The 57,406-nt window shown below is 59.0% G+C and carries 49 protein-coding genes and 2 tRNA genes; 15 read left to right on the forward strand and 36 right to left on the reverse strand.

All coding sequences use genetic code 11. The annotated features are described in order from the left end of the window. Both DWY76_RS10035 and DWY76_RS10040 read right to left on the reverse strand, forming a co-directional pair. The coding region (locus DWY76_RS10035; RefSeq protein ID WP_133300814.1) for a carbon starvation CstA family protein at positions 1-1,113 on the reverse strand (1,113 nt) is incomplete at its 3' end. Positions 1,114-1,425: 312 nt separating this feature from the next. Beyond that, positions 1,426-2,343 (reverse strand): LysR family transcriptional regulator, encoded by a 918-nt coding sequence (locus DWY76_RS10040; protein WP_165852620.1) that lies wholly within the window; start codon positions 2,341-2,343, stop codon positions 1,426-1,428. Positions 2,344-2,480: 137 nt separating this feature from the next. Here DWY76_RS10040 and DWY76_RS10045 point away from each other — a divergent pair, with 137 nt between their 5' ends. Genes DWY76_RS10045 through DWY76_RS10055 form a run of 3 tightly spaced genes read left to right on the forward strand, consistent with a single transcriptional unit; the run spans position 2,481 to position 4,165 of the window. Beyond that, positions 2,481-2,696, forward strand: a complete 216-nt coding sequence (locus DWY76_RS10045) for a hypothetical protein (protein ID WP_005938496.1) — start codon at positions 2,481-2,483, stop codon at positions 2,694-2,696. Positions 2,697-2,712: 16 nt separating this feature from the next. Next, complete coding sequence (locus DWY76_RS10050) at positions 2,713-3,615, forward strand: ketopantoate reductase family protein (protein WP_165852621.1); 903 nt, start codon at positions 2,713-2,715, stop codon at positions 3,613-3,615. A 10-nt stretch (positions 3,616-3,625) separates the two neighbouring features. Next, a complete protein-coding gene (locus DWY76_RS10055; RefSeq protein WP_097776749.1) occupies positions 3,626-4,165 on the forward strand; it encodes a histidine phosphatase family protein in 540 nt (179 codons plus the stop codon). A 680-nt stretch (positions 4,166-4,845) separates the two neighbouring features. Here the strand turns inward: DWY76_RS10055 and DWY76_RS10060 are convergent. Continuing rightward, positions 4,846-6,552 carry a hypothetical protein gene (locus tag DWY76_RS10060; RefSeq protein ID WP_120081254.1) on the reverse strand — a complete coding sequence of 569 codons (1,707 nt, stop codon included), beginning with the start codon at positions 6,550-6,552 and terminating at the stop codon, positions 4,846-4,848. 5 nt (positions 6,553-6,557) lie between these two features. Next, on the reverse strand, positions 6,558-8,615 hold the full coding sequence (locus DWY76_RS10065) for an MMPL family transporter (protein WP_120081255.1): 2,058 nt from the start codon (positions 8,613-8,615) through the stop codon (positions 6,558-6,560). A 338-nt stretch (positions 8,616-8,953) separates the two neighbouring features. Here DWY76_RS10065 and DWY76_RS10070 point away from each other — a divergent pair, with 338 nt between their 5' ends. Continuing rightward, on the forward strand, positions 8,954-10,303 hold the full coding sequence (locus tag DWY76_RS10070; RefSeq protein ID WP_120081256.1) for an MATE family efflux transporter: 1,350 nt from the start codon (positions 8,954-8,956) through the stop codon (positions 10,301-10,303). 128 nt (positions 10,304-10,431) lie between these two features. After that, entirely contained in the window at positions 10,432-11,169 is a 738-nt protein-coding gene (locus DWY76_RS10075; RefSeq protein WP_120081257.1) for a Type 1 glutamine amidotransferase-like domain-containing protein, read from the forward strand. A 397-nt stretch (positions 11,170-11,566) separates the two neighbouring features. Here DWY76_RS10075 and DWY76_RS10085 read toward each other — a convergent pair whose 3' ends face one another. The 5 genes from DWY76_RS10085 to DWY76_RS10105 all read right to left on the reverse strand — a co-directional run bounded on the left by DWY76_RS10085 (position 11,567) and on the right by DWY76_RS10105 (position 18,756). Next, complete coding sequence (locus DWY76_RS10085; protein WP_120081259.1) at positions 11,567-14,860, reverse strand: SbcC/MukB-like Walker B domain-containing protein; 3,294 nt, start codon at positions 14,858-14,860, stop codon at positions 11,567-11,569. Continuing rightward, on the reverse strand, positions 14,857-15,453 hold the full coding sequence (locus DWY76_RS10090) for a DUF4194 domain-containing protein (RefSeq protein WP_097776755.1): 597 nt from the start codon (positions 15,451-15,453) through the stop codon (positions 14,857-14,859). Before DWY76_RS10090 ends, DWY76_RS10085 begins: the two co-directional genes overlap by 4 nt. Then, on the reverse strand, positions 15,440-16,867 hold the full coding sequence (locus DWY76_RS10095; RefSeq protein WP_120081260.1) for a Wadjet anti-phage system protein JetA family protein: 1,428 nt from the start codon (positions 16,865-16,867) through the stop codon (positions 15,440-15,442). The genes DWY76_RS10090 and DWY76_RS10095 overlap by 14 nt, the downstream gene beginning before the upstream one ends. Before the next feature lie 460 nt (positions 16,868-17,327). Then, entirely contained in the window at positions 17,328-17,861 is a 534-nt protein-coding gene (locus tag DWY76_RS10100) for a hypothetical protein (RefSeq protein WP_120081261.1), read from the reverse strand. Between the two features lie 466 nt (positions 17,862-18,327). Beyond that, on the reverse strand, positions 18,328-18,756 hold the full coding sequence (locus tag DWY76_RS10105) for a hypothetical protein (RefSeq protein ID WP_120081262.1): 429 nt from the start codon (positions 18,754-18,756) through the stop codon (positions 18,328-18,330). Between the two features lie 426 nt (positions 18,757-19,182). Here DWY76_RS10105 and DWY76_RS10110 point away from each other — a divergent pair, with 426 nt between their 5' ends. Next, complete coding sequence (locus tag DWY76_RS10110; protein WP_120081263.1) at positions 19,183-19,854, forward strand: hypothetical protein; 672 nt, start codon at positions 19,183-19,185, stop codon at positions 19,852-19,854. 62 nt (positions 19,855-19,916) lie between these two features. On the opposite strand, the gene DWY76_RS10115 is transcribed toward DWY76_RS10110, so the two are convergent. Further along, entirely contained in the window at positions 19,917-20,249 is a 333-nt protein-coding gene (locus DWY76_RS10115; protein ID WP_097774075.1) for an acylphosphatase, read from the reverse strand. 1 nt (position 20,250) lies between these two features. Continuing rightward, positions 20,251-21,906, reverse strand: a complete 1,656-nt coding sequence (locus tag DWY76_RS10120) for a putative manganese-dependent inorganic diphosphatase (RefSeq protein ID WP_120081264.1) — start codon at positions 21,904-21,906, stop codon at positions 20,251-20,253. Between the two features lie 233 nt (positions 21,907-22,139). Between DWY76_RS10120 and DWY76_RS10125 the strand changes: the two genes are divergently transcribed. The 3 genes from DWY76_RS10125 (at position 22,140) to DWY76_RS10135 (ending at position 25,237) form a co-directional block, all read left to right on the forward strand. Beyond that, entirely contained in the window at positions 22,140-22,937 is a 798-nt protein-coding gene (locus DWY76_RS10125) for a hypothetical protein (RefSeq protein ID WP_243112009.1), read from the forward strand. Between the two features lie 90 nt (positions 22,938-23,027). Beyond that, positions 23,028-24,395, forward strand: coding sequence for an MATE family efflux transporter (locus DWY76_RS10130; protein ID WP_120081266.1), 1,368 nt, complete (start codon positions 23,028-23,030; stop codon positions 24,393-24,395). A 182-nt stretch (positions 24,396-24,577) separates the two neighbouring features. Further along, entirely contained in the window at positions 24,578-25,237 is a 660-nt protein-coding gene (locus DWY76_RS10135; RefSeq protein ID WP_097774079.1) for a phosphatase PAP2 family protein, read from the forward strand. Between the two features lie 54 nt (positions 25,238-25,291). On the opposite strand, the gene gluQRS is transcribed toward DWY76_RS10135, so the two are convergent. Together gluQRS and DWY76_RS10145 are read right to left on the reverse strand one after the other, a co-directional pair. Further along, positions 25,292-26,272 (reverse strand): tRNA glutamyl-Q(34) synthetase GluQRS, encoded by a 981-nt coding sequence (gene gluQRS, locus DWY76_RS10140; RefSeq protein WP_120081267.1) that lies wholly within the window; start codon positions 26,270-26,272, stop codon positions 25,292-25,294. 275 nt (positions 26,273-26,547) lie between these two features. Continuing rightward, positions 26,548-28,095, reverse strand: coding sequence for a PTS transporter subunit EIIC (locus tag DWY76_RS10145; RefSeq protein WP_120081268.1), 1,548 nt, complete (start codon positions 28,093-28,095; stop codon positions 26,548-26,550). A gap of 248 nt (positions 28,096-28,343) precedes the next feature. On the opposite strand from DWY76_RS10145, the gene DWY76_RS10150 reads away from it, so the two are divergent. Further along, positions 28,344-28,955, forward strand: a complete 612-nt coding sequence (locus DWY76_RS10150; RefSeq protein ID WP_120081269.1) for a hypothetical protein — start codon at positions 28,344-28,346, stop codon at positions 28,953-28,955. A 78-nt stretch (positions 28,956-29,033) separates the two neighbouring features. Here DWY76_RS10150 and DWY76_RS10155 read toward each other — a convergent pair whose 3' ends face one another. Both DWY76_RS10155 and DWY76_RS10160 read right to left on the reverse strand, forming a co-directional pair. Further along, entirely contained in the window at positions 29,034-30,158 is a 1,125-nt protein-coding gene (locus DWY76_RS10155) for a DUF362 domain-containing protein (RefSeq protein ID WP_120081270.1), read from the reverse strand. 411 nt (positions 30,159-30,569) lie between these two features. Beyond that, on the reverse strand, positions 30,570-31,430 hold the full coding sequence (locus DWY76_RS10160; RefSeq protein WP_279221602.1) for an undecaprenyl-diphosphate phosphatase: 861 nt from the start codon (positions 31,428-31,430) through the stop codon (positions 30,570-30,572). A gap of 223 nt (positions 31,431-31,653) precedes the next feature. On the opposite strand from DWY76_RS10160, the gene DWY76_RS10165 reads away from it, so the two are divergent. Genes DWY76_RS10165 through DWY76_RS10185 form a run of 5 tightly spaced genes read left to right on the forward strand, consistent with a single transcriptional unit; the run spans position 31,654 to position 35,204 of the window. Then, positions 31,654-32,067: a TrkA family potassium uptake protein gene (locus DWY76_RS10165; protein ID WP_005937093.1), complete on the forward strand. Its 414-nt coding sequence runs from the start codon at positions 31,654-31,656 to the stop codon at positions 32,065-32,067. A 16-nt stretch (positions 32,068-32,083) separates the two neighbouring features. Then, positions 32,084-32,749 carry an NAD-binding protein gene (locus DWY76_RS10170; protein WP_097774084.1) on the forward strand — a complete coding sequence of 222 codons (666 nt, stop codon included), beginning with the start codon at positions 32,084-32,086 and terminating at the stop codon, positions 32,747-32,749. Continuing rightward, positions 32,746-33,177, forward strand: coding sequence for a hypothetical protein (locus DWY76_RS10175; protein ID WP_120081272.1), 432 nt, complete (start codon positions 32,746-32,748; stop codon positions 33,175-33,177). Before DWY76_RS10170 ends, DWY76_RS10175 begins: the two co-directional genes overlap by 4 nt. Beyond that, positions 33,174-34,526 (forward strand): PH domain-containing protein, encoded by a 1,353-nt coding sequence (locus tag DWY76_RS10180; RefSeq protein ID WP_120081273.1) that lies wholly within the window; start codon positions 33,174-33,176, stop codon positions 34,524-34,526. The genes DWY76_RS10175 and DWY76_RS10180 overlap by 4 nt, the downstream gene beginning before the upstream one ends. 21 nt (positions 34,527-34,547) lie before the next feature. Continuing rightward, positions 34,548-35,204 (forward strand): HAD family hydrolase, encoded by a 657-nt coding sequence (locus tag DWY76_RS10185; RefSeq protein ID WP_120081274.1) that lies wholly within the window; start codon positions 34,548-34,550, stop codon positions 35,202-35,204. Between the two features lie 492 nt (positions 35,205-35,696). Here the strand turns inward: DWY76_RS10185 and DWY76_RS10190 are convergent, their stop codons facing one another. From DWY76_RS10190 to rpmH, 21 genes are all read right to left on the reverse strand, one after another. After that, positions 35,697-37,019, reverse strand: coding sequence for an ABC transporter substrate-binding protein (locus DWY76_RS10190; protein ID WP_097774088.1), 1,323 nt, complete (start codon positions 37,017-37,019; stop codon positions 35,697-35,699). A gap of 99 nt (positions 37,020-37,118) precedes the next feature. Next, positions 37,119-37,826 (reverse strand): ABC transporter ATP-binding protein, encoded by a 708-nt coding sequence (locus DWY76_RS10195; protein ID WP_005937160.1) that lies wholly within the window; start codon positions 37,824-37,826, stop codon positions 37,119-37,121. Then, positions 37,819-38,568, reverse strand: coding sequence for an ABC transporter ATP-binding protein (locus tag DWY76_RS10200; protein WP_005937157.1), 750 nt, complete (start codon positions 38,566-38,568; stop codon positions 37,819-37,821). The genes DWY76_RS10195 and DWY76_RS10200 overlap by 8 nt, the downstream gene beginning before the upstream one ends. Before the next feature lie 2 nt (positions 38,569-38,570). Further along, positions 38,571-39,626 carry a branched-chain amino acid ABC transporter permease gene (locus DWY76_RS10205; RefSeq protein WP_005937154.1) on the reverse strand — a complete coding sequence of 352 codons (1,056 nt, stop codon included), beginning with the start codon at positions 39,624-39,626 and terminating at the stop codon, positions 38,571-38,573. A gap of 1 nt (position 39,627) precedes the next feature. After that, the gene (locus DWY76_RS10210) at positions 39,628-40,491 is read right to left on the reverse strand and encodes a branched-chain amino acid ABC transporter permease (RefSeq protein WP_005937151.1); all 864 of its coding nucleotides are present in this window, start codon (positions 40,489-40,491) and stop codon (positions 39,628-39,630) included. Between the two features lie 813 nt (positions 40,492-41,304). Continuing rightward, positions 41,305-41,376: transfer RNA gene (locus DWY76_RS10215), tRNA-Glu, on the reverse strand. 92 nt (positions 41,377-41,468) lie between these two features. Then, positions 41,469-41,545, reverse strand: a tRNA-Met gene (locus tag DWY76_RS10220). Between the two features lie 203 nt (positions 41,546-41,748). Next, the gene (gene serS / locus DWY76_RS10225) at positions 41,749-43,080 is read right to left on the reverse strand and encodes a serine--tRNA ligase (RefSeq protein WP_005937144.1); all 1,332 of its coding nucleotides are present in this window, start codon (positions 43,078-43,080) and stop codon (positions 41,749-41,751) included. Positions 43,081-43,166: 86 nt separating this feature from the next. Beyond that, positions 43,167-44,036: a ParB/RepB/Spo0J family partition protein gene (locus DWY76_RS10230; protein WP_120081275.1), complete on the reverse strand. Its 870-nt coding sequence runs from the start codon at positions 44,034-44,036 to the stop codon at positions 43,167-43,169. 18 nt (positions 44,037-44,054) lie between these two features. After that, positions 44,055-44,888, reverse strand: a complete 834-nt coding sequence (locus DWY76_RS10235) for a ParA family protein (protein WP_044953183.1) — start codon at positions 44,886-44,888, stop codon at positions 44,055-44,057. 647 nt (positions 44,889-45,535) lie between these two features. Continuing rightward, positions 45,536-46,333, reverse strand: a complete 798-nt coding sequence (locus DWY76_RS10240) for a ParB/RepB/Spo0J family partition protein (RefSeq protein WP_097774092.1) — start codon at positions 46,331-46,333, stop codon at positions 45,536-45,538. A 159-nt stretch (positions 46,334-46,492) separates the two neighbouring features. Further along, entirely contained in the window at positions 46,493-47,200 is a 708-nt protein-coding gene (gene rsmG / locus DWY76_RS10245) for a 16S rRNA (guanine(527)-N(7))-methyltransferase RsmG (RefSeq protein ID WP_120081276.1), read from the reverse strand. A gap of 17 nt (positions 47,201-47,217) precedes the next feature. Then, entirely contained in the window at positions 47,218-47,775 is a 558-nt protein-coding gene (locus DWY76_RS10250) for a prolyl-tRNA synthetase associated domain-containing protein (RefSeq protein WP_337678554.1), read from the reverse strand. Between the two features lies 1 nt (position 47,776). Further along, complete coding sequence (gene mnmG / locus DWY76_RS10255; protein WP_120081277.1) at positions 47,777-49,648, reverse strand: tRNA uridine-5-carboxymethylaminomethyl(34) synthesis enzyme MnmG; 1,872 nt, start codon at positions 49,646-49,648, stop codon at positions 47,777-47,779. A 580-nt stretch (positions 49,649-50,228) separates the two neighbouring features. Next, the gene (mnmE, locus tag DWY76_RS10260) at positions 50,229-51,599 is read right to left on the reverse strand and encodes a tRNA uridine-5-carboxymethylaminomethyl(34) synthesis GTPase MnmE (protein WP_120081278.1); all 1,371 of its coding nucleotides are present in this window, start codon (positions 51,597-51,599) and stop codon (positions 50,229-50,231) included. Between the two features lie 220 nt (positions 51,600-51,819). Next, complete coding sequence (locus DWY76_RS10265; RefSeq protein ID WP_243112010.1) at positions 51,820-53,631, reverse strand: 5'-nucleotidase C-terminal domain-containing protein; 1,812 nt, start codon at positions 53,629-53,631, stop codon at positions 51,820-51,822. Positions 53,632-53,933: 302 nt separating this feature from the next. Beyond that, positions 53,934-55,097, reverse strand: a complete 1,164-nt coding sequence (gene jag / locus DWY76_RS10270; protein WP_120081280.1) for an RNA-binding cell elongation regulator Jag/EloR — start codon at positions 55,095-55,097, stop codon at positions 53,934-53,936. Positions 55,098-55,114: 17 nt separating this feature from the next. Beyond that, positions 55,115-56,188: a YidC/Oxa1 family membrane protein insertase gene (locus DWY76_RS10275; protein WP_120081281.1), complete on the reverse strand. Its 1,074-nt coding sequence runs from the start codon at positions 56,186-56,188 to the stop codon at positions 55,115-55,117. An 82-nt stretch (positions 56,189-56,270) separates the two neighbouring features. Next, positions 56,271-56,585, reverse strand: coding sequence for a membrane protein insertion efficiency factor YidD (yidD, locus tag DWY76_RS10280; protein WP_120081282.1), 315 nt, complete (start codon positions 56,583-56,585; stop codon positions 56,271-56,273). Next, entirely contained in the window at positions 56,582-56,992 is a 411-nt protein-coding gene (rnpA, locus tag DWY76_RS10285) for a ribonuclease P protein component (protein WP_044953169.1), read from the reverse strand. The genes yidD and rnpA overlap by 4 nt, the downstream gene beginning before the upstream one ends. Before the next feature lie 212 nt (positions 56,993-57,204). After that, on the reverse strand, positions 57,205-57,339 hold the full coding sequence (rpmH, locus tag DWY76_RS10290; RefSeq protein WP_005924258.1) for a 50S ribosomal protein L34: 135 nt from the start codon (positions 57,337-57,339) through the stop codon (positions 57,205-57,207). Between the last annotated feature and the right edge of the window lie 67 nt (positions 57,340-57,406).

Raw genomic sequence — 57,406 nt, forward strand, 5'->3', positions numbered from 1 at the left:
CAGGCGGTTTGCGTAGCTGTCCTGATCGATCTTGAGCCAGTCGGCCAGAGTCAAACGGGCGGAGCGGAATGCGGTATCGCCGGAGGTGATGGGGCACACCACAACGCCGACCATTGCCAGTGCGATGCCCACGCCGCCCATGGTCTTGGAGCAGACATCATAAATAGCCTTGGACTGGCCCATGGCCAGTGCTTCGGCCAGACCGGTGTTCAGGCCGCCGGTCACCTCGTACAGGCTGCAGCCAGCAGCGGCCCAGATCAGAGCGATAACGCCCTCGCAGACCATTGCGCCGTAGAACACGAAGTGGCCCTGCTTCTCACTCTTCATGCAGCGTGCCATCAGAGGCGACTGGGTGGAGTGGAAGCCGGAGATCGCACCGCAGGCCACCGTGATGAACATGAAGCTCCAGATGGGAGTGCCCGACGGATGCATGCTGCCAAAGTGATCCCAGATCTCCGGGATGGTGTAGGCGGGATTGGTGAAGATGCCGAAGATGACACCGATGGCCATGATGATCAGGCAGATGCCAAAGATGGGGTAGATCTTGCCAATGACGGCATCAATGGAGATAAAGGTTGCAATAAAGTAGTACACCAGAATAATGATGAGCCAGAACAGCAGCGAGGTGAGCACGCCGGAAGCGCCGCTCTGACTGCACAGCTCCACGATCAGGCCTGCGGGACCCACCGCGAACACAGTACCCACCATGATGAGCAGCACCACCGAGAACACGCGCATGACGTTCTGCATCACAGGGCCTAAGTACTTGCCGGTGATCTCGGCGATGGAAGCGCCGTCGTTGCGCTCGCTCATCATGCCGGAGAAGTAGTCGTGCACGCCGCCTGCAAAGATGGTGCCGAAGGTGATCCACAGGAACACCACAGGCCCCCACAATGCGCCCTGCATGGCACCAAAGATGGGGCCAAGGCCGGCGATGTTCAGCAGCTGAACGAGGAACAGCTTCCACTGGGGCATCACAACGTAGTCCACACCGTCATTGATGCGCACAGCAGGCGTTTCGCGGTCGTCCGGGCCGAAGGTGTTGTCCACGATCTTACCATAGACAAAGTAGCCCACGATCAGGATCGCCAGACAGAGTAAGAAACTGATCATACCAGAAACCTCCTTTTTCTTTGTGCCGGAATTATGGAAACATTTTCCATATTTTCCATCCATCCCGGCCAGCTTTCTAGGTCTATGTTAACATATTTTTCATAAAAGTGATAATATGCTTCTGGTATGGGGGCATATCAAAGACCATATAGCCGCAAAGTTTTTTAGCCGATGTTTCGTCTCTTTTTCGCTCGATTTATCAGCAAAAAGACAGCCGCAGCGCATAAAGCGCTGCGGCTGTCGGCCAAATTCCTTTGCTTTCCGGTTTTTCCGCATTCCGATATTTTGCCAGTTCTTAACCGGTTTCGGCGGTCATTTCACGGTCAGCGCCGCCTGCTTGTGCAGCAGCTGCACAAAGGTCTGCTCTTCCGGGCGCAGGGTCCCCCTGTCCGGATAGACCAGAACATCCTTCATGCGCTGGCGCTGGGCCGGGCATTTCCTGAGCACCAGATGATACTGCTCCAGCGCCCGCCGGGGCATGGGCGACGCCCACATATAGGCATTGGGCAGGTTCTGCAGGATGGAGAACTGGCTGCACCGCTCATACACATGGATGCGGCGGTTCGGGTTCGTATGCCAGCGCAGGCCGCTGTCCTCGCCGCCGGGCAGTTGGAAATCACCGTGCAGGACCTCCATATAGCTGTTCAGCTGGGTGATATCGGTCACCTCGCACTTTGCCAGCGGGCCTTCGCGGTTGGTCAGCAGCCGGTATTCAAACTCCATCACCGGCTCCCGGTGCAGGCCGTGACGGTCGCAGTAGCGGCGGTAATAATCCTCATCCTCCTCCGCGTAGCGCAGCAGGGCCAGATGATAGCCCCGCCGCAGTACATGGTCCAGCGCTTCCATGGAGCCGGATTCCCGGATATGCACCCGCAGCTGCTGGCTGTCTGCCATCTGCTGCAAAAAATCCACCGTCGCGTAGGAAGCATAGGTGGCGTGGGGCAGCACCACCCGCAGCTCCGCACAGCTGCTCTGCCGGCTGCGGGCATCCAGATCCAGCCGGTCCACCTCGTCCAGCACCCGCTCTGCCTGCCGGATAAAATGCCGTCCCTGTTCGGTGGGGATCATGCCGGTGGACGAGCGCTCAAAGATGCGGATGCCGTATTCCTCTTCCAGATTCTTGAGCGCCTTGCTCACATTGGGCTGGGCCGCATACAGCTGCTTTGCCGCCGCGCTCACGGAGCCCCACTTGCGGATGGCCACCAGATAACGCAGTTCCGTAATATTCATGTGACTACCCCCTGTTCCAAAAATCATTCCTATTTTATCAAGCCGGGCGGCCGGCTGTCAAGCCAAATGCGGTTGACGCGCTCCGCGCAGAGCTTTATAATAAAAATGCTGTATTTATAAAAAGGAGTTTAGCTGCTATGGAGACTACCTACCGCGTTCTGCGCATTGAAGAGCAGATGTATGGCTGCGAGGAGCTGCCCGCCGGTCAGCCGGTGCTGTGTGATGTCACGCTGGCCGATCCCGCCGGGGAGCGGCGCACCCTGCCCTACCCGGACAAAGAGCTCACCCGCCTAGGCATCGACGAGGGCAGCATGGTCGTCCTGACCGCAGACGGCACACTGAAAAAAGCATAAAATGCAGGAGGAACTTATGAAAAAGATCGAAACTTCGGCCCTGATCGGTCTGGGCGCACTGGGCATCCTGTTCGGGCGCAAAATGCCCGGCGTGCAGGTCATTGCCGATGAGGACCGCATTGCCCGCTACTCTGCCGAACCGGTCGTTTGTAACGGCGAAGAATGCAAGTTCTCTTACGTCACCCCTGCCGAGGGCAAACCGGTAGACCTGCTTCTGGTGGCCGTCAAGGCTACGGTGCTGGAACAGGCCATTCAGGACATTGCAAAGTTCGTAGGGCCGGACACCGTGATCCTCAGCGTGCTGAACGGCATCACCAGCGAGGAGCACATTGACGCAGCCTATCCCGGCCACACCCTGTGGAGCGTTGCCATCGGCATGGACGCCACCCGCACCGGGCGCACGCTGGTGTTCAATCAGGCGGGCAAGATCCAGTTCGGTGAGCGCAGCGGCGAAATGACCGACCGTGTGCAGGCCGTGGCTGACTATCTGGACGAGTGCGGCATTGCCAACGAGCCCTGTGGGGATATCCTTTACAAGCAGTGGAACAAGCTGATGGTGAATGACGGCCTGAATCAGGCCGCAGCCGCCTTTGACCAGCCCTACGGCGGCCTGCGCCAGCCCGGCGAAGCACAGGACATGATGCGCGCGGCCATGCAGGAGGTCATCCGGCTGGCGAACCTTGAGGGCGTGCCCCTGCCGCCGGACAACGATGTGAGATTCATCGACGCCATGATGCCCACCTTTAACCCCGAGGGCATGCCCAGCATGCGGCAGGATGTGCTGGCAAAGCGCCCCACCGAGGTGGAGGAGTTTGCCGGTGTGGTGCGCCAGCGGGCCAAGAAGTACGGGATGCCCACCCCTGCCAACGACTTTTTCTACACCCGCATCCGCGAGATCGAGGCGGGATACGACCAGTAAGGAGCCACCCATGCATACGCTTTATTTTACCCGCCACGGAGAGACCGTCTGGAACGTTGAAAACAAGATCTGCGGCATGACCGACAGCCCCCTCACCGAGCGGGGCCGCCAGCAGGCCCGGAAGCTGGGCGAAGCCGTCAAAGCCAGCGGGGTGCACATCGATGAGATCCTGTACTCTCCCCTGTCCCGCGCCGCCGACACCGCCATGGCCATTGCCGAGGCCACCGGCCTGCCCGCCCGGTGTGAGCCGCGCCTGCGGGAGCAGTGCTTTGGCAAATACGAGGGCACGCCCCGCAACGGCGGCGAGTTCCGCGTTTCCAAGACCCACTTCGCCGACCGCTACGACGGCGGCGAGAGCATGATGCAGCTGGCCCAGCGCATCTACAACCTGCTGGACGAGCTGAAGGCCGACACCGGCAAGACCTATCTGCTGGTGGCCCATAACGGCATCGCCCGGGTGGTGCAGTCCTATTTCTACGATATGACCAACGAGGAATACGCAGCTGCGGGCATCAAAAACTGCGAACTGGTGGAATACCATTTTGAATGATGTTCGCAAAACGATTTAAAATGCCCTCCGCTTCGCTCTGGGCATCTTTAGCGGAACGATTATTTTTATAGAAAGAAAGCCGGAAAATCTACGGATTTTCCGGCTTTCGCTTTTCGCGGGAGAGGACTGGGCGGCAAAGTTACTGGCTCGAGTACAAAGCTTACGAGCGCGCCCGCTCCCCTGCGGGGAGCTGCCGCAGCAGCGGCTGAGGGGCCTTGAAATCGGCGGAACACAAAAAATCCTTTAGCGGAGCGGCTTGGATTTTTTGTATGGAGCCCATCTTCTTTGGGGTTACTAGGGGCGTGCAGCCCCTAGTTTGCAACGGCGACGACCGCGGCCAGTGGCCGAAACAGGGAGGAGCTGTTGGGGCAGCGGCCTGCAGAATGCGAGTGCCGTCCAAGGCACAAAGCAGACGCAGGGAGCCGCAACCCGCCGCCTCCCGCGCCTCGAAAGTAGCGGAGACCTTGCCGCGCTGAACGCGCGGTATTTGCTACGCAAACCGGTCTGCGGCTTAAAAGCCCCACTGGGGCTTTCATGCCCTGCGGGCACCGCCGTCCTTTCTGGTTCTCTTTTGGCACGCAAAAGAGAACATACCCGGCGGCGATGCATTTTGCAAAAGGCATCAAACTTTAAACACGCGACCACTCTCTGTGCGGGAAGCATCCCCCGTATCATAAAAATCAGCCTTTATACAGCCCAAACAGCTTGAGCAGCTTCTGCCAGAAGGTCAGGGTCACAGCTGCCGGTTCCGGCTGGGCAGCCGGGGCCGGGGCCGTGATGGCAGTGGTCTGCAACGCAAACTGCACCGCGCCCACCTCGGTGTTCTCTGCCGAGGTGAAGCTCTGCACCTCCCCGCCGCCGGAAAGACTGTTCAGCAGGCTGTCCAGCTGGGCACCCATGTCGATGCCGGAAACGCTGCTGCGCAGCTCACCGGTGCCGCCGGTCAGCTGCGATGCACCCTCCGCCAGCTGCGCAACGCCCGCCTTCAGCTGGGCTACACCGTCGGTGTAGGCGTTCAGGCCGTCGTCCAACTGGACGTACTGGGCGGCAAGCTGGTTCACGCCGTCGGTGAGCACCGAGAGATTGCCCAGCATCCCAGTAAGCACACCGGCCAGCTGACGCACCCCGGCATCAAACTCGCCGTAGCTGCCGTTCAGGGTGCTGCTGCCCTCGTGCAGCTGGGCAATTCCGCCGTTCACGGTGTCGAGATAGGTCTGCATGGCATCGATGTTGGCCGTAGACCCCTGCAAAAGCAGGATCATATCCTTGAGCTGCGGCATCATCCACACCATGCCCTGCAGCTGCTGGATGGCCTTGGCATTGCCATCCTTTACCACGTCAAGGTCAAGGCCGTTCTCTTTCAGGATGGCCTTGTAGGCTTCAAAGCTCACCTGCTGCTCCAGCTGTGCCGCGCCCTCATCCAGCCGGGCAATGCCGTCCCGGATCTGGGTAGAGGCATCCAGCAGGGTGTTCAGCTCGTCGGTGGAGGCCGAGATGCCGTTCAGCGCGGTCTGCATCTGGGTGAGTGCGGCACGCACCCGGGCTGAGCCGCCGGTCAAGGCACCGGAATTGCCGTTCAGGGTGTCGATGCCCGCCTGCACCTGCGCAATGCCGTCTGCCAGCGCGTTGGCACCATCGTCCAGCTGCACGGAACCGCTCTGCAGCTGTTCCAGCATCCCGGTCAGGTCCATATCCCCGAGGTCGAGGTTCAGGTTCAGCCGCACGCCGTTCAGGGAAACGGCGTCCATGGCAAAATCCGTCACATCGGCAGTGACGGTCACATCGCTGTCCGCGCCCGGCAGCAGGATGTAGGAAAGCTGCTTTTTGCTGCCCACATTCGCCACCGTAGCGCCCGGCGCGCTGATGTTCCGGGCAAGGCCGGTATCCAGACTCATGGTCACCTGCAGCGCGTAGTCGTCAAAAAAGCTGCCGGTGCAGTCCGGGTTGCGGCCCACCTGCAGCCGGATGGAAAGGGCACCGCTTTTGCCGCCCAGCTCGTCGGGGCTGATTTCTGCCCCGTCCAGCGTATAGGTCAGCTTTACCACCCATGGCAGGGCCGTGGCGGCGTCCATGGTGCCCTCATAATAGAGCTTGCCGTCCTCGGTCACATGCACCGTGACCGTATCGCCGCTCTGCTCCACGGCATCGCTCGTGGTCATGTTGCGCACGGCAGTGTAGCTGCCGTGGTCCGCAACAGTGTCCCCCGCCTGCACGGAAAAGCTGTTCACGGCGTACACGCCGGTCACAGCACCGGAGGCCGTAAGATTTGCATAAATGACCTCTTCCTTGGCAGCGGAGGCTGCTGCAAAAGCTGGCAGACTGCTGCCCGCCAGCAGGCAGCCTGCCAGCGCCAGCGCCGACACCCGGCGCACAAATCGATGTTTCATCTCGGTCAAGCCTCCTTCGGCTGTTTTTTCTTTTTTATAATGAGCGGGTCGGCCAGATACAAAAAGCCCGGCAGTGCCGAAAGCACGATGGCCAGCGACACCAGACTGCCCACGCCCAGAAAATTGCCCAGCTGGCCCAGCAGCTGGTTTGTGGAAATGGCTCCCATCAGGAAGCCCACCACCGCCATGGCGCTGCCGGTGGTGCTGACCGAGGTGGTCACGGCGGACACCGTGGCCGCAACGGCTTCTTTGCGGCCCAGCGTCTCGCGGAACTCCTGATAGCGGTCGGAGAAGAGGATGGCGTAATCCACCGTAGCACCCAGCTGCACCGAGCTGATGATGAGATAGGCAATGTAGAACACGTACTGGCCCCGGAAGTACGGGATGGCCAGATTGATCCAGATGGCGGTCTCGATGCTGAGCACCAGAATGATGGGCAAAAGCAGCTGGCGCTTCATGAGGAGCAGGATCAGGAATACTGCGCCGATGGCCAGCAGGTTCACCTTGACCATGTCGGCCGTGATGGTGTCCATCAGGTCATAGGTGCTCACGCCCTGACCGGCCAGATAATAATTGTCCGGGTAATATTGCTGCACCGTGGCGCGCACCCGCTCCACCAGCGCAAAGGCCCCATCGCCCTCGGTGTCGGCATCCACCGTAAGCACCATGCGGGTGTAGCCGCCGGAGACCAACAGCCCCAGCGTATCCCCGGGCACGAACTCCGGCGGAATGGACGCGCCTGCGTTGTCCACATAGGAAAGGATGCCGGTCACCTCCGGGATGGCGTGCAATGCATCCGAAAGCTTTTGCTGCGTGGCAGTGTCGCCCTCCGGCACCAGTACAACGTAGGTGTCGCTGCGGCCAAAGGTCTCCTCGATGGCGGCGGTGTCCGCACCCAGACGGGTGTTCTCGCCAAACATGTGGGCGGCACCGTAGTAATACTGGTTCGAGTTGGAGGCCAGATAGCTGGGCACCATCAGAATGACCAGCACCAGCGCCATGGGCAGCATGATGCGGGCCACAAAGTGGCCAAACTTGTCAAAGCTGGGCAGCAGGGGCCTGTGGTGGGTCTTATCCATCCACTGATACGCTGCCAGCGTGAGCGCGGGCATAAAGGTGAACACGGTGACAAGGCTCAGCACCACGCCCTTTGCCAGCGCAAGGCCCAGATCCGGGCCGATCTGGAACTGCATGAGCACCAGTGCCAGAAAGCCGATGACGGTGGTCAGGCCACTGGACAGGATGGAGCCGGTGGATCTGCACAGGGCATCCACCATGCACTCCTCCGGGCTGGCATCCGGGTTTTCAGCCCGGCACTCCGCAAAGCGGTGGATCAGGAACACCGAGTAGTCCAGCGAAACCGCCAGCTGCAGGATGCTGCCCGCCGCGTTGGTGACAAAGGAGATGGTGCCGAAGATGAGGTTCGTGCCGTTGTTGAGCAGGATAGCCGCGCCAAGGCCCGTCAGCACCAGCAGCGGCTCCGCCCAGGAATCGGTGGTCAGGATCAGGATGAACAGCACATACACCACCGCGATGGCGGCGATCTTTGCCACCTCGGTCACGGTGGAGTTGGTGGCAACGGCAGTGGAGACTGCCGCGCCCTCCAGCGCGTTGCCCTCCCCGATCAGATCCCGCACGGCAGCCACGGCTTCCAGACGCTTCTCGTCCTCCACCGTCACGGTGAACAGGGCGCAGCCATCCTTATAATAGCTCTCCACCGTGGCGGTGTCCTGCATCTGCAAAGGCACTGTCACATCCAAACTGTCGTCCAGCCATGCAACGGAGGACACTCCATCGATGGCGGCAAGCTTTTCCTTGTACTCCAGCGCCTGCGGCACCGTCACATCCCGCACCATGACCCGCATGTTGGGGATGCCGCCGGTGAAAGCACCGTTCATCACCTCGATGGCGGTGGTGGAGGGGGATTCCGGCGGCAGATAGTCGTTGATATCGTAATCCACCTTTACCTGACGCACAGCGAACACGCTCAGCACAGCCGTCAGTGCAAACACCGCCAGCACCAGCCTGCGGCGGCGCACGATGGCGGTATAAAAACGTTTCATCAAAACAGGAGTTCTCCTTTCCGGATCCATAAAAAACTTTTATCATTCTAACAGGTTTGATAAACGTTGGAAAGAGACAGTTTATGAATTTTGACCCTCGAATGCCGATTTTTTGATTTTTCTGCCTTGACAACAAAAATAAATTCTGATATGCTCTTTTTCAGTTCATCGGAGGACCGTTTTCAACGTAATTTGAAACGGGCCGGATAAGATGCCGTGCAGACAGCGCCCCGCCGGAGGTTTCGTTGCCGTAGTGACGAAGCAGATCGAGGCCGGGCGTGTACTCGCGGACATTTATCCGGCCCGTTTTTTGCACCTTGTGCAGAAAGGAGGACGCCATGTCCAAGCAGCGGATCCAGCTTTCCGATCATTTTACCTATTCCCGCCTTTTGCGGTTCGTGCTGCCCTGCATCGGCACCATGCTGTTCACCTCCATCTACGGCATCGTGGACGGCCTGTGTGTCTCCAACTTTGTGGGCAAGACGGCCTTTGCGGCGGTCAACCTCATCATGCCGCTGCCTATGCTGCTGGGCACCATCGGCTTTATGCTGGGCACCGGCGGCAGCGCCATCGTGGGCATCACGCTGGGCGAGGGCGACCAGAAAAAGGCCGACCGCTATTTCACCCTGTTCCTGCTGGCGGCTCTGGTCTCGGTCAGTGTGTTGGCGGTGCTGGGCATTGTGTTCCTGCGGCCCATTGCCGTGCTGCTGGGCGCAAAGGGGGAGCTTTTGGACTACGCGGTGCGCTATGGACGCATCCTGATGGTGTCACTGCCCACCTTTGCGCTGCAGAATATGTTCCAGAGCTTTTTTGTCACCGCCGAAAAGCCGCACCTCGGCTTCTGGTTCACCGTGGGCGCGGGCTGCACCAACATGGTGCTGGATGTGCTGATGGTGGGTATCTGGGGCTGGGGCGTGGAGGGCGCGGCCATTGCCACCTTTATCAGCCAGCTGGTGGGCGGCGTACTGCCGGTGTTCTACTTCATCGACCGCAGCAACTCCAGCCGCCTGCACCTGTGCAAGACCAGTTTTTACAGCAAAGTACTGCGGGATGCCTGCATCAACGGCTCTTCCGAGCTGATGACCAACCTTTCCATGTCGCTGGTCAATATCCTGTACAACTACCAGCTGCTGCGTCTGGCCGGTGAGAACGGTGTGGCCGCCTACGGTGTCATCATGTACGCGGCCTTCCTGTTCGTGGCGGTGTTCGTGGGCTATGCCGTGGGCAGTGCGCCCATCGTCAGCTTCCACTACGGTGCCCGCAACCACGCCGAGGTGCACAATCTCTACCGCAAGAGCCTGCGGCTCATCGCCGTGGTGGCTGTGACCTTGACGCTGGCTTCCATGTTCATCATCCCCTGTGTGGCGCGCATTTTCGTGGGCTACGACGCGGAATTGCTGGCCCTGACCAGCCGGGCCTTCCGGCTGTATGCGCTGAGCTTCCTCATCATGGGCTTCAACGTGTATGCGTCCTCCTTCTTCACGGCGCTGGGCGACGGCGTGACCAGCGCGTTGATCTCCTTTTTGCGCACGCTGGCGTTTCAGGTGATCGCCATTCTCCTGCTGCCGCTGCTGCTGGGCATCGACGGCATCTGGCTGGCCGTCACCGCCGCCGAGCTGGCGGCTCTGGCCGTGAGCGCAGCCATGCTCCTCACCAAGGACAAGGTATTCCATTACCGCAAGGCATGATAAGATCCCCTGCTTTCTGCGAAACGGCAAAAAGCAGGGGATTTTTTTGGTGATTCTGGCTCTGCCGCTGGCAGCAAAATCGTGTTAAAATGGACACAGCCTTTATTCACTTTTTATGAGGAATCATTATGACATTGTTTTTGACCAGCAGCCCCAGCGGCTGCCCCTTTGAGCCGGGGCCGGATATTCCGGTGCTGGACACGCGCAACCACTTTGTGGCGAACCTGCGGGCCGTCTGGCCGGATCACGCCGTGCTGGGCCTTGCCATTGCGGCAGACCCCTATGCCTACGAGCAGAACGACGAGATGTGCCGGGTGTTTGCCCAGAGCTTTGCGAACGCCCACCTGCCCCTGACGGCGCTCATCCCCTGCGATGCCCGCAATGCCGAGGAGATCGGTTCTCTTCTGCCCCAGAGCGGCTTTGTGATGCTGTGCGGCGGGCACGTGCCCACCCAGAACCACTTTTTTGCTCAGCTGGGCCTGCCGGGGCTGTTCCACAACTACCACGGCATCGTGCTGGGCGTGAGTGCCGGCAGCATGAACGCCGCCCACATCGTGTACGCCGCGCCCGAGGAACCGGGCGAAGCCGCCGACCCCCATTACTCCCGCTGGATGAGCGGCCTTGGCCTGACCGAGACCCGCATCCTGCCCCACTACCAGTTCATCCGGGATCATCTGCTGGACGGACAGAAGATGGAGGATATCGCCCTTGCCGACAGCAAAAAGCGGCATTTTCTCGCTTTGCCGGACGGCTCGTATATCCTGTGCGCCGACGGCAGCGAGGCGCTGTACGGCAAAGGCTGGTACTTTGCCGATGGCACCATAGAAGAGATCAACGAAGACGAAGATGTGCTGCCTTTACGGTAAAGCGCGACAAAAGCGGGGCTTCTACGGCAGCCTTGACGATTAAAATGGCCTCCGCTGCGCTCTGGCCATCATCAGTGGAATTATTATTTTTATTTGCAGTTCCGAAACGCCTGCGGGCGTTTCGGAACTGCTTTTTCACGAAAGGGCTTGTAACGTCAAGCGGGCAGCCCATCCACAGTGCCGCTGTTTCCGTAGGAAACAGGCGCTGCAGATGCCGTTTTCCCTTGCGGCCTCTCTGGTGAAAATGCGACACCGGGCAGCCCGCAGGCTGCCCGGTGTCGCTCAATTTAAAATCATTTTTCCGCTGAATATGCCCAAAGCAACGCGGCGGGCATTTTTGATCGTTCCACGTTCATTTCCGGCGCAGGCAGACATCATTGCACATACAATGCGCACATCATTCCGCCGCAAGGCGGACAAAGGGCGCTATTGCGTTGGTGTCGCCGTGGCGGACGATGGAGTAGGTGATGTCGCAGTAGGGCTGGATGGCGGTACTCTTTTCCACGGTGGAGATGAGCAGCACCTGCAGCTGCAGGCGGCGGAACAGCTCCATCATGGGGCGGATGCGGTCGCTGGTCATCTTGCTGAAGGCTTCGTCCAGCAGCACAAGACGGATGCTGTTCTCGCTCTTCTCATAGATCTGCAGCAGGCTGGCGCAGATGGCCACATAGAAGGGGGCCTGATTCTCGCCGCCGGAGGAGTCGCGGCTGACCCGGGACAGGTATGCCTGCTGGCCGGTGACCCGGTTCGTCACCTTGATGTCGTAATCCAGATAGGTGCGGTAGTCCACATAGTCCGAGAGGGTCACGCCGCCGGTGCGGCCCTCCTGCCGGGCGCGGGTGTTCTCGTCCACATCCGCCATGATTTTTTCCATCAGCTCGTCCACCTGACGCTCATAAGCCGGGTCGGCGGTGGCGGCAAGGTTGTCCAGCGAGTCGCCCTCGGTCATCTGCTGGTTGCCCTTGTCCACGATGACCTGATAGAAGGCCGCCAGCTGCGGGTCGCGGCTGGGCTCCAGCTCAAAGCGGTAGACCTCCTCGCCGTAGGTCAGCTGTTCCATCACCTTGTTCAGCTCCCGGAACTGCCGCCGTGCGTTGAAGATATCGTCCTTCATGCGGAACAGGATATCCTTGCGGAAGCGGTCCTTGCAGTCCCGCTGGGCCTGCTCCAGACGGGCGGCGTAGCGTTCCAGATCGATGCGCACAAGGCTCTCGTGCTGGGCGCGGTACTGGTCCAGCCCTGCAAGGCCCAGCGGATAATCGCACACATAGTGCTCGTTGTAGGCTTTCTGGGCCGGTTCCAGCGTGCCGGTCAGATAGACGGCCAGCGCATCGTCCAGCTTGGCCTGCGCCTTTTCCGCAGCCTGTGCGGCGGCGCGGGGCTTATCTGCCGGGGCCAGCGCCAGCATCCGGGTGCGGGCCAGCGGCTCCACCAGCGGATGCGCCGCAAAGAAGCTCCGGGCAGCATCGGCGCTCTGCTGTGCCGTTTCCCCTGCCTTTTTCTGCTCCGCTTCGCAGGAGGCGATCTGCTTTTGGCACACGCGGATGTCACCGCCCGCCTGCTCCACGGCGGCGCGGGCAGCCTCCCACGCGGCTTCGCGGGCTTCTTCCTCCTTGTAAAGCTGCTGCAGCAGCGGGTTCTCGCGGCACTCGGTGAGCTTTGCTTCCTGTTCGGTCACAGCATTCTGTGCGGCAGTCAGTGCGGCGCGGGCATCCCACAGCGCAGCCAGCTCGTCCAGTGCCGTGCCCCGCAGCAGGGTCTGGTACTGGTTATAGGCGGCTTTCAGGTTCTGTTCTGTCTGGGCGGCAGCACGAGCGCTTTCCCCCAGAGCTTCCAGCTCGGCCGCCAGCGCCCCGGCGCGGGCGCGGCGTGCGTCCAGACCGATATACCGCTGCGGGGTGCGCAGCCGTTCCAGCCGGAAGGGGTGGTGGCGCAGAAGGTCGCGGGTGGCGCTGTCGGGATGCTGTTCCAGCGTATCGGGGGTGTCGCAGCAGACGATGCGGCCCAGAATGGTCTGGGCATACTGTGCAGCCAGCGGGTTTTCGCTGCTCACCTGCGCGGCAAGGCTGTCCGGGCCGTACTTGTCGGCGCGGCGGTTGGCCTTGCGGATGCCCGGGGTGTCCAGCAGGCTGATGGGGCCTACCTTGTCCTTCAGAGCCACAAAGGCGCTTTTGGCGGCTTCGTAGTGGGCGGGCGGCACAAGGATATCAAAGCGGCGGTCGCCAAGGCAGGCTTCCACGCAGTCCTGCCAGCTTTCGTCCTCCACGTTCAACAGTTCACAGAAAATTTTCGCATCCGGCTGCATGCCCCGGCTCTTGAGTTCCGCATTCACGGCATCCCGCACCCGGGTGGCGGCATCGCCGTGGGGGTAGACCCACTTGCCGCCGGACACCGCGTCCAGCTCGGCACGCTTGCCGGCCTGCTCCTTCTGCAAAGCAGCAGTGTTCTGGCGGGCAGCAAAATAGGCTTCCTCCAGCGGTTTTTCCTGCGCGGAGAGCCATGCGGTGAGCTGCGGCAGAGTGTCCGCCGTCAGCTCTTCGGCCTTGATGCCGGCAGCAAAGCCGCTGCGGCGCAGCACAGCCAGCAGGCTCTGGGTGCGGGCAAGGGCACTTTCTGCCTTTTCGGCTTTGCGTGCGGCGGTATCCAGCGCCGTTTTGCGGCGGGAAAGCTCCTCGGTCAGGGCATCCAGTGCCCGGCCCTCGCCGCTGGCGCTGGCGGCACCGTGGGCGGAAAGATAGGCCCGGCGGGCTTCCGCTTCGGCATTTTTGGCCTCGGCATAGCGGGCGTTCAGCTGTTCCAGCTGGCGGCGGCCCGCATCCAGATGCTCCTGCCAGACGGTCTGTTCGCTGCCGTCGGCAGCGGCGCGGGCCAGCAGCGCCGCGCCCCGGTTCACAAGGGTCTGGGTCTGCTTTTCGGCAGCTTCGCGGCCAAAATCCACGATCTCTTCCAGCGCGTCGGCGCGGGTCTGTGCTTCGGCCAGCACGGCGTGCAGATTTTCCAGTTCCAGCCGGTCGCCCTGCAAAGCGTCCAGATCCAGCTCCGGCTGGGGCAGGATATACTGGTACAAAAACTCCCGGAAGTTGGGGATCTCGTCCATGCTGGTGCCCATCTGGAACACCTCATTGAACTTTTTGCCCAAGGGGCTGGAGGCGCGCCCGATGCCCAGCGCACGGCAGATGCGGTCCCGCGCTTCGCTGGGGCTGCGGGTGTAGGAGAGACGGCCCGTTGCGGGCTTGAAGTCCTCCTTTGCGCTGGGTGCACCGGTCTTGGGGTCGATGAAGGGCAGCTGTTCCAGCGTGCAGCCGTCCTCCGAAAGATACCATGTCTGATCGCCGGGGTGCAGCTCCTGCATGGGGCCTTCGGACTCCACCCGCACCGCGATGACGAAGGGGGTGCGCTTGACGCTGTCCCAGAACTCCGCCCCGATGTAGGCCACGGTATGGCCCGGGCGGCGGTAGGCGTTCTCGCCGCGCTGCTTGGCGTGGACAGAGCCCTGCAGGGTTCGGCCGCTCTTTTTATTGCCCAGCGCATTGAAATTGCGGTTGGTGGTCAGGCAGTAGCGGATGGCATCCAGAATGGTGGTCTTGCCCACGGCGTTCACGCCGATCATATAGGTGAGCCGTGCGCAGTCGAAGGTGACATTTTCAAAGTTGTGCCAGTTGATAAGCTTCAGCCGTTTGAGTTCGATCATTCTTCACCCTCCCCTGCTTCTTCCGGTCGTTCATAAAGGCCAAGCTCTGTGCGGGTGCGCCCGCTCTCGGCGGCGGCATCCGCAAGGTCGGCATCCGGCAGGGCCAGCAGCACGGTGGGAAATACTTCAATGCGGCTGTCCAGCCCGGAAAGCCGCCCCACAGGCCGCGCCAGATTGTACCGGCGCAGGGTGCGCATGAGGTTTTCCAGCGTTTTCTGGTCCAGACGGCGGGGCAGATTCATCTTCTGCAGTTCGGTCTGCACCTCTTCCACCGTCACCAGCACCTCGTCGGCATTGGCCGCAAGGCTCTCGCGCTTTTGCAGGTACAAAAGCCGCAATACCAAAAGCAGGATGCTCTCGTATTTCAGCAGCCGAGCCTGACTGCCCTCGTGGCCGTTGACCAGCGCCGCCGCCTGCAGGGGTGCCGGGTACAGCAATACAGAATAGCCCAGCGGGGCGAACACAGCGCGCACCTCATCCAGATGGTCCTGCACATAAAGATATTTTGCCCGCTGATCCTCCACGCCGCCCAGCACGAAGCAGTGGTTCAGCAGGTAATTCGCGGTTTCTTCCAGCATGTTAATGGTTGCCATTTTCTTCCTCCCTGCGGCGGGTGAGGACAAAGTCCTCAAAGCGGAAACCGCCGCGCTCCACCCAATTGCCGGTGAGCTGAATGTCATAATCCCGGTGCGGCGACTGCGAGTAGGTATGCAGGCCGATGATACGGGCAAAATCGTTCGGGTATTCGTCTGCCAGAAGTGCCGCGTTCACCTGCGGGCGGGCGGCAAGGGCCTGCCGGGCCAGCAGGGCCACGTTCTCCTCGGTAACGGCAAGGCGGGCGTAATCCAGCAGCAATTGCTGCTCTTTTTTGAGCTGTTCCGGATCGAATACTTCGGCGCGCACCGGGGCCAGCGGCTCGGCGGTGCGCTGGGCAGCGGGCGGGTAGAGGAATTTCTCCCCGAACACTGCCGCCGGGTACAGATGCAGCCGCTTTGCCACCGGGCCGTCGTCCGGCTCAAACAGCTGCTCCGGGGTGCGGATGTCCTCGGCGTAGCGGCGCAGCAGGGCGGTGACGCTGCCCTGCGAAGAACGGTCGCTCAGCAGCAGGAACTGTGCCCGCTGCACAGCCCGCTTGCGGTAGCGGATGTGGCTTGCATCGATCTCGCGCATGAGCAGGCTCATCTCTTCCAGCGCGTCCCGCTGCTTCTGGATGAGTGCACGCACGGCAGGTGTCGCTTCGTTCGGGGCGCAGCGCTCCACCCGGGCATAATCAAAGGCCAGCTGCGGCAGGTAGTTCTCCTCGCAGTCGTCCAGCTCTTCTTCCAGATAGGCGCGGTAGTTGAACAGGTTGTCGCTGGTCTTGAAGCGGTGGTAGGCCGCCGCCACCACCTTTTCCTCGTACTGGTCGAACAGTTCCAGCACCTCCTGCGGGGTGCGGTTGCGGGTGAGCCGGTCGATATAGTGGCCGATGGAGGCATTGAGCGCCCGGAGAGAGCGGTTCAGCGCGTCAAGGTCTGCGTCCACCTCCCGCAGAACGTTCTCATAGGGGCTTTTTTCCTGCCCGATGCTGCCCAGCAGCTGCCATGCCTTGTACAGCTTGCCGGTGTAGGTGACCACGCGGGGGTTCAATATTTCTTCCAGCGCTTCCAGCAGCGGCGTTACCTCCGGCGCAAAGGCAAGGGACGCTTCCCCCTCGTAGCTGCCGGGCTGCTCTTCCAGCCAGCCGGTGCGGCGCAGCCGCAGCAGAAAGCCCACGGCCAGCGTGTGAGGGTCGCGGGTGGGCTGCTCGTCCTCATCGCCCGCACCGTCGGCATCCAGCGCAAGGGGCTTTGCCAGTGCGGCAAAGTAATCCTCGGCACGCCAGACGGCCTCCGCACGGGAAATGCTGTAATCCGCCGTGTGGCGGCACTCCTCCCAGAGCAGAAGCAGCAATTCCGCATAAAAAGCCCGGTTCGGCCCCGCCAGCGGGCGGAACAGCCGCGGGGACACCAGTTCAAACAGCTGCATGGAAACGTCCTTTCCTGTTCACATCAGAATACGTTTTTATTGTACCACAAAACGACACGGTTTGACAGAGAAACCATTCAGAATTGCCGCCGCGTTCGCTTTGGCAAATATCAGCGGAAGAATTATTTTAAATTTTGCATCTCCGAAACGACTGCGGTCGTTTCGGAGATGCTTTTTCATGGAAAGAGGTCGTACCTGAAAACGACATCTCTGCCAAAAGGCGCAAAAAAACGGCGGGGCAGACTCCTTCCGTCAAACCCTGCGGGTTTGCCACCTCCCTCAGTGAGGGAGGCTCTGGCGAAACCGGAAGCTTTGCACCTGAGCCGGAAGCTTTGCCGCCGGGAAAGGCTCCCTCTTTGAGGGGGCTGTCGCCGCAGGCGACTGGGGGAGTTTGCCCTAAACGCAAAAAAGCCCCGGGGAGCGGGATGCTCCTCGGGGCAATAGTTTAATTGTAATCCGCTTACTTGCTCAGTTTATAGCCAATTGCAACATAGGTCTTTCCGCCAACGGTCTTAGTGCCAACACCCAAACCAGTAACTTCGATTTTCGTGTTATTATTTTTACCAGCTTCGATTACGAAATCTGTTGCAGTCTTCATCAACTCAACCATATCAGAATTAACCGTAATCGTTCCTGCCGTTGTTTCTTCATAGTAAACAGCCGTGTACACTTGAGCGTTCTGCTTCGCATTCTCAACACAAACAACTGCACCTACGTAGTTTTTCTCGGTTTTTTTCTCTGCAGTAACAGCAGTCAATGCAATCTTGCCGTCTGCAATTTTGTTCAGTGCTTCTGTTGCCAGTTCCTTGACTTCACTGTTATTGGACCATTCTGTGCCGTATTCCTTGTTCAGCGCAGCCATATATACATCCTGAACTTTCTTCTCGAACTCGCTTTCACCAGGGCCACCAGCGCCACCGCCGCAGGCGGTGAGCATTGCCAGAACCATCACGCCGGCCAGAAGGGCGGCTGCGAAACGCTTGAACATTTTCATTGTAATGTTCCTCCTGTTTTCAAATTCTGACGGTTTGGGCGACCCCAAATCGCTTTACCCGTCTGAATTTATTTTATCCATACCCCCCCCCCGCATGTCAACAGGCAGATCGCCCAAATTCCGCAGTTCTTTTTGGCAATTGTCCCTAAACGCAAAAAGGCCCCGGAGCAGGACGAACTCCTTCCGTCAAACCCTGCGGGTTTGCCACCTCCCTCAGTGAGGGAGGCTCTGGCGAAACCGGAAGCTTTGCACCTGAGCCGGAAGCTTTGCCGCCGGGAAAGGCTCCCTCTTTGAGGGGGCTGTCGCCGCAGGCGACTGGGGGAGTTTACTCCAAACATAACAAAAGCCCCGAAGGGCGGCCTTGCAGCCACGCTCCGGGGAGAAAGGGTGAGAAATTTTAGTTTTTGGGGTATGCAAGGTTCTTGAGCTGGAGTGCCACGGCCAAATAGGTGCCCTTCTCATTGCTCTAAACAACAACGGCAACCTTGGTCCAGCAGCCATTCGCATTTACATTGACATTCGTACCGGGATATACTCTACCAATGTGGTCGGTAATCATCTTAATCAATTCTTGCAAGCGCTCACCGTTCCGGTAATCCGTCATTACCGTGATTGTAATGTTCTCTTCTGGGGGTGTAATACCCGTCACCTTAACGTCGCCCTTGAATCTGCCAGTTTTAAGTTGCGCATTCAGATCCGTCAGCAGCGCACTGCGAAGCTCCGGATCATTGGTTTTAGCGGTTTCGCTGCACTGAGAACTGCTCGTGAGCGCCGTCAGCATTGCCGCCTCTTTCTGTTCATCTGTGGAGCCGCCGCCACCGCCGCAGGCCGTCAGCAGGGCCAGAGCCATCACACCCACCAGAAGCAGGGCAGCAAATTTCTTCAGCTTTTTCATTGTAAAGCGCCTCCTGTCATTTCAAGATTTTGTTGATTTGTCTCATTTCAGTGCTGTTTTTTCGCACTACAGAACGGGTGTCGTTCTGGCCTTATTTTATCCGACAGCAGTTGGTTTTGTCAATCGAGAAGATGCATAAAGTTTCCGAAACATTTTCGTTCAAAATCAACGAAACAGCGGCTTTTTGTTGCAGTATTGAGATACACCGTCCTTATTTCGCAAAGGTTCTTTACCGTGCTGGAAAATCTTCTTCCGGACGGAAGCTCCATGCTGTTCTTTTCCGGGGCACAGTCCTTCCCGGTTTGGACAGATGTTGTGTTCCGATCCATCTTTCAGAATTCTTTCAAAAAATTACGATTTTACACAATTCTACCATTTTTGCATGGTAAAATAAGGTCGTAGAAAAAACAAAGGATGTGGCTCAATATGCAACACTGTCCCGCCCGCGCGGCACAGCGGCTGGCGGCGGCAGTTCTGGCGCTGTGCCTTGTGCTGGCTCTGGCCGTTCCCCACGCACACGCAGCTGCCCTGCAGGAAACGCACGGCATCCGGATGCTGGACTTCAGCACCAGCCAGATCCTTTCCATCGGCAACCAGACCTCCGGCAAATGCAGCTGGTACGCCTTGCGCTATGCACGCACCATTCTGGATGGAAAGGTTTCCTCCGGCAGCGGCATGTGGTCAAACGGTGCGGTCTGGTCTGCGGGCGGCTACTACGGTTATTCCGGCAGCCTGTCCGAGTGCCTGCAGAAGCTTTACACCGAGCTTTCCGCCGGGAAGCCGGTGATCGTGCATCTGAAAAACACCGCGGTGAGCGGCGTAAAACGGCACACGAACCGCACCTCCAGCTATGAATACCACCTGACCAGTTCCGGCTGGAACGAGGTGAACTACCCCCATATCGCCACCAGCGCCGCCTATGGTCACTGGGTCTGTGTGGTGGGCATCCGTGCGGATGCAGACCCCGCGAACCTGAAGGAGAGCGATTTCTACGCGCTGGACCCGGCCCGTGTTTCCGCAAACGGCACTCTGGCTGTGACCCGGCTGCTGGACGGCACCATCTGGACAGACAATTCCCCGCTGAAAACGGCAGGTTGATAAATTTAGAAAGAGCAAAAAAGCTGACGCTTTCGCGTCAGCTTTTTTGTTTGCAGTTCAGATCAATACCCTTTTACCGAGAAGCCCCGCTCCCATGGGTCGGGCGGCAGATCCTTCTGGCGGATGCCGGTGATCTGGATGTAATCGCTTTTCTGGATCATGGCGAACAGCCGCAGGAACTTTTCCGGGTCGCCCTGCACTTCCAGCGTCACGCTGCCGTCGTCCTCGTTCTCCACCCAGCCGGTCAGTTCCAGCGTCTGGGCCGCATAGCGGGCGCGGTAGCGGAAGCCCACCCCCTGCACCTGCCCCTCAATGGAGTAGCGGCGGCGCACAGTGCCTTCCGGCAGGGCGGGCGGCGTGGCATCCTGTGCTTTTTTATGCAGAAAATCAAACATCTTACAGCTCCTGATAGGCGGTCATCAGCGCCGGGATGAACTGCTTTTTGCGGCTCACCACACCGGGCAGGGTAAAGCTGCCGTCCTCGGCAGGCTGGGTCTCAAAGCCGTCCGAGAGCACCTCGGAAGCATAGCGGCCATCGCTGATGACCACGCTCTCCTCCTTGGGCACGTCGGTGAGCAGCATGTAGATGTCCTCCACGTTCTGCTTGTTGCGGGCTTCTTCCAGATAGGGCTGCAGCAGCGTCTCGGCGGCAAGCAGGTTCTTGCGGGTCATGTAGCTGCCCTGCGCCACGCCAAAGCGGATATCGCCGCACATGAACACCTTGAAGTCCTGCAGGAACACCTCCTCAGCGGTCTTGCCGTCCAGCTTTTCGCCTGCTTCAAACATCTCGCTGGCAAACTCGTCAATGTCCACACCGGCAATTTTTGCCAGACGCTTTGCAAGGGCCTCATCCAGCGGGGTGCAGGTGGGGCTGCGGAACACCAGCGTATCCGAAAGGATGGCCGCCAGCAGAAGGCCTGCGATCTGCGGCGGGATCTCCATACCGTTCTCGTCGTACATCTGGGTGATGATGGTGGCAGTGCAGCCCACCGGCTGGTTGCGGAAGTACACCGGGCCGCTGGTCTCCAGACTGCCGATGCGGTGGTGGTCGATGATCTCCAGAATTTCGGCCTGATCGAAGCCCTCCACGGCCTGGGTGGCCTCGTTGTGGTCCACCAGGATGATGCGGCGTTTTTGCAGATTGATGATGTTGCGGCGGCTGACCATGCCGCAGTATTTGCCGTCCTCGTCCAGGATGGGGAAATAGCGGTGGCGTACCTTGGCCATCACGCGGGTGACGTCTGCCACCGGGGTGACGAGGGTGAACTTCATGATGTCGCTGCGGGTCATATAGTAGGAGATGGGAGCGCACTGGCTGATCAGCTTACCGGCGGCATAGGTGTCCACCGGGGCCGACATGATGGCCACGCCCATTTCCTCGGCAATGCGCTGGATGGTGCGGCCCACCTTGGAGCCGTTGCAGATGATGAGCAGCGACGCTTCTTTTTCAATGGCGCACAGCTGGCTTTCGTAGCGGTTGGTCAGGATGACGATGTCGCCTTTTTCCACGGTATTTTCCAGCATTTCAGGCGTGGCGGTGCCGATGCGGATGTGGCCGGTGGTGCACACGTCGTCCTCGCGGCCCACCACCATGGTGCCGCCCAGCGTTTCCAAAATATTGCGGTAGGTGGTCTGGCTCTTGGCCAGGATGCCGGTGTCGAACACGTCCATGTTGGCGGTGGCGATATCCTTCACGGTGATCACGCCCTCCAGCTCGTTGTCCGGGCTGGTGACCGGCAGGGTGTCGATCTGCTTGTCACGCATGATCTCCCATGCCTTGCGCAGGCTGGTGGAGCCGGGGATGCCGGGCATCTCGCGGTAGTCCACATCGCGGATCTTCGGGTTCACGTCCGTGCACATGCGCGGGGGCTTTACCCCGAACTTTTTGAGCACGAACTCGGTCTCCTGATTCATTTTGCCTGCACGGCGGGGCTCACAGACCAGATCACTGGTCTTGTTTTTCAACTCTGCATAGGCAATGGCCGAGCAGATGGAATCGGTATCCGGGTTGCGGTGGCCGATCACGACCACCTTATGGGCTGCTTTTGGCATATTGTTCCCCCTTTGGGTTCTGATTTACCTTTTATTTCTTATCTCATTTACCACAGTGCACTCCCCTCTCCTGCAAAGCGCAGTGCACCTCAGGTTTATTTTAGCACAATTGCCTGCACGGGTAAAGTGGAACAAACACGCTGCGGCGCGGCTTTTCCGCCTGCCGCATTCCTTGACAGACCCTGCAAAAAACGGTAAGCTTTACCTGAAAAAAAACACAAATGGAGGCATCTATGAAAAAACAGTTTTTCCGCATCCTCTCCTGCTGCGTGCTGCTGGCCTGCCTGTGCGCCCTGCCCGCCTACGCACAGGAACCCAAGGCCGCACAGCCCGCCGCAAAAGAGGATAAGGTGGTAACAGATGTCACCGGTTCTGCCGACCTGATGCGCAATGTCGTTGGCTTTACCACCAACTTTGGCGGGCCGTACCACTTTGCGCAGGCAGACCACAAGTCCCCTGCGCAGGCCTACGGTGATGCCCCTGCCGAGGGAGCCGTTGCGGTGCTGCGGCTTTTTGCCCGCGCCGATGACCACGGCGATGTTCCCCTCAACACCAGCGGACACAGCTTCCTCACCATCACCAATGTCTCGGAGCAGGATATCAATGTGGGCGGACTGCTCATTGCGCCGGATACGTCCATCACCGTAAGCACCCGCGGCAACCGCTGCGAGCATTCCGGCATCTGGTACAATCTGGAGGGCTACTACAAATATTACCTGAACGCTTCTTACTATCAGAATCTTTACGGCATTCAGGTCTCACTGGACCAGAGCCAGCTAGACGCTGTAAATCAGGCATTGGCCAACGCAGACCACTGGTCGGCCATTTACAACTGCACCTCGTTCTCTGCGGGCCTCTGGAATGCCGTGTGCTCCGATACGCTCTGCGCCGGTGTGCCCGAGACCCCGGCCGACCTGAAAGCGGACATGCTGAGGAAGTACCCAGACAAGACGGTGTTCGGGCCGACCGTCCCGTATGATTATATCGTATATTACGGCACCAGCCTGACCCCCAGTCAGGAATTTTCCTGACAGAAGATTTTCTCTTGTAATTCTGCGCGTTCTGCTGTATGATATAGATCATGTATCCAAGTGTATCTTGTCACCGTTACGGAGGAACCTATGACAGCAACCAAAACGCCCGCGTTCCATAAGCCGCCGCTGTTCACCCGGCAGCAGCTCATTGCCCTGCTGCTGCCGCTGATCGCAGAGCAGGCGCTCAGCGTGACCATCGGTCTGGCCGACACGCTGATGGTCTCCTCGGTGGGTGAAGCCGCTGTTTCCGGCGTGAGCCTTGTGGACAGCTTCAACACCCTGATGATCCAGATCATGAGCGCCCTTGCCACCGGCGGCGCGGTGGTCACCAGCCAGTACATCGGCCGGCAGGAGCCAAAGGATGCCAAGAATGCAGCGGCGCAGATCCTGTTCATCCTGTCCAGCTTCAGCCTGCTGGTGGCCGCCGTTGTGGTGGCGGGCCGCCATGCCATCCTGCGCGGCATCTTCGGCTCCATCGACGTGGACGTGATGCGCTATGCCGAGACCTACTTCCTGCTCTCGGCCCTGAGCTACCCGTTCATCGGCCTGTACAACGCCGGTGCGGCCCTGTTCCGGGCGCAGGGCAACAGCAAGATCAGCATGATGTCCAGCCTTGTAATGAATGTGGTGAACATTGGCGGCAACGCCGTGCTGATCTACGGCTTCAAAATGGGCGTGATGGGTGCCGCACTAGCCAGCCTTGTGTCCCGCGCCATTGCCTGCGTGGCTGTGCTGTACCTGCTGCAGCGGCCCGCCTGCCCGCTGCGGGTGGACGGCCTGCAGGCCCTTGCCCCGAAGGCACGGCTCATCCAGCAGATCCTGCGGGTGGGCATCCCTGCCGGTATTGAAAACGGCATGTTCCAGATCGGCAAGCTGTCCGTTTCCAGCCTGACCTCCACTCTGGGCACCGCCGCCATTGCGGCCAACGCCGTGGCAAACACCACCACCACCTTTTTGAACATCCCGGCCAACGCCGTGGGCATGGCTGCGCTGACCGTGGTGGGCCAGTGCCTTGGCGCAGGCGAAAAAGATCAGGCCGTGTATTACTCCCGCCGCCTGATGCTGTTTGCCTACTGCGGCGCATGGTTCATGAACCTTTCGGCCTTCCTGTTTGCCAACAAATTTGCACTGGGCCTGTTCAGCCTCTCGCCGGAAGCCTACGCCATGGCGCTGGAAGTGATGGTGTGGTTCAACATCGTTTCGCTGTTCATCTGGCCTTCCAGCTTTACCATGCCCAACATCCTGCGTGCGGCAGGCGATGCCCGCTTTACCATGACCGTGAGCATCGTGTCCATGTGGGCCTTCCGGGTGGGCTTCTGCTACCTGTGTGTGCTGGCCTTCCACGGCGGCCTGCTGGCCATCTGGATGGGCATGTATCTGGACTGGGCGTTCCGCTCCCTGTGCTTCTTTGTACGCTTCGTGCGCGGCAAGTGGCTGGAACAGCAGGTCATCTGAATCTTTCCTCTGCATTTTATAAGAGCCTGCCGCGAAGGCAGGCTCTTTTTTACGCAATACGCACAAATAATTTATTTGTTTTTCAGCAATGTTGTCTGCTTTCGTTCTTGTTTTTGTCATATTCCCGGCGTATAATTTCACAGTGCTAAGAGCTTTCACTTCTGCAAAAGGAGGCTTTTTCAATGAAACGCAGTTGGTTTTCGCGCCATCCGCTTTGCTTCATGGCGCTGTATCTCATACTTTATCTTTCCGCATTCAATTTCCTGAACACCCAGATCCATATGCCGCACATCCTCGTGCACTGCCGGCTGGACGATCTGATTCCCTTCTGCAAATATGCGGTCATCCCCTATTTTGCATGGTTTCCGTGGATCCCGTTCACCCTGTTCTTCCTTCTGTGGAAGGCACCCCGGGAGGACTTCTGGCGGCTGTGTATGCCGCTGTTCAGCGGTATGACCATTGCGCTGGCCTGCTACGTGATCCTGCCCACCGGGCTGAATCTGCGCCCCTGCTATGTGCCGGGCACAGACATCTTCGCCCGTGCGGTGCGGTTCCTGTACAGCACCGACACACCCATCAATGTCTGCCCATCCATCCATGTGTTCAACTCGGTCACGCTGATGCTGGCCTATCACCGCTGCCGCATCTTTGAGCAGCCCCGGTTCCGCTGGATGCGCCCGGCCGCTGATGTGCTGTGCATCTCCATTGTATGCTCCACCATGCTGCTCAAGCAGCACAGCTGCATCGATGCAGCGCTGGGCGCTTTGCTGGCGCTGGCACTGGATACCGCGTTCAGCCGTATGATGGACACCAACGATCTGCCGCAGATGCGCCGCATCTGAATCTCTATAAAAAAGAAATGCGCTGTCATCGAGGGACAGCGCATCTTTTTTTGTTCAGAACAGATCCTCCGGCAGGCAGACATCCTGCTTTGGTACCTTTGCCCAGGAAAAGTCCTTGATCAGGCTTTCCGGTGTGCGGGGCGCAGGCTCCGGCTGCAGGCCGTAGGCGTAGGCAAGCTTGCCCACGATCTCCTGCGCGGTATACTTTTCCCGCAGGTTTTCCAGACTCTGGTCGCCGTCGCGCTTGGAGAGCCGCCGCCCATCCGGGGCCAGCAGCAGCGGGCAGTGGGCAAACCCCGGTGCCTGCAGGCCCAGCAGGCGGTACAAATACAGCTGCCGTGCCGTGGACGAAAGCAGGTCTGCACCGCGCACCACTTCGGTAACGCCCATGCGGGCATCGTCCACCACCACGGCCAACTGATAGGCGAACACGCCATCCGCCCGGCGCAGGTAGAAGTCACCGCAGTCATGCAAAAGATTTTCGGTGTGCGGGCCCATGCAGCCATCCACAAATGTGATGTCCTCGTCCGGCACCATCAGACGATAGGCAGGGGCCTTCTTTTTGCGTTTTTCCTCAATTTCGGCAGCGGTCAGGCCGCGGCAGGTGCCCGGATAGACCACGTTGCCGTCCGAGGTATGGGGCGCGCTGGCCGCGTGCAGCTGGGCGCGGGAGCAAAAACACGGGTACACAAGGCCGCGCTCTTCCAGCTTTTTGTAGCTTGCGGTGTAGATCTCCGCGCACTCACTCTGGTAATAGGGGCCGTTCGGCCCGCCGGTGCTGCCGCCCTCGTCCCACGCAAGGCCCAGCCAGTCCAGATCCTGTTCCAGCAGGTCAGCATAGATGCGCGGGCAGCGCTCGGCATCCAGATCCTCAATGCGCAGCACGATGCGCCCGCCCTGACTTTTTGCGCTGAGCCACGCCAGCAGGCTGCAGGCCAGATTGCCCAGATGCAGCCGCCCGCTGGGGCTGGGGGCAAAGCGGCCGGTTGGCGGTACAGGCTCTGTTTTTTGCGTAAAAACTGCTTGTTCTTGCATGTGTATCCTTTCAGCCGCCGGACGATTTAAAATTGCCGACGCGTTCGCTTTGGCAATATCAGCGGAAATATTATTTTTAAATTTGTAACTCCGAAACGACTGCGGTCGTTTCGGAGTTACTTTTTCACGGGAAAAGTCGTAACGGGAAACGGCATGTTGCTGCTGTCGGCTTATCGCCGTCGCGCAGCGACTATAAATCGGTGGAACACAAAAAATCCTTTCGCTCTGCGCGGGAAGCCGCTTTTTCCCTATTATAGTTGCCCGTCCGCCAAAGGTCAACAGACCACCCTGTTCAGCCGCCGCTCCACCGCCTGCCGCACCTCCGGCGCGCGGATGCCGTACACGATCTGCACATCGCAGCCGCTTTGCACCACACCGCTGCAGGGCAGGGCTTTCAGGGCCTGCTCCTTGACGAAGGCCGGGTCGTTCACCGTGACACGCAGGCGGGTAAAGCAGTTGTCCACCGTGCGGATGTTCTCCCGCCCGCCAAAGGCTGCAATGAGCTTTTCTACTCCCTGCTCGTCCAGCGGTAGGGCCTTTTCCGGCCGGGACGGCTCTTCCGGGCGGCGGCCCGGTGTAGGCAGGTCCAGCGCCTTGATGAGCACAGTGAACACCACAAAATACACCGCGATCTGGGCAAGGCCCAGCAGATACAGCACCGGGTAGTTCGTGCGGGCCGCACCAGCGGAAAGGTTCATCACAAGCGACCCCAGAAGGTTCGAGGTAAACGCCGTGACTCCGCACAGGTGCAGCAACACGATGAAGCTGCCGGAGATGGCTGCGTGCGCCAGCCACAAAACCGGTGCCGAGAAGCAGAACAGAAAATCCAGCGGCTCCGTAATGGAAGCCAGCGATGCCGTAAAGGCCAGCGGCAGCAGCTGAAGGGCAGTCTTTTTGCGGCTGCCCCGCCGGGCACAGAAGATGAATGCCGCCGCAATGCCAAAGTAGCCGAAGGTCTTGGTAAAGCCGGTGTACATCCACACGATGCCATCCGAAAACGGCAGGCCGAGGTTATATTCGGTCATCATGACCACATAGGCACCGGTATAGGTGACGCTGCCCACCATAAGCTGACCGCCCAGCTGCGAGAACTGGAACGGCATATACACCAGATGATGCAGCCCTGTAGGGATGAGCAGCCGTTCCAGAAAGCCGTACAAAAACAACCCGATATTGCCGGAAGCGGCAATGAAGCCGGTGACGGCCGCAATGGCCTTCTGGATAGGCGGCCAGACAAAGCAGGCCCCAGAGCCCAACACCGCCGCCAGTGCCGCCATGCAGGCAAAGGACCACCGCGCACCGGAGAACACACCGCCCAGAATGCCGCGGTGGGCTTTTTCGCAGGTGCGGTCATACACAAAGGCGGTGAGCAGGCCCAGCAGAATGCCGCCGAACACGCCGGTGTCCACAGTCTGGATGCCCAGCACCATGGTCTGGCCTGCGCTGTACAGGCCGGTAAGCGCATCCGGCTGCGCCAGCAGGCCCAACTCGGTCAGCGTTACATTGCCCGCTGTCAGGTAGACAAGATAGCTCATCAGGGCGATGAACGCCGCCTGATGCTTTTCCCGCTTTGCCAGCGCCGCCGCAAGACCGGTGCAGAACAGCACGCTCAGATTTGAAATGACCGCCGTGAGGCATTTGTAAATGATCCCGCCCGCCAGCTGCACCGGCTCCCACCGCAAAAAGGGCAGCACCCCGGCCAGCGGCGCACTGGTAAGCAGTGCGCCCACCACCAGCAGCAGGCCCGCCGCCGAAAGATAGCTCAGCGGTGCCAGCATTGCGCGGGAGAACCGCTCCAATGCGGCTGTGATGCGGTGCTTCATGGGCGTTTCCTTCCTTTCCGGCTGACGTGGGCAGACACTATACTTGTAGTCAACCGATTTTTGCAAAAAATGTCAAGAATGCAAAGTTCCCAAAAATGCATCCCTTCTTTGTGCAGGGTGCATATTTCCCGCTTGAAATTCGTTCTGCGCTGTCCGATTGACAACCGCCGCGGCAGAACGTATACTTAAGGTGTATCGTTTTGAAGTGCTGCGGCCCGGCTGCGGCACCGCTCAAGGAGGACACTACTATGAAATTGAGATATGCCCGCATCCTCTCGCTGCTGCTCTGCGCAGCGCTGGCCTGCAGCATTCTGGCAGGCTGCGGCGGCTCAACCGCCAGCAGTTCCGAAGCGCCAAGCTCTGCCAGCAGTTCTGCAAGCTCCGCTGCTTCCGGCGAAGACCTGCCTGATTCCACCACCCGGGCCGACACCTCCGGCCTGAACCCCGGCGATTTTGACGAGAACTCCATCTTCTCCATCACCGGCACCGCTGCCGCCTTTGAGCCTTGTCTGGGCTGGGGGCCGGGTGTTTCCGGCTGCTCGCTCAAATCGGTGATCGCAGCGGCATCCCTGCTGCAGTGGGCAGAAAACGCCCGCCTTGCCTCCCGCACCCCGGAAGCCGTGCAGGAAGCTTTCTACAGCTGGTACGACACGCTGGACGCTGATGAGCAGGAAAGCTTTGCCGAGGCCTGGACGATGATCGAGCCGGACGCGCTGAGCCTTTTGAGCGACAAGGACAGCATGGCTGGCCGCATTGAGGATGCCGGCCTTGACCCGGACACCCTGCCCGGCTGCACCCTGAAGAACTGGCAGGCCCTGCAGACCGTGCTGGACGACTGCGTGCCCGCAGCGGGCCAGTGAACCCAACGTAAAAAGAAGCTGACCGGGCTGGTCAGCTTCTTTTTGTTTTTGCGGAAAAGGCCGGGGCCGCCTGCAGCATCAGACCTTCTTCAGCACATACTGGCGGGTGCCCATGCCGATCTTTTCGGCCTGCTCCAGCGTGGCCTTCCACTCGATATTGGGGTTGGAATCCTTGAAGTTGTCGTGGTGGCAGTTCCAGCCGGGCTTTGCAAGGTTCTGGCCCAGCTGGCTGTTCGGCAGCGGCTGTGCATTCAGGCAGGCATCGGCGCAGGCCTGATCCAGCGCCACCGGGTCAAAGGACGCAAAGATGCCGATATCCGGCAGGATGGGAGCATCGTTCTCGCAGTGGCAGTCGCAGTTGGGGCTGATGTCCTGCACCAGAGAAATATGGAAGCAGGGACGGCCGGCGCACACGGCAGCCGCATACTCGGCCATCTTGCGGTCCAGCATCTCATTGGCGCTGTCGCACTGGGAATAGATGGCGTCAAAGTTGCAGGCACCGATGCAGCGGCCGCAGCCCTTGCACTTGGTCTGGTCAATGACGGCCTTGTTGTTTGCATCGTAGGTAATGGCATCGGAGCCGCACTCCTTGGCGCAGCGGTGGCAGCCGCGGCACAGGCTCTGCTGCACCTCCGGGTGTCCGGCGGCGTGCTGTATCATCTTGCCCGCGCGGGAGCCGCAGCCCATGCCGATGTTCTTGAGAGTACCGCCGAAGCCGGTGGATTCGTGGCCCTTGAAATGGGTCAGGCTGATAAAGATATCCGCATCCATGATGGCGCGGCCGATCTTTGCCGTCTTGCAGTATTCGCCGTTCGGCACCGGAACCTCTGCCTCATCGGTGCCGCGCAGGCCGTCCGCAATGATGACCTGACAGCCGGTGGTCATGGGCCAGAAGCCGTTCAGCTGGGCGCAGGTGAGGTGCTCCAGTGCGTTCTTGCGGCTGCCCGGATACAGGGTGTTGCAGTCGGTCAGAAACGGCAGACCGCCCTGCTCCTTGCACAAGTCAGCCACCACCTTGGCGTAGTTGGGGCGCAGGAATGCCAGATTGCCCAGCTCACCGAAATGCATCTTGATGGCAACGAATTTGCCATCCATATCAATATCCTTGATCCCGGCGGCGATGCACACGCGGCGCAGCTTGTCCAGCAGGCTGGTGCCCACGGGGCAGCGGAAATCTGTATAATAGACCTTGGATGCTTCCATAGCAGTTTCCTCCATTTTGTTTGCGCGGCACGCTGCCGCATACTCTCTTATTTTGTAGTATAGCACATCTTTTTGCAAAGAAAAAGTGCTGTCGTAAAGGGCGGCGGGCACACCCTCCACGTCCTCGCTTCCGGGTGCCAGTCCATCCAGCGCAGAAAGCCCTCGCACTCCGTAAAAGCGGCATCTTTAAATCTGGCAAAGTCCTGTGCCCTTTGGCAGACAATGGCATCGCGTCAGCGCTGCCGCAGAGGGCGCACCCGCCTTGGCTGCATCGAAATTTTTTGCCGCTCACAGCACCGTAAAAAAACAAATGCCGCTTGCCTTCACGACCCTTCCCGTGAAAAAACAACCCCGGAAAATCCGCAGATTTTCCGGGGTTGTAAATTATAAAAATAATTCTTCCGCTTAAAATCAGAAGATTGCCGTCGCAGCCGCCACTGCCAGCACAATGATGCCCAGCACGATGCGGTAGGCACCAAAGAACTTGAAATCGTGGCGCTTGACGTAATCCATCAGGAAGCGGATGGCGGCAAGGCTCATGCCAAAGGCCACCACACAGCCCACTGCCAGCACAGCCACCTCGGTGCCGGTCATCACAGAACCGCCGACAACGAACTTGACCACCTTGAGCAGGGATGCGCCCGCCATGACCGGGATGGCCAGATAGAAGGTGAACTCTGCCACACAGGCGCGGGACAGGCCCAGCAGCAGGCCGCCCACAATGGTGGCACCGGAGCGGGAGGTGCCCGGAATGATGGCCAGACACTGCCACAGGCCGATGATGATGGCATCGCGGTAGGTGATCTGCTCCAGCCGGCTCACGTGCGGCGCGGCGCGGCGGTTCTCCACAACAAAGAACAGCGCGCCATACAGAATGAGCATCGCGGCAACCGTGATGTAATTGTAGAAGTGAGCTTCCATCCAGTCGTCCAGCGGGCTGATGATGAGCACCGGGATCGTGGCCGCTACCACCTTGAACCACAGGTTCCACACGCTGGGCTTGGAAATGACTCTGCCCTGCTTCATGCCAAAGGGCCACAGCTTGCCCCAGAACAGCACCACCACGGCCATGATGGCACCCAGCTGGATGACCACACGGAACATGGACATGAACTCTTCGCTTGCGTTGAATTTGACGATCTGTTCCAGCAGGATCATATGACCGGTGGACGAAATGGGAAGCCACTCGGTAATGCCCTCCACAATGCCCATCAGGATGGCTTTGATGATCTCAAAAAACGTAAGTACCCCTCCTTGTGCACAAAGGCACAGCAGCTTATTTTCTTCCAGTATACCATACTATGTCTCTGCACGCACGCAGAATGCGAAAATTTTTACGCCCGCCGCCACTTTTGCCCTGCAGGCTGTTACTGCGCTGGGAAATGTGTTATACTGATGCAAAGACCCTTTTCCTTCTATTTTATCCGCAAATCAAAACAGCGTTTAAACACCCTTGGTATTTTTGTTGAACCATTCTACAACGAGGTGAATCCATATGAATATTCTGGTGATCGGCTGCGACCAGGTGGGCGCTTCCCTCATCCGCGATCTGGAACGCATCGGCCATGATATCTCGCTGATCGAAAAGGATCCCGAACAGCTCAAGCGTCTGGATGCCTTTGACGACTACAGCTTTGGCGGCACGGCTCTGGTAGGCGACCCCACCGACCCGGATACCCTGCGGCAGGGCGGCATTGACAGCTGCGATGCCGTGGCCGCTGTGAGCGAGGACGACTCGGTAAATCTGATGGCGGCACAGATCGCAAAAAGCATCTTCCGCCGTGAGAAGGTGATCTGCCGCGTGTCCGACCCGCACCTGCAGGTGCTGTACCACAAGGCTTACGAGATCGACACCATCTGCCCCACGGTGCTCACCGAGCAATCGGTGTTCCGCGCACTGGCAAAGTAAAAAGTGAGGGAAGCATATGAAAGTTTGTATCGCAGGCGGCGGCAAGGTGGGCATGTATCTGGCCCAGAGCCTGCTGGCCCACCGCCACAAAGTGACCATCATTGAACCGCAGGAAATGCTGTGCCGTTCGCTGGCCGATTCGCTGGATATCCCGGTGATCTGCGGCGATGCCATCAGCTTTGACACCATGCGCACGGCCGACGTTGCCAGCTGCGATGCCTTTGTGGCCGTGACCGGTGCGGACGAGAACAACCTTGTTGCCTGCCAGATCGCAAAGCGGGAGTTTGGCGTGAACCGCACCGTGGCCCGGGCCTCCAACCCCAAGAACCGCGAGCTGCTGCACACCTTAGGCGTGGACACCGTAGTGTGCGGCACCGACAACCTGAGCCACATCCTTGAGCGCGAGATCGAGACGGATACCATCCGCCAGCTGCTCTCGCTGGGCGGCGGCACTGCCAGCCTGAACGAAATTTTGCTGCCGGAGAACTTCAAGTTTGCAGGGCAGGCGGTCAAGGACATCCCCATGCCGGGCGACGTCATTCTGGTGTGCATCACCCGCGATGCGGAGTTCATCATCCCCCACGGCAACACCACCTTACTGCCGTGGGACCGCATCCTCTGCCTGACGCAGGATGACACCCTGCACCTGCTGATGGATGCCTGGGGCCTTTCCGGCAAATGACCGAACGTGACCTGCTGCGCACGGCGCTGATCATCCCGCCCAAGGGCCGGGCCGTACTGTGCGTCTGGGCCGCTGTTCCCGGCGTGTTCTGCGCGCCTTTTGTGTTCTGGCAGAGCCTGTTTGCCGGGTGTATTTTCTGTGCCCTGTGGGCGTGCCTTGTGTTCGCCGCGTGGGCAAGAGCCTGCAGCTTTACCGCAGTGCTCACCGCCCGGAACACTGCCGTGCGGGCCGGTATCGCCGTTCCCATCACACGGCAGCTTCCCCGCCGGGCCGTGACTGGCGTGTGGACCCTGCGCACGCCGCTTCTGTGGCTGGCCGGGTGCAGCGTGCTGGTGGTGCACGGCCCGGGCGTACAGCTGTTCCTGCCGGGCGTGGATGCCCTGCAGGCGCAGGCTCTTGCCGCTGTGCTGATGGAGGAAATGCCATGACCGAACGCGGCTTCCACCCGTTTGCGGTGCTGCATTTTCTGCGCAAGACCATCCTGCTGTATCTGCTGCCGCTTTTGCAGGTGCTGTTTGCCCGCAACTGGGCGGCGCTGCGCACGGCTCTGGTGCAGGGTGCGGCGCTGCTGACAGTGCTTGCCGCTGTGAGCGCCGCCGTGCTGCACGCAGGCCGCTGGCGGGTGGATGCACAGGGAACCCTGCGGGTGCGCTGGCGGCTGGGCGTGCGGCTGGACCGCTGCCTGAAAGCCAGCCAGCTGGCAGCGCTCACCATCGAGCGGCCCCTGCTCTACCGGCTGGCCGGTGCCAGCCGGGTGGTGCTGTACCCTGCCGGGCAGAAGCGCACCCTGACCCTGCTTTTGAGCGCGCAGAACGCGCAGTTTTTAGCTGACCGCATGATGCCGCGCCGGGATGCTGTGGCCCACACCCCGCGCGGCGGCGAAAAGCTGGCCTTTGCGGTGCTGGGTGCCAACGGCCTTTCCACCCTTGCTTTGCTGGCGCTGGCCATCAAACAGAGCAGGCCCTATGTGCCGGATGCCCAGACGGCGGCCTTTGCCCACCTGAACCGCATTGCAGCGTGGGCGGCGCGCTGGCTGCCCATGGGCACAGCATGGCTGCTGGTGCTGGGCGGTGTGCTGTTCTGCGCAAGCCTTGCGCGCAGCGCGGCCCATGCGGCCCATTACACCGTGTGGCGCACCGAGAGTCACCTTGGCAGCCGGGGCGGCTTTGTGCACCGGTACGAGATGCGCCTTGCGCTGGAGCACCTGAGCTATGCGGACCTGCGCCGCTCGCCTGCCACATGGGCGCTGGGCTGCTGCCCGGTGTTCGTCACGGCAGGCAGCTGCCAGCCGGAGATCCCATTGCTGGTCTGGCGGGAGGACGGCCCTTTTCTACAGGAGCTGCTGCCCGGCTTCGCCCTGCCGCCAAAAGCCCCGGTGGACACCGCAGGCCGCAGCATCCCGGCGTTTTTTCTGCCTGCCGGCATCCCCTGCGGGCTGTGCCTGCTGCTGACAGCGGTATCCCGCTACACCCTGCCCGCCCTCACGGTGCCGCTTCTGGTGGTCTCCGCTGTGTTTTCCGCCCTGCTGGTGGGTGCGTACAACGGCTGGCGCAAAGAGGGCATCTGGCTGCAAAACGGCCGCCTGACCCTGCGCTGGCAGCACGGCTTCCATCTGCACGACATCTGCGTGCTCTGCCCTGTTCCGGCCCTGACGGCCATGCAGTCGCCATGGGCCGCGGCGGTGCACCGCACGAATCTCACCCTCACCTTTCCGGGCGGGGTGAAGTGCAGGGTGCGCAGCGTAAAGTGCATCGAATTGCCTTTTTTGCTTTTCTGAAACTGTAAGGAGTCTTTTTCTGTGATAAAAACTGTATTATTCGATCTGGACGGCACCCTTCTGAACACCATCGACGACCTTGCCGATGCAGGCAACTGGGTGTGTGCACAGCATGGCTGGCCCACCTTTACGGTGGAACAGTTCAAGCACATGGTGGGCAACGGCATCCCGAAGCTGGTGGAGCGCTTTTCGCCGGAAAATGCCCGCACGCCGGAGCAGCTGGCGGCCACGCTAGCTGAATTCACTGCCCGGTACGACGCCCACAAGGAGGACAAGACGGCCCCTTATCCCGGCATCCCGGAGCTGCTGGACGAGCTGCGGGCACAGGGTGTTCAGTGCGCAGTGTTCTCCAACAAGGCCGACCCGCTCTGCGGCAAGATCATCGCCCACTATTTCGGCACCGGCCGCTTTGCCGCTGTGCGCGGCAACAGGCCCGGCGTGCCCACCAAACCGGACCCCGCCGGGCTGTATGCGCTGATGGACGAGATCGGTGCAGACCGCTCTGCCACCCTTTTTGTGGGCGACAGCGATGTGGACATCCTCACCGGGCACAATGCCGGGCTGCCCGCCATGGGCGCGCTGTGGGGCTTCCGGGGCCGCGCAGAGCTGACCGCTGCCGGTGCGGATGCACTGGCGGCAGTGCCGGAGGATATTTTTACCTATATCCAGAAGAGTTGACGATTTAGAATGCCCTCCGTTTTACTCTGGGCATGTTTAGCGGAAAATTTATTTTTATTTGCAGCTCAGAAAAATCTGCGGATTTTTCTGAGCTGCTTTTTCACGGGAAGGGGTCGTGGCGGGAAGCGGCATCTGCTGCTGTCGGCCTGCGGCCGTCGCGCAGCGACTTCTGATTGGCGGAACCCCCAAAAGCGGTTAAGAGATCTTCACGCCGAACAGGCGGGAATCTCCAGCTTTTTGGGGTGGAGCCTACTGCTTTGGGATTATTAAGGGCGAGTAGCCCTTAATTCGTGCCTCCCGCGCTTCGAAAGTAGCGGGTGCTTTTCTGGTTCTCTTTTGGCACGCAAAAGAGAACATACCCGGCGGAGAACGACTTCATAAAAGCCACACAGCCTATCCCCTACTCGAATACGCTCTACACGGGAAGCAACACGCCAAAAGGCGAGCCGCCCATTGGGCGGCTCGCCTGCTGTGTTCTTTGGGGTAACTTTATCAGCCCAGAGTGACTTCCTGAATCTTGGAGGAAGCGAACTCGAAAGGCCAGACAGTCTTCCACTCCTGATCCTGCACCTGTGCGATTGCAACAGAAGCGTAGGTGTTGTCACGGTAGTGCTTTGCGCCGCCGATCTCGTACTCGGGAGCGAACTCGATCTTGGAGTAGGGCAGAACGATCTTGCGGCCGCCCTCGAATGCACCGTCGATGGACAGCTCTGCCAGAGCGTCGCGGACGGCAGCACCGTCGGTGGAGCCAGCCTTCTCGATGGCGGTCTTGAACAGCCACACAACGGTGTAGGACTCAGCAGAGTGACCGTTCATGTTGACGTTGTAGACCTTCTTGAAGTCCTCGTTGATCTCCACGCCGTTGGTCAGGTCGGGGTTGAACTCGACAACAGAAGCCACACCGTTTGCGGATGCGCCCAGGTTCGGGATGAAGGAAGGATCGGTGAAGCCGTTTGCCTTGGCAACGATCATCTTGGGCTTGTAGTTCTGCTCCTTCAGGGTCTGGACGAACAGAGTAGCGTCGCCGATGTAAGAGTCGCACAGGATGGCATCGGGATCAGCCTGCTTCAGAGCCAGCACCTGAGAGGACAGGTCGGTCGCGTTGGAGCTGTAGTCCACCTCGGCCACAACATCCAGACCGTAATCGGGTGCGAACAGGTTGACGCAGCGGATCAGCTCCTGACCGATGGCAGCCTTATCGGTGAAGATGGCGACCTTCTTGATCTCGTTGCCAGTCTGCTCCTTGGAGTCCTGCAGATACTTCAGCATATCTTCCACGTAGACGGAGTTCAGCGGGCACAGACGGAAGAAGTAATCGTAGTCCTTGTGGTCCTCGTCGGTCAGACGGTCCAGCGTGGAGATAGCGGTGATCATGGGGATGCCGTACTGCTGGCAGACCTGAGCCACGACCTCGGTAACAACGGACATATGGCAGCCCATAATGACGTTGACACCTTCCTGAGTGATCAGGCGCTCTGCCTCAGACTTACCGGTGGCTGCGTCGCCTGCGTGATCACCGCGGACAACTTCCAGCATCTGACCGTTCACGCCGCCTGCCTTGTTGATCTCGTCCACTGCGAAGTCGATGCCGCGCAGGATGTTCTCGCCGATGGCTGCGTTGCCGCCGGACATTGCGTAGATGGTGCCGATCTTGATGGTATCACCGCTGGCTGCTGCAGTGCTGCCGGATGCTGCGGTGCTGGTAGATGCTGCAGTGCTGGTGGAAGCGGAAGAGCCGCCGCAGGCGGTCAGAGCAGCTGCGCTGCCCAGAACAGCGGATGCCTTCAGGAAGCTTCTACGAGAGATCTTTTTCATAATTGTCCTCCAATTCTGTTTGTAAAAAACAGCTTGTTAATCCGAGATGCCCCGCCGCACCGTGTGAAGTAGTGCCCGCCGGACATCCAGTTTCCAAAATCAGATGCCGAGGTACGCCTTCTTGACGTGCTCGTTTGCCGAAAGCTCGGCGGCGGTTCCTTCCAGTGCCACGCGGCCGTTCTCGATGACATAGCCGCGGTCAGCCGCTGCAAGGGCTTTGGTGATATCCTGCTCCACCAACAGCACCGAGATGCCGTCATTCTTCACCATGGTCTTGGCCACTTCCAGAATGTCGTCCACGATGTTGGGGGCAAGGCCCAGACTGGGCTCATCCAGGATCAGCAGCTTGGGCATACCGATCAGCGCACGGGCCACGGCCACCATCTGCTGCTCGCCGCCGGACAGGGTGCCGGCAGCCTGCTTTGCGCGCTCGCGCAGTTTGGGGAACCAGTTATAGCACTTTTCCAGATTTTCTGCAAAATGTGCCTTGGTCTCCTTATTGAATGCACCCAGTTCCAGATTTTCCAGCACGGTCATCTCGGTAAAGAGCTGACGGCCTTCCGGCACCTGCACGATGCCGCTGTCCAGAATAACGCGGGAGCTCTTGCCGGAGAGGTCCTCTCCGTTGAACTCCACCTTGCCGGAGCTGGCCTTGACCATGCCTGTGATGGTGCGCACCATGGTGGTCTTACCGGCACCGTTGGAGCCAAGGATGGCAACGATCTCGCCATCCTTCACCTCAAAGCCGATGTCCCACAGGATGTTCACAGAGCCGTAACCGGCGTTCAGACCTTCAACTTTAAGCACTTGCGCCCTCCTTTTTGGTGCCCAGGTACACCTCCATGACGTAAGGATCGTTCATGACCTGCTCGGGCGTGCCCTCAGCGATCTTTTCGCCGTGGTGAAGGACGATGACCTTCTCGCACAGGCTCACGACCGCCTTCATGATGTGCTCGATGAGCAGGATGGTGACACCGGACTCGTTGATCTTGCGGATCAGCTGGATGGCCTCTTCGGTCTCAGCCGGGTTCAAGCCTGCCATATTCTCGTCCAGAAACAGCACTTCGGGCTTGGTGGCCAGAGCGCGGGCCATTTCCAGACGCTTCTGGTCCGGCGTGCCCATGTCCTTGGAGATCACATGACGCTTTTCGTACAGGCCGGTGAAGTGCAGCACCTCCATGGCGCGCTCCTTGGCCTCTTTTTCGCTCTTTGCACCGGCGTGGCCGAAGTAGGCGGCGGCGGTGACGTTATCCAGAACGCTCAGGTTCTTCAGAGGTTTCATGATCTGGAAGGTGCGGGCGATCTTCATGTTGGTGTACTCATACGCCTTTTTGTTGGTGATGTCCTCACCATTGTAGAAGATCTTGCCTTCGGTGGGCGGGTAGTAGCCGCAGATCATGTTGAAGGTGGTGGATTTACCAGCACCGTTGGGGCCGATCATGCCGGTGATGGAGCCTTTCTCCACCGAGAAAGAAACATCATGCACGGCGGTCAGACCCTTGAACCGCTTGGTCAGGCCCTGGACTTCAATAATAGGCTTTTCTGCCATGATTACTTCCCTCCCTTGTCTGCCATCAGCTCATACTCTTCCAGCACGTCCAGAGACGGCTTTTTGAGGATCTTTTCATCGATGAAGGTCTTGACCTTCGAGTTCATGTACCAGCCCAGAATACCGGACGGACGGAAGCGGATGACCACGATCAGCACGATGGCATACATCAGCATGTTGATGCCGGGCAGGATGGCGGCAAAGTTTGCACGCAGCAGTTCGCTCAGCGGGATCATGATGAGGCCGCCGATCAGCGGGCCTTCGATGTAGGCAGCGCCGCCCACGACTGCCGGCAGCACGATCTCAGTGGACTTGGACTGGATCATAATATCGGGGTCGATGTAGCGGATGTAGCTGACGTAGAAGAAGCCGACCAGACCGGCAATGATAGCCGAAATGACAACGGCAATGACCTTGTACTTGGTGGGATTGATGCCGATGGCGGCGGCAGCGTCCTCATCCTCGCGGATGGTGCGCAGTGCAAAGCCCAGCTTGGAGCGGCCGATCTTCTTCATGATGAGGTAAACGCCCACCATCATGATGAAGCCGATGTAGTAGTACGGCACCTTGCTGGTAAAGCGGAACTGCGCAAAGGAGTCCTTGCCGAAGGGCAGGCCCACACCGGATGCACGGCCGAAGAACTCCGAGTTGATGATGAACTGACGGATGGACTCGGCAAACGCGATGGACACCAGCGTGAAGTAGGGGCCGCGCAGGATCAGGCTGGGGAAGAAGATGACACCGGCCACAACGCCCACAACGAGCATATCCAGCACAGCAGCCACCCAGGGGTTCATGCCCGTCTTTGTGACCACCAGACAGCACACATAGGCACCCAGACCCATGTAAGCGGCCAGACCCAGCGAGTTCTGGCCGGTGATGCCGCCCAGAATGTTCCACGCCATGGACAGGGTGGACATATAGAAGGTGAGAACGAAAATGTTGATGATGTAAGGTTTATCCACGACCAGCGGGATCGCTGCGAAGATGGCGACGATGATAGCCAGAACGATCGCCAGATTGCGGTGATAGGTTTTAACTGCTTTTCTGGTATCCATCTTATCGCCTCCTCAGAATCATGACCTGACGCACGACCAGAATGATGATGAAGGTGACGAACACGATCATATCACTGTAGGACGGGCTGATGAACAATGCACTCATCTGCTCCAGCAGGCCCAGGAAAATACCGGCGAAGAATGCGCCGGGGATGGAGCCCAGACCGCCCACGACCACGACGATCAGTGCGCGGAAGCCGAAGCTTGCGCCTGCGGTGGGATAGATGGTGTAGAACTGGGTCAGCAGAGAACCGGCGATACCGGCCAGAGCAACGCCCAGACCATAGGTCAGGATGTAAATTTTCTTGACGTTGATGCCCACGACCTCAGCACCAATGGGGTTCTGGGATACGGCGCGGATCTGCTTGCCGGTGGTGGAATACTTGAGGAAGGCAAACAGTGCAATGGCAACCACGATCAGGATCAGGAAGCTGACCAGACGCGGCAGTGCAATGGTGACCGGGCCAAGCGGGATATAGGTCTGCGAATAAGGGGTAATGATCTTATAATAGGTGGAACCAAAGATGACCAGAGCGCCGTTGGTGAGCAGCAGGCCCAGACCGACGGTGAGGAACAGCAGGTTCGTAAAGCTCTTGGTCTTGAGCGAAGGGGTGATCAGAGTGGACTGGATCAGCGCACCCAGACCGAACATGAGCACTGCGACGATGGGAAGGGCTACATAGGGGTCCACCCCAAAGTAGGTATACAGAACATAGGTGATGTACATGCCCACCATCAACATTTCGCCGTGGCAGAAGTTGACGATGTTCATAACACCGAAAATGATGTTCTGGCCCATACCCATCAGGGAGTAGAAACCGCCCAGCAGGATCCCGTTTACCAGTGCTTGCAAAAAGACTTCCATTGACATCCTCCCGTTCTAAGCATCAGGCGATGGGAACAGATGATGCAAAAACTGCACGCTGCATCCGCCACCGGCCCGTACTCGTGATTGAAAACCGCCCTTGTGGACTCCATTTCCTCCCTTCTGCTCGTACAATTGGTATATCATCTGTATTGTAACGTAAGTGCAGCCTGTATACAAAATATTATTTCTACCAAACTTTGTCATGAATTTATATGGAAAGTGCTGGAATATCCCGGATTTTTTGGTGTGCAAGTCAATTTTCGCAGTTAAAAATGGAGGATTGATGTCTCATTGACATAATTTTGTTACTATTTCAGGTCGGAGATCTGCGGAAAAATGCAGAAAAACCCGGCAGAAGAGCACCTGAACGTGTTCCCCTGCCGGGCTTTTTATCCATAAACTGGCATGTGGTATTCAAGATGAAGGCGCACCGCCGCCCTGTCCCGGGTCGTGGTTCCCAGCGTATGCTTCACGCCTTGGAGCGGCGTTCGCATTCCGCTGACCACGGCCCCAGCTTCGCTTCCCTGTACTCCCCTTTTTGTCGCTATGCGACATCTTCCCCCGACCGGGGGAAGTCTTTGCTCGCTGGCGGCGGTCAGCTCAGCTGCAATTCCCGTGCGGGTCAAATTAAAAATCCCCCGAGCGAATGTAGCGGCAACTACCACGGTAGACATTCCTAGCCGTTGGGACCCGCGGGCTAACCAAAGCCCCACTGGGGCTTTGGTTGCGGCGCTGCGCACCGCCGCCCTGTTCGATTCCCGTATGGGTCAAATTAAAAACGCCCTTGCGCAATGCGCAAAGGCGTTTTTATGACCCGTACGGGAATCGAACCCATGTTACAGCCGTGAAAGGGCCGTGTCTTAACCGCTTGACCAACGGGCCTTAGAAATACAGAGCTTCGCTAAAACCTCCGACTTCCATCGTCCACTACTGCAGACGACCGTCCCCCTAACCTTAGCGAAACTCTGTAAAAGTGGTAGCGGTAACTGGATTTGAACCGGTGACACTTCGGGTATGAACCGAATGCTCTAGCCAACTGAGCTATACCGCCACATATTGTTTGTGCACTTGAACAGTGCTCTATTATTATACCCACAGATACCCCTTTTGTCAACACATATTTTTAAAAAAATCATATTTTTTCGTGTCATCCAAAATACAAACGAAGATACGCAAAAATCCCGCTTTCCATTGAATAGAAAGCGGGATTTTTCAACCATTTATCCGAGCCTTGTGGAAAAGCCGGTCAATTCTTCAGCCCTTCTTGTGGGTGGGAACCATGACCTTCAGGCCGCCCATATACGGCTGCAGCACTTCGGGGATGGTCACGGTGCCGTCGGCCTGCAGATGGTTCTCCAGGAAGGCGATCAGCATACGCGGAGGTGCCACGCAGGTGTTGTTCAGGGTGTGGGCCAGATAGGTCTTGCCGTCCTTGCCCTTCACGCGGATGTGCAGGCGGCGTGCCTGTGCATCGCCCAGATTGGAGCAGGAGCAGACCTCGAAGTACTTCTGCTGGCGGGGGCTCCATGCTTCGATATCGCAGCTCTTCACCTTCAGGTCGGCCAGGTCGCCGGAGCAGCAGTTCAGCTGACGCACCGGGATCTCCATGCTGCGGAACAGCTCCACAGAGTTCTTCCACAGCTTCTCGTACCAGTCAGCGCTCTCGTCGGGGCGGCAGACCACGATCATTTCCTGCTTCTCGAACTGATGGATGCGGTAGATGCCGCGCTCCTCGATGCCGTGAGCGCCCTTTTCCTTGCGGAAGCAGGGGCTGTAGGAGGTCAGGGTCAGGGGCAGAGTGGCCTCGTCCAGAGTCTGGTCGATGAAGCGGCCGATCATGGTGTGCTCGCTGGTGCCGATCAGGTACAGGTCCTCACCCTCGATCTTATACATCATGGCATCCATTTCCGGGAAGGACATAACACCCTGCACCACGTTGCCGTGCATCATGAAGGGAGGGATCACATAGGTGAAGCCCTTGTTGATCATAAAGTCGCGGGCATAGGCCAGCACAGCCTCGTGCAGGCGGGCGATGTTGCCCAGCAGATAGTAGAAACCGTTGCCGGCCACGCGGCCTGCAGCGTCCATATCGATGCCGTCGAAGCTCTCCATGATCTCGGTGTGGTACGGAATGGGGAAATCGGGCACCACAGGCTCACCAAAGCGCTGTGCTTCCACGTTATAGGTATCATCCGGGCCGATGGGCACGCTGGGATCGATCATCTGCGGAATGGTGTACATGATCTCCTGAATGCGTGCGGACAGGGTCTCTTCTTCCTTTTCCAGCTCAGCCATCTTGTCGGCATCGGCCTTGACGGCGGCATTGTTGGCATCGATCTGAGCCTGCAGCTCAGCCTTCTGTGCCTCATCGGTGCACTTCTTCAGCTGGCCGAACAGGGGGCCGTTGGCCTTGCTCAGCTTGTTGCGGGCAGCCTTGAGGGCTTCCACTTCCTTCAGGCATGCGCGGTACTTGGCATCCTTCTCGATGACCTCGTCCACCAGCGGGAGCTTTGCATCCTGAAACTTCTTCTTGATGTTTTCCTTGACAGCGTCCGGGTTTTCACGGACAAATTTGATATCAAGCATGATTGACTCTCCTTGCTCTATTTCGGTTCGCACAGAAGATCCCCTCCCCTGTGCCGTTCAAAGACGGTCGCCCGCCTTGGATCGCTTTATTCTTCGTTCTGGTACTGTCCCAGCAGGTTGGCAAAGGCCCGCAGCTGCTCGTCTGAATAGAAATGCACGGTCAGCCTGCCCTTGCCGTCGTGGTAAGCCACGTTCACCTCGCTGCCCAGCACCTGCTTGAGACTTTCTTCCACCTCCACCGGCAGAGTGCCCCGCGGCTTGGGTTCTCTGGGCTCCTTTGCGGGCTTTGCCAGCTTTTTGCACAGCGTCTCGGCCTGACGCACATTCAACTGGTTGTCCGCAATGATCTGCGCCGCCTGCTCCTGCAACTCCGGTGTGGGCAGGCTCAGGATCACCTTTGCGTGGCCGATATTGATAAAGCCGCTTTTCAGCAGTTCCAGCACATTTTCCGGCAGGTTCAGCAGGCGCAGGCTGTTGGCCAGTGCGCTGCGGCTCTTGCCCAGCTTCTGTGCCGCCTGCTCCTGCGTCAGGCCGCAGCGGGTCATCAGCTCCCGGATGCCGGTTGCTTCTTCCACCGGGTCCAGATCCTCGCGCTGCAGGTTTTCCACCAGAGCCAGCTCCATGGCCTGCTCGTCGCTGACTTCCTTAATGACCACCGGCACATCGTTCAGCCCTGCCATGCGGCAGGCACGCCAGCGGCGCTCACCCGCCACGATGCTGTAGCCGCCGCGCGGGCGCGGACGCACCGCGATGGGCTGCAGCAGACCATGCTCTGCAATGCTGGCCGCCAGCTCGCCCAGCGCCTGTTCGTCAAAGGTCTTGCGCGGCTGTTCTGGGTCCGGTTCGATCTCACGCAGAGGCAAGGTGTCTACCTTTGCACCGGACTCAAAAACCGGGGCGGCATCTTCAAACAGACTGTCCAGCCCGCGGCCAAGTCCTCCTTTTCCTCTTGCCATTCATGTTCCCCCTGAGGTTTAATCTTCCAGAGCATTTTTCGTCTGCTCTGCGACGGGTGCACTTTTTCTGCGGGCCTTTTTGGGCTCGTGCGGGCGGTTGTTCTTGACAAATTCGATTGCCAGATCCATGTACGCTTCGCTGCCCTTGCCCTTGGGTTCATAGAAATTGATGGGCTGGCCGTAGCTGGGTGCCTCCGAAATGCGGATGGAGCGCGGGATGGTGGTCTTGTACACCTTGGAGCCGAAATACTTCTGCACCTGCTCCACCACCTGCACGGTCAGGTTATACCGCAACGAGAACATGGTGAACACCACGCCCTCGATATCCAGATACGGATTGTACTTTTTGCGAATGGTCTTTAAGGTGCTGATCAGCTCCGAAAGACCCTCCAGCGCGTAATACTCGCACTGCACCGGAATGAGAACGCTGTCGCAGGCACTCAGGCCGTTCAGGGTGAGCAGGTCCAGACTGGGCGGACAATCGATAAAGATGAAGTCATAGTCCTTCTGCACCTCGGCCAGCGCCTTGCGCAGGCGGCTCTCACGAGCGGGCAGGTCGATCATTTCCAGACTGGCACCGGCCAGACGGGTGTTGGAGCCGATGACATCGGTGCGGTACTCGGTCTTACGGATGGCCTCGGATGCTCGTGCTTCACCGATCAGGATCTCGTAGGTTCCCTTTTCCACGCTGCGCTTCGGGATGCCGTAGCCGGTGGTGGTATTGCCCTGCGGATCAAGATCTACGATGAGCACCCGCTTGCCCAGCGCCGCAACGCAGGACGACAGGTTGACGGCGGTGGTGGTTTTGCCAACGCCGCCCTTCTGGTTCGCAATTGCTACAATTTTTGCCACGCACAATTCTTCCTTCCGGGAAAATTTAATTGTTCCATGTGGAACATTCGCAGTCATGCCCGCCGGTTTCCCGTCCATACAGGCCCCTTAACACCTAGTATAGCACATCCAAATCGGTTTTTGAACCATCTGAAGCTTTTTTCCGCTGGATTTTTAACTTTTAGAGGTGGGAAAATCAAAAAATGCACGGTTTCGGGAGACAAAACAAACGATTTTGAATGCGCGCCGGGAAGCTGGCTAGTCCTCTCAGTCAAGCCCTGTCGGGCTTGCCACCTCCCTCATAAGGGAGGCTTTGGCAGTACGGTAAAGTTTCTGGGCAGACCACAAAGCTTGCGGTTTCGCCAGAGGCTCCCTCTTTGAGGGAACTGTCGCGCAGCGACTGAGGGGCTTCCAATCGGCGGAACACAAAAAATCCTTTAGCGAAGCGACTTGGATTTTTTGTATGGAGCCCAACAGCTTTGGGGTTACTAGGGGCGAGCAGCCCCTAGTTCGTGCCTCCCGCGCCTCGAAAGTAGCGGGTGCTTTTCTGGTTCTCTTTTGGCACGCAAAAGAGAACGTACCCGGCGCAATGCTTTAGCAAAAGGCATGAAACTTTAAACACGCGACTACGCTCTGCACGGGAGTTTCCTGTTCCACATGGAACAATTTTACCGTTCGGCGGCGGTGGTTGGGATGCGCACCGTATATTCGATATACCCGTCCTTCTCCTCCCGGTGGGCAGTGGCGGGCACACCATTATCGGTCATCAGACGGATGGCATGGTCGATGGTGTTCACAAAAATACGCACATCCTTGACCATCGAGATGCGATGCCTGCCTTTTGCAGGGGTATTGAGCAGCTGTTCAATGTAGAGGTCGGTCTGCCGGGCGTTCATGCGGCGCTTGGCAATGTTGATCAATGCTTCACTGCGGCGGTTCTCCGGCAGACGCAGCACCGCCCGGGCATGGCGCTCGGTGAGGCTGTTGTCCAGCACGAACTGTCGCTGGTCGGCGTTCAGCTGCAAAAGCCGCAGCTTGTTGGCAAGAGTGGGCTGCGCCATGCCCAGCCGCTTGGCGGCTTCGGCCTGGGTGCAGTCCCACAGCACCATCACATCCTTTAAGCCCTGCGCCTGCTCAAAGGGGTTCAGGTCGGCCCGCTGGATGTTTTCCAGCAGGCCCAGCGCGGCGGTGCGCTCATCGTCGTAATCACAGAGGATGGCAGGGATGGTGTTCATTTTAGCAAGGCGGCAGGCACGGAGCCGCCGCTCCCCGGCTACCAGTTCGTAGCCGCCATCCGACACTTTTCGCACCGAGATGGGCTGCAGCAGACCATTTTCACGGATGCTCTGGGCCAGCGCAGCCAGCTCCTGCTCGCTGAACTCCCGCCGTGCCTGAAACGGCGACGGCCTGATCTGATCGATGGGCAGGAAATAAATCTTGCCCGCCTGCTTTTTGCGTTCAAACATGGATACACGGCTCCTTTCGCGCGATGGATGGGTTTTGTTTTTCACATTTTCCCGGGAAAGCGTGGAAAACTCAGGCTTCAGGCACAGTGTATCACACAAATAAAAACCCTGCCAGAAGTTTCGTTCGGCAGGGTTTTACAAAGTTCTATCGATATTTCGTTATTTCAACGGGCTTTTCGCAATTTTTCCGCCGTTTCTGGGGTAGGCTGTCGGAGTCTGCGAAATCTTTTTGCACAGGATCAGGGTGCGGGTGTCGCCGCCCGGAAGGTGCAGAGTGCGGGTTTCTTTGTACTCGCCGCCCAGCTTTTTGATGGCACCGCGCGCTGCGGTCAGCTCTTCCTCACCGGAAGAGCCTTTCATGGCGAGGAAATTGCCGCCCACCTTTACCAGCGGCAGGCAGTATTCGGCCAGCATGGGCAGCGCGGCCACTGCACGGGCCGAGGCCAGATCAAATTGTTCACGCCACGCCTTGCGGGCGGCTTCCTCGGCGCGCTCCTTTGCAAACTCCACGCCGGTCAGGCCCAGCTGGGCACAGGCGTACTTCAAAAACTCCACCCGCTTACCGGTGGGCTCCATCAGGGTCAACTCCAGTTCCGGCTTGTAGATTTTGGTCACGATGCCCGGGAAGCCTGCGCCTGCGCCCACATCCACCATGCGGCCCGCCACTTCCGGCTGGCTGGCAAACAGCAGGCTGTCGAGGAAGTGCTTATCCTCGATCCCCTCGGGGTCGGTGATAGCGGTCAGGTTGACCTTCTGGTTGTAGTCCACCAGAATTTCGGCAAAGGCATCCAGCTGGTCCAGCTGGGTGCCGGTGAGAGTGATGTTCCATGTGGAACATTTTGCTTCCAGACGCTGTTTGTCGATCATGGGTGTTGTCCTTTCTTTCATTCTCCGGTCAAGTGAACGAAAATCGGCTCGTGGTGCACGGCAGGCAGGAAAGTTTCCAGCACATCTGCCGTTCGCAGCTTGAGCGAGGAGGTGTTGATGCAGGGGTGGCAGCCGAGGTACTCCCCTGCCTTTATGTCCTCATCCATCAGCAGCTGCACCTTATTTTCAGCATCATTGGCAAGGCCCATAATGGAGGAGGAGCCGGGCGTGCAGTCCAGATACTGCTCCATATCCTCGGGCGAGGCAAAGCTCAGGCGGGCAATGCCCAGCTGATGGGAAAGCTCTTTGGTTTTGAAGGGCTTGTCCCCGGGCATCATGAGCAGATAGAAGTTCGTCTTCTGCCGGTTGCACAGGAACAGGTTTTTGCAGACGGTGGCATTCAGGCAGGCATCGATCACATGGCAATCCTCCATGGTGTCGGCCTTCATCCAGCCGTGGTCGGTACGCCAGAATTGGATGCCCAGCTTGTCCAGCAGGTCATAGGTACGGATCTCTTTTTCCAGCCGCCCGGTGCAGTCGGCAGGACGGCCCTCGTAAAGCTTCAGTTCTTCCATTTTATTTTCCTCTCGCTGCCAGCGCAATGCTCAGCTGCGCCACATCGGAGGGCGATACGCCCGGGATGCGCCCCGCCTGACCGAGGTTCTTCGGCCGGATGCGGGCCAGCTTTTCGCGGGCTTCCAGTGTCAGGCCGGTCAGGTCGGAATATTCAAAATCATCTGGGATCAGGGTCTTTTCGTGCCGGGCCACGTCCCGGATCATCCGGTCCTGCCGGGCAATGTAGCCCGCATACTTGATCTCGGTCTCCAGCCGTTCGGCCAGCATGGGGGTGATCTGCTCGCCCCAGCCGATGACACCGGCCAGCAGCGGATAGCTGATCTCCGGGCGGCGCAGCAGCTCTTCCGCAATGCCGCCCTCGGCAGCAGGGGCAAGACCGGCCGCTTCCATGGCGGCACGCAGGTCTGCGGTGCGCAGATGCGTCTCATGCAAGCGGCGGCGCTCTGCTTCCAGAATGCTCTGGGTGTGCTGGTACTTGGCCCAGCGGTCATCCTGCACAAGGCCGTATTCCCTGCCAATGGGGGTCAGCCGCTGGTCAGCGTTGTCCTGACGCAGGGTCAGGCGGTACTCGCTGCGGCTGGTCATCATGCGGTAGGGGTCCATGACCCCTTTGGTGACCAGATCATCCACCAGTGTGCCCAGATAGCTGGTGTGGCGCGGCAGAATGAGCTGCTCTTTGCCCAGCGCATTGCGGGCGGCGTTCAAACCTGCCAGCAAGCCCTGTGCGGCGGCTTCCTCGTAGCCGGAGGTGCCGTTGAACTGACCCGCGCCGTACAGTCCCCGCACCACCTTGCTTTCCAGCGTGGCTTCCAGACTGGTGGGGTCCACGCAGTCGTACTCGATGGCGTAGGCCGGGCGCATGATCTCGATGTTCTCAAACCCTTTGATACTGCGGTAGAAGGCATTCTGCACATCCTCCGGCAGGCTGCTGGAGGCACCCTGCAGATACATCTCTTCGGTGTTCTCGCCGCAGGGTTCCACAAAAATGGGGTGGCGGTCCTTGCCCGCAAAGCGCACCACCTTGTCCTCGATGGAGGGGCAGTAGCGCGGGCCAACACCCTCGATCATGCCGCCATAGAGCGGGCTGCGCTGGATGTTATCCAGAATGATCCTGTGGGTCTCGGGGTTGGTGTAGGCGATCCAGCACTCCACCTTGTTGTGCATGGGTGCATCGGTCATAAAGCTGAAGGGCTGCAGCTCATTATCCGGGTCGCCGGGCTGGCATTCCAGCTTGGAAAAATCGATGCTGCGGCGGTGCACCCGGGCAGGGGTGCCGGTCTTGAACCGGCGCAGCGGCAGCCCGGCAGCCTTCAGGCTGTCGGTCAGGGCGTTAGCAGCGTGCATCCCGTCCGGGCCGGAGGCGTACCACGCATCGCCCACAAAAATTTTGCCGCCAAGGTTCGTGCCGGTGGCAATGACCACGCATTTGGCGCTGTATTCCCCGTTCAGCTGGGTCACAACGCCCTTCACACGGCCGTTCTCGGTCTCGATGCTCACAACCTCAGCCTGATGGATGGCAAGGCCGGGCGTGAGTTCCAATGCATGCTTCATATATTCATGGTAGCGCTTGCGGTCGGTCTGCACACGCAGGGCGTGCACCGCCGGGCCTTTGCCCTTGTTGAGCATCCGGCTCTGCAGATAGGTGGCATCTGCAGCAAGGCCCATCACGCCGCCCAGTGCATCCAATTCACGTACCAGCGTGCCTTTTGCTGTGCCACCAATGCTGGGGTTGCAGGGCATGTTGCCAATGGCATCCAGACTCATGGTAAACACAGCCGTTCTAGCGCCCAGCGTTGCGGCGGCGTGAGCTGCCTCGATGCCGGCATGACCGGCACCGATGACGATAACGTCATAATCTCCTAAGTGGTTCATATACTTTCGGGTTTCCTCTATTGGTAAGATAATGATTTAAAATTGTCTCCGCTTCGCTCTGACAATATCAGCGGAAATATTATTTATATTTTGTAAATTGGAAAAATCTGCGGAACTTGTCAGGGCGAGGCCCCTCCATCTTGCTAACGCAAGACCGTTCTGCCGCTTGAAAGCCCCACTGGGGCTTTCATTGCTGCGCAACCGCGGATTTTTCCAATTTACTTTTTCACGGGAAAGGGTCGTAACAGGAAACGGCATATTGCTGCTGTCAGCCTGCAGCTGTCGCGCAGCAGATAACGCATAAACTTGTCCGTATGGCTCGTCGCGCAAGCGACTACAAATCGGCGTAACACAAAAAATCCTCTAGCGGAGCGACTTGGATTTTTTGTATGGAGCCCATCTCTTTTGGGATTATTAAGGGCGAGTAGCCCTTAATTCGTGCCTCCCGCGCCTCGAAAGTAGCGGGTGCTTTTCTGGTTCTCTTTTGGCACGCAAAAGAGAACATCCCCGGCGGCGATGCATTTTGCAAAAGGCATCAAACTTTAAACACGCGACCACGCTTCGCGCGGGAAGCTCTTCGTCACTTTCCCACGCAGAAACGTTCAAACACCTGTTCGATCACAGCTTCCGAGGCGTTCTCACCGGTCAGGTCGCACAGGGCGGCCAGTGCGTCGTCCACACAGACGGAAACGGCATCCAGCCCAAAGCCGCCTGCGGCAGCATCCAGTGCACCGGCCACAGCGTCCCGCGCACGCAGTGCGGCGGAAAGCTGACGCTGGCCGGACAGACTGGCGGCATGGGGGTCGATCTGGCTGGTACCCAGCAGGCGGGCCACCGCAGCGGAGATCACCTTGCGGCTCTCCTCCTCCTGACAGCACACCGGCAGCACCATGGCAAAGCAGGGCGCTATGAACTCTGCGTCAAATTGCGTTGGTTTATCCTCTTTGTTGATAAGTGCAATGGCTGGACGGCCTGTGCAACGCTGTGCAAGCTCCAGATCTTCCCGCGTGGGCGGCTCAGAGCCATCGAACACAGCCAGAATCAGGCCTGCCTCCTCCAGCTTTTTCCAGCTGCGGCGGATGCCCTCGGCTTCAATGGCATCTTCGGTCTCGCGCAGACCGGCGGTATCGAACAGATTCAGCTGGATATTCCCCAGCTGTACCGCCTGTTCCACCACGTCACGGGTGGTGCCAGCCACCGGCGTGACGATGGCCCTGTCGAACCCGGCCAGCAGGTTGAGCAGTGTGGATTTGCCCGCATTTGGTCTGCCCACAATGGCGCAGTCCACACCTTCGCGCAGGACGGTATCCGCCTGATAATTATGGATCAACTCGTCCAGCTCTGCCTTTACCCCACTCAGTACGCGGTGCAGATGGTCACCATCCAGCTCCGGCACATCCTCTTCGGGAAAATCCACCCATGCGGCAAGGTGAGCCTGAATGGCGGTAAGCGCTTCCTTCTGGGCACTGATCTTCTTTGCCAGCGCACCGCCCAGCGCGGCATTGGCCAGCGCGGCACCCTGACGGCCATCCGCCGAGATCAGATCCATGACGGCTTCGGCCTGCGTCAGACCCAGCTTGCCGTTCAGGAACGCGCGGCGGGTGTACTCGCCGGGCGCGGCAGGCTGAGCACCGGCAGCAAGACAGGCTTCCACCAGACGGCGGGCCACGGCGCTGCCGCCATGGCAGGAAAGCTCCACCACGTCCTCGCCGGTATAGCTGTGGGGCGTGCGGAAAAACAGGGCCACCCCCTCATCAAATGCTTCGTCCCCTTCCCGGAATGTGCCGTACATGGCGGTGTAGCCTTTGGCATCCTCCACCTTTTTTGCGGCGTTGGCCGGGCGGAACACCCGGGCTGCTATGGGATAGCTCTCCGCACCGGAGAGCCGCACGACGGCAATGCCGCCTGCGCCCGGCGCTGTTGCAATGGCTGCAATGGTCGTTTCCTGCATGGTTTTTTCTGGCTTCCTTTCCGCGCCCGGTCTGGCCGCTTGCTCCCATCTGCCCACAGCAGCGAGACCAATACAGTTTCATTGTACCACGAAATGCTGCGGAATGGTACTGTTTTTTCAACCAATTCCCGGGAAACGGTTGAAAATCCGCCCGTTTCTCACACAAAAAAGGGGCTTTCCGTCCCAACACGGAAAGCCCCTTTTTACAGGAAACTGTTTTTTAGAACTTGGCGATATCCGCCGTGGTGATGGCCTTGCCAGGCAGCGTGCGTGCATCGGCATTCTCATTCAGGGCCAGCTTGCCCTCGCGCAGCAGCTGCACAGCCTTCTGGTGATCGGCAGCCTTCCAGTTGTTGCCCACGATCTTCCAGTTGTTGTTCACGTGCGGCTCAATGGTGCCGCCCTTCACGGTGCGGATGTACTCGCCCAGCAGCTCGCGGATGCCGCCCACGTCGCCGCGCACATCGATCTCCAACAGCTTGGGCAGTTCTTCGCCCGGCAGGAAGATGTCCGCAGCCGTCAGCAGTTGGGTGGTGGCGCGGTAGTTGTTCACTGCCACCACAAAGGTGTCGGTGTCCTTCACGGCCTTGCCGTTCGGCCACTTGAGGTTCTTGATGCGGTGGCCCGGCTCCTTGGAGACGTCCAGCTCGTAGTTGACACCCTCAAAAGCATCATACAGGTAGTAGCGCACCGAGGGGTCAAAGGCAATGGTCACTTCATCCGGCTTCCATGTCTTGAAGAAGGCAGCAGACCACTCCATGAAGCGGCGCAGCTGCTCGCCGGTCATCTGCAGCTTGTACAGGGTGTTCTGGTAGGTGTAGATGCTGGCCATATCGCACTTGCGGATGGTGCCCGCGCGCATCTGGGAGGTCATGGAGGTCAGGGCGGTAGCAGAGACCTGCGCACCGGTGTAGTACATCTGCACTTCGTTGATGAAGTCCAGCAGCGCGGTATCCTGCACCATGGCCTGCGGCAGGCAGTCGATCTCGTTTTCGGGGGCCAGATCGCCGCCCTTCAGCTCGCCAATGGGGGTAACAGCGTCTTCCTTGGCGCGGGTGTCGTAGGAGGCCAGCAAAGCGGTCAGCTCCGGATCGGGCTCGTACTCCTTGATCTGCAGGTTTTCAGAGGTGCGGTTCACGACCTTCCACTTACCGTCCAGCTGGCGCTCCAGATAGACGTGGATCTCGGACAGGGTGGCACCGGCGTTCTTGTTCTCCACAACCAGCACGTTGTTGATCATCATGTTGGGGATGCTCCTGTGGCCGTGGCCGCCCACGATCACATCAAACTCCGGGCAGGCATTTGCCAGATCGGTAACGCCGGAGCCGTACACACCGTACTCGTTCTCGGTATCCATGTGCATGACGCCGATCAGAACATCCACCTGATCCTTGATCTTATCAATGATCTTGCGGCTCTCGTCCACAGGGTTGGTGACCTTCCAGCCCTCCAGATTCTTGGCATCCCAGCGGATGATGTTGGGGGTGACCATGCCAATGACACCGATCTTGACGGTGCCCTTTTTGATGATGGTGTAGCCGTCGGCCAGCGGGGTGCCGTCCGGTGCGTAAACGTTGCCGGTGAGCACCTTGGCCTTCTGCTGTCCCATGACCTTTTTCAGCACATCCATGCCGTAGTTGTACTCATGGTTGCCGGTGGTCCAGATATCATAGCCGATGGCATTCATGGCAGCGACCATGGGATGCAGGTCGTCGTTCAGGAACAGCTCTGCGGAGTTGGCCTGAATGGTATCACCTGCATCCACCACCAGCGTGTTCCGGGTACGGCACTGCTTGATGGCAGTCGCCTGCTGGGCCACACTGCCGGAAGCATCTGCCTTGTTGGCAGCGTAGTCCCATGGGTCGAATTTGCCGTGGGTATCGCTGGTGGCAAGGATCTGCAGATCCATGCTCCACAGGGACTTGATGTCACAGGCGGCTGCAGAGGGTGCCATGCAGCTGGCGGCTGCGATGGTCGCGGATGCCCCTGCACCACGCAGGAAGCTGCGGCGGGAGATCTTGTTCTGAGCCATAGTTGAATACCTCTCTTTTCATCATTCTGTCTGTTCTTCACGAACAGAACGCTCTTGACTACAGTATAAAGCCTTGACCAATTGTTTTACAATTGCCATTTAAGAGAAAGATTTCGGCAAAAAACAGGCAGTTTCTCCAAATTTTGAGAAGAATGACTTTTTTATGCTCAGTATACCGCAACAGCTGCCCGACCCGAAACCAGCTTGGCGTTAGATTTTGGTAAAATCCTTTTTGCGTGAAAAAAGGTCTCCGGAAAATCCGCAGATTTTCCGGAGACCCTGATTTCAAAAGTAATTCCGTATTACAGCTCGATCTTGCCAAAGCTGAAATCGGCAAAATCGTCCACGCGCTCGGTGCGCTTGGGTGCTACCGGTGCTGCATTCTCTGCATCACGGGGTGCATAGGTGCGCTCCGGCACGCCGGAAGGCCGCGGGCCGCGGGGTGCACCATTGCGGCTGCCACGGTAACCGCCGCGGTTTCCATTGTGGTCGCCATGCTCAGAACGGTTCCCGCCGCGATAGCCGCCATTGCGGCTGCCGCCGGGACGACGGCCATTGCCGCGTCCGCCGCGGGGACGGCGCTCGCCATAGGTGTTCTCGGTCTGTGCATCGGGTGCGGTGGAGTAGATGACCACACGTCGGTCACGGCCTTCGCCCTTGCTCTCGCTGCGCACGCCCTCCATCTTGCTGATGGCAGAGTGGATGATGCGGCGCTCGTAGGGGTTCATGGGTTCCATGGCAAAGCTGCGGCCGGTCTTGCGCACCTTGGCACCAATGCGCTGTGCCAGTGCGGTCAGGTCGCTCTCGCGCTTATCGCGGTATCCGGCCACATCCAGACCCAACTTGATGTAATCGCCCTCCAGACGGTTTGCCACAAGGCTTGCCAGATAGGAAAGGCTCTCCATTGTCTCGCCGCGGCGGCCGATGAGGGCACCCAGCTTTTCACCGTCCAGACGGATGATGGTAGCTTCGCCCTTCTGCACAGCGCTGAAGGTGACATTCTCCACGCCCATCAGGGCAATGACCTCACGCAGGTAGTCCACAGCAGCCTTGATCTTAGCGTTCTCTTCGATCACGATGGGGACTTCCGGCTCCTCTTCCTCGGCAGCGGGCTGCTCTGCAGCAGCTTCTGCAGCGGGGGCAGCAGGCTCTTCGGCCTCTGCTTCCGGCTGTGCTGCCGCAGCGGCAGGCTCCTCTGCCACGGGAGCGGCCTTGACAGCCTCCTGCACGGGAGTCTTTTTCTCAACAACAGGCTCAGCGGGTGCTGCAGCCGGAGCGTCCGGCTCCTCCACGCTCACGCACACCTTAGCGGGGGTGAGCTTCAGACCCAGAAAACCAGTCTTCTGGGGCATTTCCAGCACTTCGCAGCTGACATTCAGATCATCGGCCTGCACGCCCAGCAGAGCGCAGGCTTTTGCGCGGGCTTCATCGACCGTTTTGCCGGTCGCTTCCTGCTTACGGATCATAACCGTTCATCCTCCTCTTATTCTTTATCCTGCTTGTTCAGCTCGCTCAGCGGCACGGTACGCTCGTCCTTGTAGCGCTCCTCGTCCAGCTGGCGGGCATACTCCAGACGGCGCTTGTTCATCTCGCTGGCAGAAAGGTTCTTTTCCGTGGTCTTGCCGGTCTTGGGATCGGTGACCTTGACGGTAGTGTTCTTCACACCGCGTTTTTCCTGCTTTTTCTTTTCTGCGATCTGCGCTTCGATCTCCTTGCGCATCTTATCGGGGTCGTACACCTTGCGCATGACCTGAGTCTGCACGGTCATCACGATGTTGGAAATGACGTAGTACAGAGAGAATGCCAGAGGATAGGTGAAGCAGAAGAACAGGTACATCAGCGGCATCATATACATGGTCAGCTTCATGCTGCCCTGCATCTGCTGGCCGCTGGCCTTCATGCTGATATGGGTGGACAGGAGCATGGTGATGACCGACAGCAGCGGCAGCACGATGTCCAGAGAAAGGCCCAGCTTGGGGATGCGGGTCAGGTCGATGCCGAGGAAGTTCATGTGCTGGCTGAACTCGGTAATGGTAGCGATCTGCTCGGCGCTGAAGCAGCCCAGCACACCGCCGTTGCCAGCAATCACCTGTGCGATGATGTTGGTATCGCGGGTGATGGCGGTAAAGGCGACGCCGGAGGCGGTCAGGGCCTCACCGGCGGCGGTCAGAGCCGCAGCGCTGATGTGGAAGATGCGCTCCAGCGGATTGTACACGACACCGATAACGCCGAACATGACAAGGAAGTTCAACAGCATGGGCACGCAGCCTGCGGTGGGGCTATAGCCGTAGTCCTGCTGCAGCTTGAGCATTTCTTCCTGCTGCTTTTCGGGCTTGTCCTTGTACTTGGTCTGGATCTCCATCATCATGGGCTGGAAGGCCGACAATTTAGCCATGCTCTTCTGCTGGCTCAGCTGCAGAGGGATCTTGACGATGTTGATGAGCAGCGTGAAGATGATGATGTCCCAGCCGTAGCTCGGGAGCAGCTTGTAGATCCACTCCATGACATAGCCGAGAGGACCGCTCAGGATGTAAAAGAAGTTCATACCTTTGTCCATTCTGCCCCGTCTGTGGCACGGGACTTGTTATTTTTATCGTAGGACACGCTGCCCACAGTGCACCGCGTCACAAGAAGCATATTTACTTTTCCACCTTTTGCTTGTGCCGTGTGGAAAACAGCCTTGCGGGCTGCAGCCGGCGGGCAGGGTTCTGCCAGCGGCCCGGCTCCGGCACCGGGTCAAAGCCCCATTTGCCGAAGGGATTGCACCGGGCGATGCGCCATGCCCCCAGCAGGATGCCCTTTACGCACCCATGGGTCATGATGGCCTGCATGGTGTAGTTGCTGCAGCTGGGCGTAAAACGGCAGCTGCGGCCGATCCATGGGCTGAGAGTGTACTGGTAGGCCCGGATGGGCACGCACAGCGCGCGGCGGCAGATGTACTGCAGGCGGTTCATGCGTCCGGCTTTTCCGCCTGTGCCCTGCGTGCCGGGGGCACGGTGGCAGGGGGCGGCGCATCCGGCCGTTTGGCCTTATCCGGCAGGCCGGCCTGTGCAAACAGCTTTGCCACAACGCTGCTCAGCTGCCAGCTCTTCAGCCGCGGGGTCATACCGCGGGCTACAAAGATCAGATCATAGCCGCCGATGTTGTAGTCCAGATGCTCGTCGATGGCCGCCTTCATCACGCGGCGGGCGCGGTTGCGCTGCACGGCGTGGCCGATCTTTTTGGTGGCGGTCAGACCCACGCGGGTCTTTTTGCTGCGGGTCTTGAGCACATACATCACAAGACCGGGGTTCACATAGGATTTGCCGCGGGCATACACTCTGCCAAACTCGCTGTTGCGGCGGATGGGACGATAGCGCATGATTCCGCGCCTCCTTTCTGTGGCTGAGAACACGCCCCGAAGAGTGCATTCTTCAGCCAGTATATCAAAAATTTTTCGACTTTGAAAGCCCATGCGGGCATTTTTACGAAAATTCTTTCAATTTTCAAAAAAAATAAGACCGCTAATCCAATATCAGCGGTCTTTTGTGCGCATATTCATTTCTGCGCCGGATCCCGTCATAAAAGGCCGGATCAGACAGTCAGGCTCTTGCGGCCCTTTGCACGGCGAGCATTGATGACCTTACGGCCGTTCTTGGTGCTCATGCGGGTCAGAAAGCCATGAACTTCCTTGCGCTGACGCTTCTTGGGCTGAAAAGTTCTCTTCATGGTTGTATCCTCCGTAAAAACTTATCCCCGGTATGGGGTCTGATGTGGTCCCAGATTGGGGACAGGC

This window comes from Faecalibacterium sp. AF27-11BH (assembly GCF_003603005.1).
Lineage (GTDB): Bacteria > Bacillota > Clostridia > Oscillospirales > Ruminococcaceae > Faecalibacterium > Faecalibacterium taiwanense.

What these genes read in the sequence shown, in the direction of transcription:
- DWY76_RS10040 (WP_165852620.1), bottom strand. Translation starts at nt 2,343, where the DNA reads ATGAATATTACGGAACTGCGTTATCTGGTGGCCATCCGCAAGTGGGGC.
- DWY76_RS10045 (WP_005938496.1), top strand. Translation starts at nt 2,481, where the DNA reads ATGGAGACTACCTACCGCGTTCTGCGCATTGAAGAGCAGATGTATGGC.
- DWY76_RS10050 (WP_165852621.1), top strand. Translation starts at nt 2,713, where the DNA reads ATGAAAAAGATCGAAACTTCGGCCCTGATCGGTCTGGGCGCACTGGGC.
- DWY76_RS10055 (WP_097776749.1), top strand. Translation starts at nt 3,626, where the DNA reads ATGCATACGCTTTATTTTACCCGCCACGGAGAGACCGTCTGGAACGTT.
- DWY76_RS10060 (WP_120081254.1), bottom strand. Translation starts at nt 6,552, where the DNA reads ATGAAACATCGATTTGTGCGCCGGGTGTCGGCGCTGGCGCTGGCAGGC.
- DWY76_RS10065 (WP_120081255.1), bottom strand. Translation starts at nt 8,615, where the DNA reads ATGAAACGTTTTTATACCGCCATCGTGCGCCGCCGCAGGCTGGTGCTG.
- DWY76_RS10070 (WP_120081256.1), top strand. Translation starts at nt 8,954, where the DNA reads ATGTCCAAGCAGCGGATCCAGCTTTCCGATCATTTTACCTATTCCCGC.
- DWY76_RS10075 (WP_120081257.1), top strand. Translation starts at nt 10,432, where the DNA reads ATGACATTGTTTTTGACCAGCAGCCCCAGCGGCTGCCCCTTTGAGCCG.
- DWY76_RS10085 (WP_120081259.1), bottom strand. Translation starts at nt 14,860, where the DNA reads ATGATCGAACTCAAACGGCTGAAGCTTATCAACTGGCACAACTTTGAA.
- DWY76_RS10090 (WP_097776755.1), bottom strand. Translation starts at nt 15,453, where the DNA reads ATGGCAACCATTAACATGCTGGAAGAAACCGCGAATTACCTGCTGAAC.
- DWY76_RS10095 (WP_120081260.1), bottom strand. Translation starts at nt 16,867, where the DNA reads ATGCAGCTGTTTGAACTGGTGTCCCCGCGGCTGTTCCGCCCGCTGGCG.
- DWY76_RS10100 (WP_120081261.1), bottom strand. Translation starts at nt 17,861, where the DNA reads ATGAAAATGTTCAAGCGTTTCGCAGCCGCCCTTCTGGCCGGCGTGATG.
- DWY76_RS10105 (WP_120081262.1), bottom strand. Translation starts at nt 18,756, where the DNA reads ATGAAAAAGCTGAAGAAATTTGCTGCCCTGCTTCTGGTGGGTGTGATG.
- DWY76_RS10110 (WP_120081263.1), top strand. Translation starts at nt 19,183, where the DNA reads ATGCAACACTGTCCCGCCCGCGCGGCACAGCGGCTGGCGGCGGCAGTT.
- DWY76_RS10115 (WP_097774075.1), bottom strand. Translation starts at nt 20,249, where the DNA reads ATGTTTGATTTTCTGCATAAAAAAGCACAGGATGCCACGCCGCCCGCC.
- DWY76_RS10120 (WP_120081264.1), bottom strand. Translation starts at nt 21,906, where the DNA reads ATGCCAAAAGCAGCCCATAAGGTGGTCGTGATCGGCCACCGCAACCCG.
- DWY76_RS10125 (WP_243112009.1), top strand. Translation starts at nt 22,140, where the DNA reads ATGAAAAAACAGTTTTTCCGCATCCTCTCCTGCTGCGTGCTGCTGGCC.
- DWY76_RS10130 (WP_120081266.1), top strand. Translation starts at nt 23,028, where the DNA reads ATGACAGCAACCAAAACGCCCGCGTTCCATAAGCCGCCGCTGTTCACC.
- DWY76_RS10135 (WP_097774079.1), top strand. Translation starts at nt 24,578, where the DNA reads ATGAAACGCAGTTGGTTTTCGCGCCATCCGCTTTGCTTCATGGCGCTG.
- gluQRS (WP_120081267.1), bottom strand. Translation starts at nt 26,272, where the DNA reads ATGCAAGAACAAGCAGTTTTTACGCAAAAAACAGAGCCTGTACCGCCA.
- DWY76_RS10145 (WP_120081268.1), bottom strand. Translation starts at nt 28,095, where the DNA reads ATGAAGCACCGCATCACAGCCGCATTGGAGCGGTTCTCCCGCGCAATG.
- DWY76_RS10150 (WP_120081269.1), top strand. Translation starts at nt 28,344, where the DNA reads ATGAAATTGAGATATGCCCGCATCCTCTCGCTGCTGCTCTGCGCAGCG.
- DWY76_RS10155 (WP_120081270.1), bottom strand. Translation starts at nt 30,158, where the DNA reads ATGGAAGCATCCAAGGTCTATTATACAGATTTCCGCTGCCCCGTGGGC.
- DWY76_RS10165 (WP_005937093.1), top strand. Translation starts at nt 31,654, where the DNA reads ATGAATATTCTGGTGATCGGCTGCGACCAGGTGGGCGCTTCCCTCATC.
- DWY76_RS10170 (WP_097774084.1), top strand. Translation starts at nt 32,084, where the DNA reads ATGAAAGTTTGTATCGCAGGCGGCGGCAAGGTGGGCATGTATCTGGCC.
- DWY76_RS10175 (WP_120081272.1), top strand. Translation starts at nt 32,746, where the DNA reads ATGACCGAACGTGACCTGCTGCGCACGGCGCTGATCATCCCGCCCAAG.
- DWY76_RS10180 (WP_120081273.1), top strand. Translation starts at nt 33,174, where the DNA reads ATGACCGAACGCGGCTTCCACCCGTTTGCGGTGCTGCATTTTCTGCGC.
- DWY76_RS10190 (WP_097774088.1), bottom strand. Translation starts at nt 37,019, where the DNA reads ATGAAAAAGATCTCTCGTAGAAGCTTCCTGAAGGCATCCGCTGTTCTG.
- DWY76_RS10200 (WP_005937157.1), bottom strand. Translation starts at nt 38,568, where the DNA reads ATGGCAGAAAAGCCTATTATTGAAGTCCAGGGCCTGACCAAGCGGTTC.
- DWY76_RS10205 (WP_005937154.1), bottom strand. Translation starts at nt 39,626, where the DNA reads ATGGATACCAGAAAAGCAGTTAAAACCTATCACCGCAATCTGGCGATC.
- DWY76_RS10210 (WP_005937151.1), bottom strand. Translation starts at nt 40,491, where the DNA reads ATGGAAGTCTTTTTGCAAGCACTGGTAAACGGGATCCTGCTGGGCGGT.
- serS (WP_005937144.1), bottom strand. Translation starts at nt 43,080, where the DNA reads ATGCTTGATATCAAATTTGTCCGTGAAAACCCGGACGCTGTCAAGGAA.
- DWY76_RS10230 (WP_120081275.1), bottom strand. Translation starts at nt 44,036, where the DNA reads ATGGCAAGAGGAAAAGGAGGACTTGGCCGCGGGCTGGACAGTCTGTTT.
- DWY76_RS10240 (WP_097774092.1), bottom strand. Translation starts at nt 46,333, where the DNA reads ATGTTTGAACGCAAAAAGCAGGCGGGCAAGATTTATTTCCTGCCCATC.
- rsmG (WP_120081276.1), bottom strand. Translation starts at nt 47,200, where the DNA reads ATGATCGACAAACAGCGTCTGGAAGCAAAATGTTCCACATGGAACATC.
- DWY76_RS10250 (WP_337678554.1), bottom strand. Translation starts at nt 47,775, where the DNA reads ATGGAAGAACTGAAGCTTTACGAGGGCCGTCCTGCCGACTGCACCGGG.
- mnmG (WP_120081277.1), bottom strand. Translation starts at nt 49,648, where the DNA reads ATGAACCACTTAGGAGATTATGACGTTATCGTCATCGGTGCCGGTCAT.
- mnmE (WP_120081278.1), bottom strand. Translation starts at nt 51,599, where the DNA reads ATGCAGGAAACGACCATTGCAGCCATTGCAACAGCGCCGGGCGCAGGC.
- DWY76_RS10265 (WP_243112010.1), bottom strand. Translation starts at nt 53,631, where the DNA reads ATGGCTCAGAACAAGATCTCCCGCCGCAGCTTCCTGCGTGGTGCAGGG.
- jag (WP_120081280.1), bottom strand. Translation starts at nt 55,097, where the DNA reads ATGATCCGTAAGCAGGAAGCGACCGGCAAAACGGTCGATGAAGCCCGC.
- DWY76_RS10275 (WP_120081281.1), bottom strand. Translation starts at nt 56,188, where the DNA reads ATGGACAAAGGTATGAACTTCTTTTACATCCTGAGCGGTCCTCTCGGC.
- yidD (WP_120081282.1), bottom strand. Translation starts at nt 56,585, where the DNA reads ATGAACCGCCTGCAGTACATCTGCCGCCGCGCGCTGTGCGTGCCCATC.
- rnpA (WP_044953169.1), bottom strand. Translation starts at nt 56,992, where the DNA reads ATGCGCTATCGTCCCATCCGCCGCAACAGCGAGTTTGGCAGAGTGTAT.
- rpmH (WP_005924258.1), bottom strand. Translation starts at nt 57,339, where the DNA reads ATGAAGAGAACTTTTCAGCCCAAGAAGCGTCAGCGCAAGGAAGTTCAT.